Origin of the sequence: Streptomyces sp. NBC_00158, assembly GCF_045160885.1 — a bacterium.
GTDB lineage: Bacteria > Actinomycetota > Actinomycetes > Streptomycetales > Streptomycetaceae > Streptomyces.
Map to the genome: position 1 here is coordinate 3,466,851 of NZ_CP108161.1, position 55,140 is coordinate 3,521,990.

The window sequence follows — 55,140 nt, forward strand, 5'->3', positions numbered from 1 at the left end:
CAAAAGGAAGGCCCCGTCCATCGGACGGGGCCTTCCGCGTTCTACCCCTCCTCCCGCTCCGCCCGGGCGGAGCGCCGCCACCGCACCAGGCCGAAGGCGAGGGCGCCCGCGCCGACGAGACCGAGCAGCGCCCAGTCCAGGACGGCGTCCGCGAGGGAGCCGACCCACCGCTCGACGGCGTACGAGTCGTCCACGTCCAGCAGTCCGGGCAGGGCGCTCGCCCCGTCGTAGGCCAGGAACAGCGCGCCCAGGGTGATGAAGAACAGCCCTGACAGCAGCGAGGTCGTGTGGAGTTCGAAGCGGCCCGCCCGGAAGGCGCGGCCGCGCAGCCACCGCCGGCGGCCGAGGTCGAAGCGCTCCCAGAGCAGGGCCAGCACGAACAGCGGCACGGCCATGCCCAGCGCGTACACCGCCAGCAGCAGGCCGCCGTAGACCGGGCTGCCGCTGACGGCGGCCACCGTCAGGACGCTGCCGAGGATCGGGCCGGCGCAGAACCCGGCCAGCCCGTAGACGGCGCCGAGGGCGTAAACCGACAGGGCGGTGGTCGGGCGGATCCGGCCGGACAGCTCGGAGAGCCGCCTCGGGGCGAAGCCGAGGCCGAGGATCTGGGCGAGGCCGAGCGCGATGATCAGCCAGCCGCCGCCGAGGACGAGGAGGTCGCGGTTGCCGTGCAGGAACCGGCCGGCGTAGGAGCCCGCCGCGCCCATCGGTACGAGGGTGCTCGCGAGGCCCGCGTAGAAGATCCCGGTGCGCGCCAGGAGCCGTGAGCGGGAGTCGATGGAGTACGCGAAGAAGGCGGGCAGCAGCAGGGCGCTGCACGGGCTGAGCAGGGCGAGGAGGCCGCCGAGCAGGGCGGCCAGGTATCCGATGTGGGTCACTGCTTCGCCGCCGCCTTGGCGATGGCGGCGGTGAAGGCGTCGAGGGGCTGGGCGCCGGCGATGGGCTGCCCGTTGACGAGGAAGGAGGGGGTGGACTGGACGCCGATGCGGTAGCCCTCCTCCTGGTCGCGGCGCAGGGCGGCCGCGGCCGGTTCGCCGGCCAGGTCGGCCTTGAAGCGGTCCAGGTCGGGGACGCCCGCCTCGCGGGCCAGCTCCAGGAGGCGGTCCTCGCCGAAGCCCTTGGCCTTGGCGCCCTCTGCGTACGCGGCCGAGTGGAAGGCGGTGAAGCGGTCCTGCTGCCCGGCGGCCCAGGCGGCCTTGGCGGCGGCCTCGGACTCGGCGCCGAAGATCGGGAAGTTGCGCCACTCGATGCGGAGGGTGCCGTCCTCGACGTACCTCTTCACCAGTTCGGGTTCGGTGTCGCGGGCGAACTTGGCGCAGTAGCCGCACTTGAAGTCGGAGTACTCGATGAGGACGACGGGCGCGTCGGCGCGGCCGACGGCGAGCTTGTCGCCGGCCTCGCGGCGGGCCAGCGCCTTGAGCTCGGCGGCGGGGTCGGTGCGGGGGGTGGCGGCCGCGGCGGGGTCGCGGTGCTGCTTCTCCTCGGGGGCGGTGGCCTGCCAGGACACCAGGCCGAGGGTGACGGCGGCGAGGGCGACCCCGGCGGAGATCAGCAGGGGCTTGCGGGACGAGCGGGACATGGGTGTGCTCCAGGACTGCGTGGCTGCGTGTGGTGAGAGGGGGGTGGTGTCCCCCCTACACCCGCATCACGGACAGCTCCACCGGCTTCGGCGCGCGCTGGTCGGGCCCGCGTACGTGGACCCGTGCGCGGGACGCGGCGTACGGGCGCACCTGCTCGGGCGCGTTCCGCCCGGCCGCGAGCTGCGCGTGCTCCGGGACCCCGCCCCGGGGCAGCACCCCGGCCCCGTGCCCATGCCCTCCGGGACCGCAGGAGGGCCCCCGCTCCCCGCCGGGGCCGGAGGCCGCATCCGGGCCACCCGTGGCGGCGGCCGCCCGCGACTCCGGACCGACGGCCACCCCCGGTCCCGGACCCCGGTCCGGGCCCAGGCGTTCCGCCCCGACCGGATCCCGGTCCGCAATACCCGTCGCACGCCCGGCCGGGGCGAGGGCCGTCTCCGTGCCCGGACCCCGGTCCGCGGTCGCCCGTACCGCCCCGGCCTGGGCGGGCGCGGCCGCAGGGGTCGGCCTCCCGCCCGCATACGCGCCGGCGCCCCGCCCGTGGGCGGCTGCCGCCCCCGGGCCCGGGGCCCGGTCCAGGGCCACCTGGCGCGGCCCGGCCGGGGCGGTGGCCGCCCGCAGGTCCGGATCCCGGTCCGGGGGTCCCGGCACCCGCCCGGCCAGGGCAAGGGCGAGGCCCAGGAGCAGCACCAGCCCGGCGGCAGCCCGGAGGCGCCACACGCTCGGACGGTAGGACAAGGGTGGGCGGCCTCTCACTGGCACAACTGGGGGACTCGTCCCGAAATGGTACGGGGAGGGGCACAAATGCGTTCGCCACCCGCCCGGCCCAGGTGAGATCCTCGATCAGGTATGTCTACTTCCTTCGCCGCCCTGCAGACGCTTCTCGGTGAGATCTCCCTCCGTGACGCGCACCGCCTCGGCCGCCGCCTCGAGGGCGCCCGCCGCATCCGCAAGCCCGAGGCCAGGCAGGCCGTGCTCGACGAGATCGCCGCGGAGGCCGAGAAGGCCGCCGCGCGACTGGCCGGCCGCGCCTCGCGCATGCCGGAGGTCACGTATCCCGAGAACCTGCCCGTCAGCCAGAAGAAGGACGAGATCGCCGAGGCGATACGCGACCACCAGGTCGTGATCGTCGCGGGCGAGACCGGCTCCGGCAAGACCACGCAGATCCCCAAGATCTGCATGGAGCTGGGGCGCGGCGTCCGGGGCATGATCGGGCACACCCAGCCCCGGCGGATCGCCGCCCGCACGGTCGCGGAGCGCATCGCGGAGGAGCTGAAGTCCGAGATCGGCCAGACGGTCGGCTGGAAGGTCCGCTTCACCGACCAGGTGGACCAGGACGCCACCTTCGTGAAGCTGATGACGGACGGCATCCTGCTCGCCGAGATCCAGACGGACCGCGAGCTGCGCGCCTACGACACGATCATCATCGACGAGGCGCACGAGCGGTCGCTGAACATCGACTTCCTGCTCGGCTACCTGGCCACGCTGCTGCCGAAGCGCCCCGACCTGAAGGTGGTCATCACCTCGGCGACCATCGACCCGGAGCGGTTCTCCCGGCACTTCGGGGACGCGCCGATCGTCGAGGTCAGCGGGCGGACGTACCCGGTCGAGGTCCGCTACCGGCCGCTCCTGGAGGAGGACTCCGAGGAGAGCGACCGCGACCAGATCACCGCGATCTGCGACGCCGTCGACGAGCTCCAGGGCGAGGGGCCGGGCGACATCCTGGTCTTCCTCTCCGGCGAGCGGGAGATCCGCGACACCGCCGACGCGCTGGTGAAGAAGCAGCTGCGTTTCACGGAGGTGCTCCCCCTCTACGCCCGGCTCTCGCACGCCGAGCAGCACCGGGTCTTCCAGGCGCACACCGGCCGCCGGATCGTCCTCGCGACGAACGTCGCCGAGACCTCCCTGACCGTCCCCGGCATCAAGTACGTGATCGACCCGGGCACGGCCCGCATCTCCCGCTACAGCCACCGCACCAAGGTGCAGCGGCTGCCGATCGAGCGGATCAGCCAGGCCAGCGCCAACCAGCGCAAGGGCCGCTGCGGCCGTACCAGCGACGGCATCTGCATCCGGCTGTACTCCGAGGACGACTTCAACGGCCGGCCGGAGTTCACGGACGCCGAGATCCTGCGGACGAACCTGGCGTCCGTCATCCTCCAGATGACCGCGGCCGGGCTCGGCGAGATCGAGAAGTTCCCGTTCATCGACCCGCCGGACCACCGCAACATCCGCGACGGCGTGCAGCTGCTCCAGGAGCTGGGCGCGCTGGACCCGGCCGAGAAGGACCACCGCAAGCGGCTCACGCCGATGGGCCGCCAGCTCTCCCAGCTGCCGGTGGACCCGCGGCTGGCCCGCATGGTCGTGGAGGCGGACAAGAACAACTGCGTCCGCGAGGTCATGGTCATCGCGGCCGCCCTGTCCATCCAGGACCCGCGCGAGCGGCCTTCGGACAAGCAGACGCAGGCGGACCAGAACCACGCCCGGTTCAAGGACGAGACGAGCGACTTCCTCTCGTACCTGAACATGTGGCGGTACGTCCGCGAGCAGCAGAAGGAGCGCGGCTCGTCCTCGTTCCGCCGGATGTGCAAGCAGGAGTACCTGAACTTCCTGCGGATCCGGGAGTGGCAGGACATCTACGCCCAGCTGCGTTCGGTGGCGCGGACGATGGGGATCCACGTCAACGAGGCGGACGGCGCCGAGACCAACATCCACATCTCGCTGCTGGCCGGTCTGCTGTCGCACATCGGCCTCAAGGACACCGACAAGAACGAGTACCTGGGCGCGCGGTCCGCGAAGTTCGCGGTGTTCCCGGGGTCGGCGCTGTTCAAGAAGCAGCCGAAGTTCCTGATGTCGGCGGAGCTGGTGGAGACCTCGCGGCTGTGGGCGCGGGTGAACGCCAAGGTCGAGCCGGAGTGGGTGGAGCCGCTCGCGCAGCACCTGATCAAGCGCACGTACAGCGAGCCGCACTGGGAGAAGGACCAGGCGGCCGTCATGGCGTACGAGAAGGTCACGCTGTACGGCGTGCCGATCGTCGCCCAGCGGAAGATCAACTACGGCCGGATCGACCCGGAGGTGTCGCGGGAGCTGTTCATCCGCAACGCGCTGGTCGAGGGCGACTGGCGGACCCACCACAAGTTCTACGCGGACAACCGCAAGCTGCTGACCGAGGTCGAGGAGCTGGAGAACCGGGCGCGGCGCCGCGACATCGTCGTGGACGACGAGACCCTGTTCGACTTCTACGACCAGCGGATCCCGGAGCACGTGGTCTCGGGGGCGCACTTCGACTCCTGGTGGAAGCACAAGAAGCGCGAGGAGCCCGAACTCCTCGACTTCGAGCGCGAGATGCTGCTGACGGAGAAGGCGGCCGGGGTCACCAAGGCCGACTATCCGGACTCCTGGCGGCAGGGGCAGCTGAAGTTCCGGGTGACGTACCAGTTCGAGCCGGGCGCGGACGCGGACGGTGTGACCGTGCACGTTCCGCTCCAGGTGCTGAACCAGGTCACGGACGAGGGCTTCGACTGGCAGATCCCGGGTCTGCGGGAGGAGGTCGTCACGGAGCTGATCCGTTCGCTGCCGAAGCCGATCCGCAGGCACTACGTGCCGGCGCCGAACTACGCGACGCGCTTCCTGCAGACGGCTCATCCGATGCAGGAGCCGCTGCCGGTGACGCTGGCGCGCGAGCTGCACCGGATGGTGGGCGTGCCGGTGGCGGCGGAGGACTTCGACCTCGGCCGGATCCCGGACCACCTGAAGATCACTTTCCGGATCGTCGACGAGCGGCGCCGCAACCTCGCCGAGGACAAGGACCTGGAGGCGCTGCGGCTGAAGCTGAAGCCGAAGGCCCGCCAGGCCCTCTCCAAGGCCGCGGCCGCCACCGCCGAGCGGGCGGGCGGGGAGTCCCTGGAGCGGACCGGTCTGACGGACTGGACGATCGGCACGCTGGAGAAGGTCTTCGAGACCCGGCGGGCCGGGCAGCCGGTGAAGGCGTACCCGGCGCTGGTGGACGACGGGGAGAGCGTCTCGGTACGGCTCTTCGACACGGAGGTCGAGCAGCAGCGGGCGATGTGGCTCGGCACGCGGCGGCTGATCCTGCTGAACATCCCGGTGAACCCGGCGAAGTTCGCCTCGGACAAGCTGTCGAACCAGCAGAAGCTGGCGCTGTCGCGCAATCCGCACGGCTCCATCCAGGCGCTGTTCGACGACTGCGCGACGGCGGCCGCCGACAAGCTGATCGCCGACCACGGCGGTCCGGCCTGGGACGAGGCCGGCTTCCGCCGGCTGTACGACCGGGTCCGGGCCGACCTGGTGGACACGACGGTGCGTACGGTCGGGCAGGTGCAGCAGATCCTGGCGGCCTGGCAGGCCTGCGAGCGGCGGCTGAAGACCACCGGCAGCCTGGCCCTGATGGCCAACGTCGCGGACGTCAAGGCGCAGCTGGCGGCCCTGATGCCGGCCGGTTTCGTGACCCTGACCGGGCTGAAGCGGCTGCCGGACCTGATGCGCTACCTGGTGGCGGCCGACCGGCGGCTCCAGCAGATGCCGACGGGTGCCCAGCGCGACACCACGCGCATGGAGAAGGTCCACGAGATGCGGGACGAGTACCTGTGGCTGCTGGAGCAGTTGCCGAAGGGCCGGCCGGTCCCGGAGGCGGTCACGGACATCCGCTGGATGATCGAGGAACTGCGGGTCAGCTACTTCGCGCACGCCCTCGGGACGGCGTATCCGATCTCCGACAAGCGGATCGTTAAGGCGGTGGACGCACTCGCCCCGTGATCGGGTTCGACCGCACCCCCTGACCTGCTGTACAGTCTGATTCGCAGCCGAGAGATCGGCAGCGCATCGAGGACCTGTGGAGCAGTTGGTTAGCTCGCCACCCTGTCAAGGTGGAGGTCGCGGGTTCAAGTCCCGTCAGGTTCGCAGAAACGTCAGGGCCCGCTTCCCGCAAGGGATGCGGGCCCTGACGCGTATCCGGGTGCCGGTCGGGCGCGTGGCACCGGCGGGCCGGGCGGGTCTCCCCCGCCGCACGATCGCCCCGGGCCCACAGTGCCGCTGTGCGGCCTCCTGAGGGGCCCCGGCGCCCCCTCGGCGCTTCCCGGTCCACCGACGCGGCCCGCGGCCCTTACAGGGGCCCTTCAGGGGGCCGGATGGACACACCGCCCAGAGGGGAGAAATCCCCCGTACGCGTGAGGCGCTCTGCACCGGACCTCCCTTTACGGGGGGCATTGCCGGATGTACAAGAGTTATCAGCTGTGACGGGAGTCACCACACGAGTTTTTGAGACTCGCACGTTTATCGGACCCCTACGCATGCTCGATTTAATATGTGCAATGGCACCTACCCCGCCGGCGTCCGGGCACGACGGCTCTCCGGACCCCCAGGTTCCCGCGCGGGGATGCCCAGGACATAAAAAGATCGCGCTGGACCCGGCGGAGTCCAGCGCGATCGAACGGCAGTGAGCCTGTTGGGGCAGGCCCAGCCGATGAAGCCATGTGGGTTTCATCGGATTGGGGGATCCGACACGTACCCGTTAATGCGGTGTTGCTGCGGGACCTCAGGCCTCGCTGCGCTGCTGCGGAATTCCCGCGAGCAGTGCGCGAACCTCGGCCTCGCGGTAACGGCGGTGTCCACCCAGGGTGCGGATGGACGTGAGCTTGCCAGCCTTGGCCCAGCGGGTGACCGTCTTCGGGTCCACGCGGAACATGGTGGCGACCTCAGCCGGGGTCAGCAGCGGCTCGGCATCAGGGGTGCGAGCGGTCATGAGCGGCCTCCTCGGGAGAACCGAACCATCTCGGTTCTTTCCTCTAAATTCTGCACCTTGGCCCGCGTTGCCCGAAATGGACATACGCAGGCCGAGTCGGTTATAGGACGAACGGCTTGTCCTCGGCACTACAACTACACCATCCGTCCAGCCTCGACGGCCAAACCGATGGAATTGCCCTCCGAGGTGTTCATCAGCGGCGGAAGCCGATGGACCGTCCCATAACGGACAGTCACCCCACTGTGACGATCAGTCACAGAGCGATCAGGAGTCGTCAGACCCCCCATAGAGTGCAATACCGAGCATTCCGCCCAAAGTTGGGTGGAAGGAACCCTCCCCGGACTCCTTGTCCTATTTTGGCACGAGGGTAGGGGATGGGCGCAAGGGTGTGGATAGTGCGTTCCGTCACGCTTGGGCCAATGGCCCGTATCGGGACGTAGGTCCTGGAACTAAGACCCTAATGCGGTGATCGAACCCCTGATCTGCGTATTGTGACTGATCGGCCGATGACAACCGATACGGGCGATACGCGAGGGGTCCGAACGGGTACCGAACGGGATTCGTACATGATCCCCACCGGCCCCCGGTTCCGAAAGGCCCAAAGCCCCCCTAGTTCGCGAAGAGCCTCTCCCGGACCGCCCGCCACCGCAGCGAGAGCTCCCCGTACACCTCCGAGGCTCCCTCCCGGTCGCCCGCCCGCAGGGCCGCGAGCCCCTCCGCCAGGTCGCGGGCCGACCGGTCCCCGGCCAGGCCGTCAGCCGGCAGCGCGTGCAGCAGCCCCCCGTAGTCCAGTTCGACCATCGAGCGCGGATGGAACTCCTCCAGCCAGCTCCCGACCTCCACCAGCCCGTCCGCCAGCGGCCCGTAGCCCCGGCCCTCCTCCGCGCGCAGCGTCCGCAGCGCCCGCGCGAGGCGCCGCCGGGCCTGCACCATCGGCGTCCGGTAGCGCAGCCGTTCGCCCGGCAGGTACTCCCGCTCCTCGTCCGCCACCAGCACGAACCAGCGCAGCGGGACCTGCCACACCCCGGTCCGGATCCACGGCCTCGCGTCCGGGTTCCGCTCGCGCCACGCCTCGTACGCCTCGACCGCCCTGCGCCGCTGCGCCGGCGGCAGCGCCGCGTCCAGCACCGGGCGCGGGAACTCGGCGACCAGCTCCTGCAGGGCCAGCCAGCCGCGCAGCCGGGTCCGCCAGGGGCACACCAGCAGCACCCCGTCCCGTTCCGCCGTGAAGGCGTCCCCGCTCTCGTGCGCCGGGACCCCGACCACGGGGACCCGTACCAAATCGGAGAGCGAGCGGCGCAGTTCGTCCTGGGCCGTCGGGGCGGTCCCGCGCCGGGCGTACGCGGCCCAGTGCGTGCGCTCGGGCTCCGCGAACGCCGCCAGGGGCTCGTACACGCGCAGGTAGGAGGCGTACGGGACGGCCGGCGCGGGCCGTGGGGATTCGCTCACGCACCGGTCCTCCCCTTTTTGGCGCTCCGGCTCACCTCCGGGGCCGGGGTAACCCGGGAGTGTTCCGATCCCCGGACAGGGGGTACCCCCGCGCGCCGCAGGTCTTACTCTGCTCCCAGTGCGCCCTCCCCCACCCACAGGGCGGGCGTCTTTCCGCCGCATCTCTTCCATGGGAGTCACCACCGTGACCGAAATGACCGACGGCGTCCTGCACACCCTGTTCCGTTCGGAGCAGGGCGGCCACGAGCAAGTCGTGCTGTGCCAGGACCGAGCCACGGGCCTCAAGGCCGTCATCGCCATCCACTCCACCGCCCTGGGCCCCGCCCTCGGCGGCACGCGCTTCCACGCGTACGCCTCGGACGAGGAAGCCGTCCGCGACGCGCTGAACCTCTCGCGCGGCATGTCCTACAAGAACGCCCTCGCCGGTCTCGACCTCGGCGGCGGCAAGGCCGTGATCATCGGCGACCCGTCCACCCTCAAGAGCGAGGAACTCCTGCTGGCCTACGGCCGGTTCGTGGAGTCGCTCGGCGGCCGTTACGTCACCGCCTGCGACGTCGGCACTTACGTCGCCGACATGGACGTCGTCGCCCGCGAGACCCGCTGGGCCACCGGCCGCTCCCCCGAGAACGGCGGCGCCGGCGACTCCTCGGTGCTCACCGCCTACGGCGTCTTCCAGGGCATGCGCGCCAGCGCCCAGCACCTGTGGGGCGACCCGACGCTGCGCGGCCGCAAGGTCGGCGTCGCGGGCGTCGGCAAGGTCGGCCGCCACCTGGTGGAGCACCTGCTGCAGGACGGCGCCGAGGTCGTGATCACGGACGTCCGCGAGGAGTCGGTCCGCGAGATCCTCGACAAGCACCCCGGCGGCAAGGTCACCGCGGTCGCCGACACCGAGGCCCTGATCCGCGTGGAGGGCCTGGACATCTACGCCCCCTGCGCGCTCGGCGGAGCCCTGAACGACCACTCCGTCCCGGTCCTGACCGCGACGGTCGTCTGCGGTGCGGCGAACAACCAGCTCGCCCACCCCGGCGTGGAGAAGGACCTCGCGGACCGCGGGATCCTCTACGCCCCCGACTACGTGGTCAACGCGGGCGGTGTCATCCAGGTCGCCGACGAGCTGCACGGCTTCGACTTCGACCGGTGCAAGGCGAAGGCCTCGAAGATCTTCGACACCACGCTGGCCATATTCGCACGTGCGAAGACTGACGGGATCCCGCCGGCCGCGGCGGCCGACCGGATCGCCGAGCAGCGGATGTCCGAAGCCCTCGCGGAGCGCGCCGCGGCACGCAAGGCGTAGTCCTCCGGGACCCGCCGGAGCGCGGCGAGACGGAACTCACTGCGCTTCGGCGGGTCGGCGGCCAGGAAAGCGTTAAAATCGCAGCTGACCAGCGAGTACGGGGTGCCCCGCTGGTTCTGTGGAGAGGCGCGTCATGCGGGCGGCGTACCGTATGGCCGCGGAAGCAGGTACCGTTAAACCCCTACGGACGGTCTCTCCACGGAGAGCCCGATCCGAACCATGAACGCGTGTCAGACTCTGGGGCCGTCGAGCCCCGTCACCGAGGGGGTCGAGCCATGGGGCGCGGCCGGGCCAAGGCCAAGCAGACAAAGGTCGCCCGCCAGCTGAAGTACAACAGCGGCGGGACTGACCTCTCGCGTCTGGCCAATGAGCTGGGCGCATCGCCGACAGAGCCGCTGCCTATCAGCGCGCCGGTCGAAGTCGATGACGATCTGGACGACGACGACCCGTACGCGAAGTACGCGGATCTGTACGACGATGACGACGAGGACGAGGACGAGCAGTCCGGCCCCTCGGCTCACCGTCGCGGGGCTTGACGCACCGATCCTCTGTTCACGGCGTGCGTACCGCAGGCTGACTGAACTCGTTCCACATGTGCCGAAACCCGGTCCAGGGCATTGCCCCGGACCGGGTTTCAGTGCTGCTCAGACCGCGTAGCTCCCGGTCAGGGTCGCGCCCTCGGCGTGGTCGCCCCGGTCGAGGATCTCCCCGGCGACCCAGGCCTCGACGCCCCGGTCGGCGAGGGTGGTCAGGGCCACGTCCACCGACTCCTGCGGGACCACGGCCATCATGCCGACGCCCATGTTGAGGGTCTTCTCCAGCTCCAGCTGCTCGACGCTGCCGGCCTTGCCGACCAGGTCGAAGATCGCGCCGGGCGCCCAGGTGGAGCGGTCGACGGTGGCGTGCAGGTGGTCCGGGATGACCCGGGCGAGGTTCGCCGCGAGGCCGCCGCCCGTGATGTGCGAGTACGCGTGGACCTCGGCCGTCCGGGTGAGGGCCAGGCAGTCCAGCGAGTAGATCTTGGTCGGCTCCAGCAGCTCCTCGCCGAGGGTGCGGCCGAGCTCCTCGACGTGCTGGTCCAGGGACATCCCGGCCCGGTCGAAGAGGACGTGCCGGACGAGCGAGTACCCGTTCGAGTGAAGGCCGGACGAAGCCATCGCGATGACGGCGTCCCCCGTACGGATGCGATCGGCGCCGAGGAGGCGGTCGTACTCGACCACACCGGTGCCGGCGCCCGCGACGTCGAAGTCGTCCGGTCCGAGCAGGCCCGGGTGCTCGGCGGTCTCGCCGCCGACGAGGGCGCAGCCGGCGAGGACGCAGCCCTCGGCGATGCCCTTGACGATGGCGGCGACGCGCTCGGGGTGGACCTTGCCGACGCAGATGTAGTCCGTCATGAAGAGCGGCTCGGCGCCGCAGACGACGATGTCGTCCATGACCATGGCGACCAGGTCGTGGCCGATGGTGTCGTAGACGCCCAGCTGGCGGGCGATGTCCACCTTGGTGCCGACGCCGTCGGTGGCCGAGGCCAGCAGGGGGCGCTCGTAGCGCTTGAGGGCGGAGGCGTCGAAGAGGCCGGCGAAGCCGCCGAGGCCGCCGAGGACCTCGGGGCGCTGCGTCTTCTTCACCCACTCCTTCATCAGCTCGACGGCGCGGTCGCCCGCTTCGATGTCGACGCCGGCGGCTGCGTAGCTGGCCCCGGTGGTCTTCTCTGTCATGACAGGCGAGAGCTTTCGTGTCGTTGCTGCGTGTGGTGCCGGGCCCCGGGAGAAGCCTCAAAGACAGGGCGCGGCGCAGGTGGAGCCGGGCCGGCCCGGGAAGGGCCGGCCCACGGGCCTACGGGCGGCGGAGCGCGTCGGCGGCGTCGGTGCCGCCCGCGAGCTCGTTCTCCAGGAGCTGCTTGCCCAGGAGCTGCGGGTCGGGCAGCTCCATGGGGTACTCGCCGTCGAAGCAGGCACGGCAGAGGTTGGGCTTCTGGATGGTGGTCGCCTCGATCATCGAGTCGAGCGAGATGTACGAGAGCGAGTCCGCGCCGAGCGACGTGGCGATCTCGTCGACCGTCATGCCGTTGGCGATCAGCTCGGCCCGGGTGGCGAAGTCGATGCCGAAGAAGCACGGCCACTTCACCGGCGGGGAGGAGATCCGGATGTGGACCTCGGCCGCACCGGCCTCGCGGAGCATCTTCACGAGGGCGCGCTGGGTGTTGCCGCGGACGATCGAGTCGTCGACGACGACGAGGCGCTTGCCCCGGATGACTTCCTTGAGCGGGTTGAGCTTGAGGCGGATGCCGAGCTGGCGGATCGTCTGCGAGGGCTGGATGAAGGTCCGGCCGACGTAGGCGTTCTTGACCAGGCCGGATCCGTACGGGATCCCGCTGGCCTCGGCGTATCCGACCGCGGCGGGCGTGCCGGATTCCGGCGTCGCTATCACCAGGTCGGCCTCGACCGGGGCCTCCTTGGCAAGGCGACGGCCCATCTCGACGCGCGAGAGGTAGACGTTCCGGCCGGCGATGTCGGTGTCCGGGCGCGCCAGGTAGACGTACTCGAACACGCAGCCCTTGGGCTTCGCTTCTGCGAAGCGCGAGGTGCGCAGGCCGTTCTCGTCGATCGCGATGAGCTCGCCCGGCTCGACCTCGCGGACGAAGCTGGCTCCGCAGATGTCGAGGGCGGCGGTCTCGCTCGCGACCACCCAGCCGCGCTCCAGGCGGCCGAGGACCAGCGGGCGGATGCCCTGCGGGTCACGGGCGGTGTAGAGGGTTCCCTCGTCCATGAAGACCAGGGAGAAGGCGCCCTTGACCTGGGGGAGGACCTTGGCGGCCGACTCCTCGATGGTCAGGGGCTTGCCGTCGTCGTCGGTCTGGCCGGCGAGGAGGGCGGTGACCAGGTCGGTGTCATTGGTGGCGGCCACCTGGGTGGCACGGCCGTCCTGACGGGGGAGGTCGGCGACCATCTCGGCGAGCTCGGCGGTGTTCACCAGGTTGCCGTTGTGACCCAGGGCGATGGAGCCGTGGGCGGTCGCCCTGAAGGTGGGCTGAGCGTTCTCCCAGACGGAGGCTCCGGTGGTCGAGTAGCGGGCGTGACCGACCGCGATATGACCTTGGAGGGATCCGAGGGAGGTTTCGTCGAAGACCTGGGAAACGAGGCCCATGTCCTTGAAGACGAGGATCTGGGAACCGTTGCTCACAGCGATTCCCGCGGACTCTTGTCCGCGGTGCTGCAGTGCATACAGTCCGAAGTAGGTGAGCTTGGCGACCTCTTCACCCGGAGCCCAGACACCGAAGACGCCGCAAGCGTCCTGGGGGCCCTTCTCGCCGGGGAGCAGGTCGTGGTTGAGTCGTCCATCACCACGAGGCACGCCACCGAGTGTAGGCGAGATCGACCACTGGTCCGAATTGGGGACGGCCGGGAAATCTCACAGCACAGAGGGTGACGGGGCGGCCCCGTCTCGTATTCCGATCACTTTGTTGACAGATACGAGGCAATTCGTACAGGCTCTCGCCCCATGCAGCCTCTCGGTGACCGTGCCGTCACCCTCGTCGAGCGCCGCCACGTAGACCTGGTCCGTGTCGCGAGCGCCATCTGTCGCTGTTCTGCGTAGCCACAACTCTTTCTCCTTTTTCCTGATTTCGCTCGCCCAGCCCCGCCCTGCCGTGCCGCGCGCCGTTGCGCGCCCGCCCGGGGAAGGGGTCGCCGGGCCGCGCCTTGGAGTTCTCGTGTCTTCGTACAACAGCAAGCTGTCCCGCCGTGCCTTCGGGGGCGCCGTCGGAGCGACCGCGGCCACCGCCGCCGTGGGGCTGGGCGCCGCTCCGGCGCAGGCCGCCGACGGCCGTGCGGCAGGCCCGGAGGAGCGCGAGTTCCGCGCCGCCCGGGGCCGGCAGTCGCGCCGTCCGAACATCCTGTTCATCCTCGGGGACGACCTCGGCTGGGCCGACCTCTCCTCGTACGGCTCCCCGCACATCAAGACCCCGAACCTGGACCGGCTCGCCCGCCAGGGGGTCCGCTTCACCGACGCCTACTCGGGCTCCGCGACCTGCTCCCCGACCCGTTTCAGCCTGTACACCGGGCGCTACCCGGCCCGTACCAGGGGCGGTCTGGCGGAGCCGATCGCCGACAAGTCGGCGGGCCTGGACCCGACTCACCCGACGCTGGCCTCGCTGCTGAAGGAGGCCGGGTACGCCACCGCCCTGATCGGCAAGTGGCACGCCGGCTACCTGCCCGACTACAGCCCGACGAAGTCCGGCTGGGACACCTTCTCCGGGAACTTCGGCGGGGCGCTGGAGTACTACTCCAAGCTGGGCCTGGGCGGCGAGTACGACCTCTACGAGGGCGACGCCGCGTACAAGGACCTGCGCTACTACACGCGGATCATCACGGAGCGGGCGAGCGAGTACGTCTCGCGCGACCACGGCGGCAAGCCCTGGCTGCTGAACCTGAACTTCACCACCCCGCACTGGCCGTGGATCGCCGACGGGGACACCGCCGAGAGCGCCGAGATCGTCCGCCGGATCAAGGCGGGCGACGCGCGGGCCCTGTGGCACCAGGACGGCGGCTCGGTCGAGAAGTACAAGCAGATGGTCGAGGACCTCGACCGGTCGGTCGGCGAGGTCCTGAAGGCGTTGAAGCGCTCGGGCCAGGAGGACAACACCCTGGTCGTCTTCTCCAGCGACAACGGTGGCGAGCGGTTCTCGTACAACTGGCCGCTGTCCGGCAACAAGGCCTCGCTCCAGGAGGGCGGGATCCGGGTGCCGAACATCGTCCGCTGGCCCGACCGGCTGGACGGCGGCCAGGTCAGCCGGGTGCCCGTGTTCAGCCCCGACTGGACCGCGACCCTGCTGGAGGTGGCCGGCACCCGACCGCACCGGGCGTACCCGCTGGACGGGGTGAGTCTGGCCGGATACCTGCTGCGCGGCGAGAAGCCGGCCGAACGGGACCTGTTCTGGCGGGTGCGCGGAGAGCGGGCGCTGCGCCGGGGCGACTGGAAGTACTACCGCGGCAAGTCGGGGCGCGACCAGCTGTTCAACCTGGCCGCCGACCTGCGGGAGCAGGCCGACAAGGCGGCCGTCGAGCCGGCCAGGCTGGCGGAGCTGCGCGGGGCGTGGGAGAAGGTGGACGCCGGTCTGCTGCCGTACCCGGCCTAGGCCGTCTCTTTCGGATCTTGCCGGTCAAGCCCGCGCCTCCCCCAGCTACCGCTGGGAGGGGCCCCCAGGCGCCGTGCATCGGCGCCTTGGCGGGGCGCCGCCGTACTGGACGTACTTGGTGCCCCGCCAAGGCGGCGAGGTGCGGTGCCGGGCGGCGCGGGCCGGGCAAGATCCGGAAGAGACGGCCTAGTCGCCGGGCCGGGCTCACTCCGCGGCGGAGGCCGCCTCCGCTGTGGCGGTGCTGCCGTCGGGGGCGGTCAGCGTGAGGGCGGTGCCCTGGATCTTCCAGGTCAGCGGGCCGGAGCCGAAGAGGGCGGTCAGCGCCCGCTCGACCTCTCCCGCCGGGCCCTCGCAGGCCATCCGGGTGCTGGTCAGCGGGCCGAAGGCCACGGTGGCGCCGTCGACCGTGACCGGGGCGCTGAAGCGGTTGCAGCCGAGGCTGCCGCTCGCCTGCCCCTCGTGGGTGAGGGTGAAGCGGGCCTCCCGGTCGCCGGGGGCGGTGGTCCCGGCGACGGTGCGCACGGTCCAGGCGGTCGCGGTGAGCGGGGCGTCCGGGACGGGCGGCGTGGCGGTGGCGGTCTGCTCGGTCAGGGTGGCGTCGCCGCGGTCCTGCCCGGCCGCGCTGCACGCGGTCAGGGCCAGTACGAGGGCCAGGGCGCCGGTCGTGAGGAGCCTGAGGGTACGCATGCCCCTGGGACGGGCCCGGCGCCCGGCCGGTTCCGTCCCGCTCAGCTCATCAGGGGCAGGAGCCCGGACAGGTCGGCCCGCTCGCCGCTGGCGCTGACGCGGGCGGCGTCCAGTTCCGCGGCCCAGCCGGTACGGCCCGTCGCGAGCCGGAGCCAGGTCAGCGGGTCGGTCTCCACCACGTTCGGCGGGGTGCCGCGGGTGTGGCGGGGGCCCTCGACGCACTGGACCACCGCGAAGGGCGGCACCCGTACCTCGACGGAACCGCCGGGGGCCTTGAGCGCGAGGGCGTCGGCGAGCAGGCGCGTACAGGCGGCCAGGGCCTGCCGCTCGACCGGGATGCCGAGTCCGGTGGCGCGGTTCAGGTCGTCGGTGTGGACGACCAGCTCGACGGTGCGGGTGACCAGGAAGTCGGCCAGGGTCATGTCCCCGATCCACAGGTCCAGGACCCGGCTGCCGGGGTTGGCCTCCAGCGCCGCGGCGAGGCGGGCGCCGGCCCGCTCGTACAGCTCGGGGAGCGGGGCGCCGGTCAGGGTCTCCCGGGCGGCCTCGGAGATCTTCCCGGCGAGGGAGGCGGTGGCGAAGGGCCACTCGGCGGCGGTCAGCTCGGGGACGGCGGCGGGCGGCCGTGCGAGGCCGCCGGCCAGCGAGTCGGCGATCCACGCGACGTGCGCGGCCAGCTCGGCCACGCTCCACTCCCCGAGCCCGCTGGGCCGGGCGAGCTGCTCGGGGGTCAACTCCGCGACGGCCCGGGCCACGTGCCCGAACTGCGCGGTGACCGCGGCGCGGATCTTCGCCTGGTCGTAGGTACGCGGCTTCCTCTTGGCGGGCGGCATGCCCCGACCCTACTGCGGTGCGGGCAGTACGAGTCCGGTGCAGCCGTGCCGCTCGGCCGTCGCGGTGGTGTAGGCCGTGAAGAGCTCGTCCAGCAGCGGGCCGAGCACCCGGTCGTACCGGTAGGCCGTGGTCATGCCGAAGACGGCGGGGCGGCCGCCGCAGTCGGCCGACGCGTACAGGACCCGGTCCTCGCGGCCGGCCTGGCCCGCCGCGATGTCGTGGGGCCCGCGGGTGAAGGGCTTGACCTTCGTGCCGTCCGCGTCGTCCCCGAAGTAGGCGTGGGTCTGCAGCCACCAGGGGTTCGTGAGGAGGTCCGAGGGGCCGCCGGCCCGGACGCCCTCGGCGAGGAGCCCGGCCCGGATCCCGCGCCGCGTGTCCGTGTCGAGCACGAGGACGCAGGACTCCTGCGCGGCCCGCTCCGCCGGCGGGGTGCCGAGGGCCCGGTCGGGCAGCCGCTCGCGGTCCCGGCGGCCGTGCAGGTGGGCCGCGTACCAGGCGCAGCCGCCGGTCGCGCGGTCCGCGGGGCCGAGGTCCCGCCCGGGGGCGGGCAGGTCTGCGGGGAGTTCGGGCGGGGTGGTCTCGCAGCCCTTGCGCTGCGCCGCCCGCACCGCCGCCGTGCGGGCGATGGCGGCCAGTGCCCTGCGGTCGCCGGCGGTCGGTTCCCCGTACCGGGCGGTCGCGGTGGCCCTGAAGGAGGTCACCCCGGCGATGTCCTCGCGGCACGCGGCCTCGACCGTGACGGAGCGCGCGGTGTGGCTGCCGGCCCGCCCGTCCCCGAGGGGAGCGGGGAGCGGCGCGGCGATCCGGCCGGTGACGTCCCCGGTGCGGCGCCCCGGGGTCCACGGGGCGACGGGCTCGTCGTCCGGGTCGAGGACGTGCAGGCCGGGCTGGGGCAGGGAGTGGACCTTGAGGGTGAGGTAGTGGGGCCGGTCCCGCTCTCCGGCGCGGCCGCTGCGCAGTTCGCAGAGGTCGGGCAGGTCGGACGGGTCCAGCCGGTGTCCGTACGCGTCCTCGTCTGCGGAGACCCGGTCCCGGCCGCCGTCCAGCCGCAGCACCGCGTCCGGGTCGGCCAGGTCCGCGCACGCCTGCCTGATCGCCGTACGGCTCTCCGCGCGGTGCTGCCCCGACCGGTGGGCGTCGTACAGGGCCCAGCCGCCGAGGAGTACGCCCGCCACGCCGGCGGTGCAGAACAGCGCGTTGACGGCGTTGCGCCGGCGGCCCCGGTCCGGCAGCGGTCCGCCGCCGGACGGCTCCAGTGGTGCGAACATCCGGGCCTCCTGCGGCGACGACGCGATGCGGGCGACGCTACCAACGGGCGGCCGGGGCGGCCGCGGCAACGACGGGCCCCCGCCCGGAAGGTCCGGACGGGGGCTCGGTCGGAGCGCGGGATCAGGCCAGCAGGCCCGGGATCGTCGCCTCGTGCGCCTCGCGGAGCTCGGCCAGGGGGAGGGTGAACTCGCCCTGGACCTCGATCGCGTCGCCGTCGACCACACCGATGCGGGCGGCCGGCAGGCCCCGCGCACCGCACATGTCGGTGAAGCGGAGCTCCTCGCTGCGCGGAACGGCCACGATGGCGCGGCCCGCGGACTCGGAGAACAGGAAGGTGAACGCGTCCAGGCCCTCCGGGACCACCACGCGCGCACCGTTGCCGCCCTTGAGGCAGGACTCGGTGAGCGCCTGGATGACGCCGCCGTCCGACAGGTCGTGCGCGGCGTCGACCATGCCGTCGCGCGAGGCGGAGATCAGGATCTCGCCGAGCAGCTTCTCGCGGCCCAGGTCCACCTTGGGCGGCAGGCCTCCGAGGTGGTCGTGGACGACCTGGGACCAGGCCGAACCGCCGAACTCCTCGGCCGTGTCGCCCAGCAGGTACAGCAGCTGGCCGGCCTCCGCGAACGCCATCGGCGTACGGCGGTTGACGTCGTCGATCACGCCGAGCACGGCCACGACCGGGGTCGGGTGGATCGCGACGTCGCCCGTCTGGTTGTAGAGGGAGACGTTGCCGCCGGTGACCGGGGTGCCCAGCTCCAGGCAGCCGTCCGCGAGACCGCGGGTGGCCTCGGCGAACTGCCACATGACGTCCGGGTCCTCGGGGGAACCGAAGTTCAGGCAGTTGGAGATCGCCAGGGGCTTCGCGCCGGTCGCGGCGACGTTGCGGTACGACTCCGCCAGCGCCAGCTGCGCGCCCGCGTACGGGTCGAGCTTGGCGTAGCGGCCGTTGCCGTCGGTGGACATGGCGACGCCGAGGTTGGACTCCTCGTCGATGCGGACCATGCCCGCGTCCTCGGGCTGCGACAGCACGGTGTTGCCCTGAACGAAGCGGTCGTACTGGTCGGTGACCCAGGACTTGGAGGCCTGGTTCGGGGAGGAGACCAGGGCCAGGACCTGCGCGCGCAGCTCCTCGGAGGTCGCCGGGCGGGGCAGCGCCCCTGCGTCGTCGGCCTGGAGGGCGTCCTGCCAGGAGGGACGGGCGTACGGGCGGTTGTAGACCGGGCCCTCGTGGGCGACGGTGCCCGGGGGCACGTCCACGATCTGCTCGCCGTGCCAGAAGATCTCCAGGCGCTCGCCGTCGGTCACCTCACCGATGACGGTGGCGATGACGTCCCACTTCTCGCAGATCTCCATGAAGCGGTCGACGTACTGCGGCTCGACGATCGCGCACATGCGCTCCTGCGACTCGCTCATGAGGATCTCCTCGGGCGAGAGCGTCGCGTCGCGCAGCGGCACGGTGTCGAGCTCGACCCGCATGCCGCCGGAACCGGCGGAGGCCAGCTCGCTCGTGGCGCAGGAGAGCCCGGCGCCGCCGAGGTCCTGGATGCCGGCGACCAGCTTCTCCTTGAAGATCTCCAGGGTGCACTCGATGAGGAGCTTCTCCTGGAAGGGGTCGCCGACCTGGACGGCGGGGCGCTTGGTGGGCTTGGTGTCGTCGAAGGTCTCGGACGCGAGGACCGAGACGCCGCCGATGCCGTCGCCGCCGGTGCGGGCGCCGTAGAGGATGACCTTGTTGCCGGGGCCGGAGGCCTTGGCGAGGTGGATGTCCTCGTGCTTCATCACGCCGATGCAGCCGGCGTTGACCAGCGGGTTGCCCTGGTAGCACTCGTCGAAGACGACCTCGCCGCCGATGTTCGCCAGGCCCAGGCAGTTGCCGTAGCCGCCGATGCCCGCGACGACGCCCGGCAGGACGCGCTTGGTGTCGGGGTGGTCGGCGGCGCCGAAGCGCAGCGGGTCCACGACGGCGACCGGGCGGGCGCCCATGGCGAGGATGTCGCGGACGATGCCGCCGATGCCGGTGGCCGCGCCCTGGTAGGGCTCGATGTACGACGGGTGGTTGTGCGACTCGACCTTGAAGGTGACCGCGTAGCCCTGGCCGACGTCGACGACGCCGGCGTTCTCGCCGATGCCGACGAGCATGGCGTCGTTCTCCGGGACCTTCTCGCCGAACTGCTTCAGGTGGACCTTGCTGCTCTTGTAGGAGCAGTGCTCGGACCACATGACGGAGTACATGGCGAGCTCGGCGCCGGTGGGACGGCGGCCGAGGATCTCGCGGATCCGGGCGTACTCGTCCTCCTTGAGGCCGAGTTCCTTCCAGGGCTGGGAGGCGTCCGGGGTCTCGGTGGCGTTCTTTACGGTGTCGAGGCTCATGCGCTGACCAGCTTCTTCAGGACCGACGTGAAGAACGGGAGGCCGTCGGTGCGGCCGGTCCCGATCAGCGGCTCGACCGCGTGCTCGGGGTGCGGCATGAGGCCGACGACGTTGCCCGCGGCGTTGGTGATGCCGGCGATGTCGCGCAGCGAGCCGTTGGGGTTCACGTCGAGGTACCGGAAGGCCACTCGGCCTTCGGCCTCCAGTTCGTCGAGCGTGCGCTCGTCGGCGACGTACCGGCCGTCCATGTTCTTGAGCGGCACGGAGATCTCCTGGCCGGCGGTGTAGTCGCCGGTCCACGCGGTGTCCGCGTTCTCCACCCGCAGCTTCTGGTCGCGGCAGATGAAGTGGAGGTGGTTGTTGCGGAGCATCGCCCCCGGCAGCAGGTGGGCCTCGGTGAGGACCTGGAAGCCGTTGCAGATGCCGAGGACGGGCATGCCGGCCTTGGCCTGCTCGATGATGGTCTCCATCACCGGTGAGAACCGGGAGATGGCTCCGGCGCGCAGGTAGTCCCCGTAGGAGAAGCCGCCCGCGAGGACGACCGCGTCGACCTGGTGCAGGTCCTTGTCGCGGTGCCAGAGCGAGACCGGCTCGGCCCCCGCGAGGCGGACGGCGCGCAGCGAGTCACGGTCGTCGAGCGTTCCGGGGAACGTGACGACTCCGATGCGTGTGGTCACCGTCAGGCCTCGACCTTCACGGTGAAGTCTTCGATGACGGTGTTGGCGAGGAACGTTTCGGCCATCTTGTGGATGCGGTCGAGGGCGGCCTGGTCGACCGGTCCCTCCACCTCCAGTTCGAAACGCTTCCCCTGGCGGACGTCGGCGATCCCATCGAAGCCCAGGCGCGGCAGTGCACGCTGCACCGCCTGGCCCTGGGGGTCGAGGATCTCCGGCTTGAGCATGACGTCGACTACGACGCGTGCCACTGGCACTCCCGATGAGGTGGTTGGTGCGAAGGCGGTTCCATCAGCGTACCCGCCCGAAATTTCTACGCGGGTAGATATCGGTGGGGTCCGAACCTCCCGCCGTTTCGGCTTCACCAACGCTTCGCAAAATCCACCGGAAAACCACGCCCCCGGGATTGCGATCGGACACGCGGGGAGAATTAACTGGGCTTCGCAATTCAATGGGAATCGCGGTACAAAGGAATCAGCCGGGACCGAAACATTTGCCGCTTCGCGGCGGGCACGGTTTGCCGCATTCCTCCGAAACCTCCACACAGGCGACATCACCGCACGTCAGGCGGGCGGCGACGGCGCACGAAGGGACCGATATCCGTGGCGCAGCGCGTAGTAGTCACGATCTCCGACGACATCGATGGCGGAGAAGCGGCGGAAACGGTCACGTTCGCCCTGGACGGTAAGTCGTACGAGATCGACCTCAATGCGGCCAACGCAAAGAAACTGCGGAAGAGCCTGGCCCCCTTCGTGGCCGCCGGCCGCCGCCAGTCCCGCTCGGGGAAGGCCTTCAAGACCACGTCGATCGCACCGGACCCGGCGGTCGTGCGGGCCTGGGCGCGCTCCCACGGGCACGACGTACCGCCGCGGGGCCGCATCCCCAAGACCGTCTACAGCGCGTACGAAGCCGCCCACTGACCGCCCGCCGACCGCCCGGTGGCCGTCCGGTGGCCATCGGGCGGCCGGCCGTCCCGCGGTCCGGCGACCCGGATTTGCCATGCACCCCCTCCGATCGGCTAGTGTGTGGATCACGCCGAGGGGCCAGGCCGAAAGGCAAGAACCCCGAAGTCGTGCGGGTGTAGTTCAGTAGCAGAACACCCCCCTTCCAGGGGGGAGGCGCAGTGTGCAATCCCTGTCACCCGCTCTGCACGCTTTACCGGCCACGGTTGTGGATCAGGTAGAGTAGTGCTCGCATCGCAACGGCCCAGGTCGTAGCAGCATGCGGACGTAGCTCAGTTGGTAGAGCACCACCTTGCCAAGGTGGATGTCGCGCGTTCGAGTCGCGTCGTCCGCTCAGTGAACGAAGGCCCCGATCGGAATCCGATCGGGGCCTTCTTCATTTCCACCTCTTCCCCCTTCCCCCCTTCGTGTTCGTGGCGCGGCTCACACCCGATGACAAATGTCATCGCGGGCCATGACAGCGCGCACTGCTCCGCCCGCCGGTCCGCCGCGAGGCTTGAGCCATGACCACCGACACAGTGATCCAGGCAGAGGAACTGCGCCGCGGCTACGCCGGGGGCTTCGAAGCCGTGCGGGGCGTCACCTTCTCCGTGACCCGCGGCGAGGTCTTCGCCCTGCTCGGCACCAACGGCGCCGGCAAGACCTCCACGGTCGAGCTGCTCGAAGGGCTCGCCGCCCCGACCGGCGGCCGGGTCCGCGTCTTCGGCCTCGACCCCCACACCCGGCGGACCGAGGTCCGCCCGCGGACCGGGGTCATGCTCCAGGAGGGCGGCTTCCCCTCGGACCTGTCGGTGACCGAGACCGTCCGGATGTGGAGCGGGCTCACCACCGGCGCCCGCCCGGCGGCCGAGGTACTGGAACTGGTCGGACTGGCCGCACGGGCCTCCGTACGCGTCAAGCAGCTGTCCGGCGGCGAGCGTCGGCGGCTCGACCTCGCGCTCGCCCTGCTGGGCCGGCCGGAGGTGCTCTTCCTCGACGAGCCCACCACCGGGATGGACCCCGAAGGCCGCCAGGACACCTGGGCCCTCGTACGGGAACTGCGGGCGCAGGGCACCACGGTGCTGCTGACCACGCACTACCTGGAGGAGGCCGAGCAGCTCGCCGACCGCCTCGCGATCCTGCACGAGGGAGAACTGGTCCTCTCCGGCACACCCGCCGAGGTGACCGCCACCCAGCCGTCCCGGATCCGCTTCACCCTGCCCGCCGGGGTCCCGGCCGCCCGGCTGCCGCTGGAGCTGCGCGCGGCGGCCGACGGACAGCAGGCCGAGATCCGCACCGAACGGCTCCAGCACGACCTGGGCGCCCTCCTGAACTGGGCCGACACGGCCGGGGTGGCACTGGCCGGGCTCGACGCCCGCCACGCCTCCCTGGAAGAGGCCTTCCTGGAGATCGCCCGGAACCGGCGCCACTCCGGCACCGGCGCTCTTGCCCACGACGACACGATGGCGGGGACCCGATGAACACCATGACCCTGAACCCCGGCCGGCTCGCCGCACTCGGCCGCTCCGAGGTGACCCTGCTGCTGCGCAACCGGGCCGCGCTGAGCGTGGCCGTGCTGCTGCCCGTCCTGATGGTGTTCGTCCTGCGCTCCTCCGTCGGCGGGGACACCGCGGCCGCCGTCGCCGAGGCCACCCTCACCGGCGGCATCGGGATGGTGCTGCTGCTCGTCGTCTACATGAACCTGGTCTCCGCGTACGTGGCCCGCCGCGAGGAACTCGTACTGAAGCGGCTGCGCACCGGCGAGGCCGGCGACCTGGAGATCCTCGCCGGGACCGCGCTGCCCGCCGCCGCCATCGCCCTCGCGCAGATCACCGCGCTCACCGTGGCCGGCGCCTCGGTGCTCGGCGCCCCGATGCCCGACAACGCGGCGCTGGTGGCCGCCGGCGTGCTCGCCGCGATACCGCTGCTCGCCGGAATGGCCGCGCTCACCAGCACGTTCACCCGCAACGTGGAGACCGCGGGACTGACCACGCTGCCGCTGTTCCTGGCGACGATGATCGGCTCCGGAGTGTTCGCCCCGACCGACAAGATGCCCGACGTGGTGGCCTCGGTGTGCGAACTCCTCCCGCTCAGCGGGGTGATGACACTCGTACGGGCCGGCTGGAGCGGCGGGGTGTCCGGTTACGACCTCCTGGGTGCCGCGCTCACCACGCTGGCCTGGATGATCGTCACGGTGTTTGCTGTCCAGCGGTGGTTCCGCTGGGAGCCGCGCCGCTGACCAGAGCGAAGAGCCGGGGGGACGGGACGTGTCGAAGCTGACCGGGTGGTGGAAGAAGCGCAGCAGCGCGGGCAAGGTCGAGCTGTACACGCGCTGGTCCTTCCACATGTTCGTGCTCATCGAGATCGTGTCCTTCGGGCTGGTCGCCGTCATGTCCACCGAGGACAACGACACTCCGCGACCCCTGGCCCTCGCCGCCCTCGGCGTCGTCGTCGCCCACTCCGTCCTCGTCGGCTTCCTCTCCGCCAGGGCCCTCGACGCCATCTGCGGCCGCCGCGAACGCCCGGTCCGGCTCGCGGTGGTGACCACCGCCGCCACCGCCGCGGCCGTGCTCCTCTTCCTCTTCCTGCGCCGCTTCGGCAGCCTCGACGAATCCGTGGCCCCCGGCCTGGTGGTGGGGGTGACCTGCTTCGGCTGCGGATCCCTCGTCCTCGCCGTGGAGAAGGTCCAGCACATGAAGTACCTCCCTTTGGTCGCGGCGGTCGGGACCGCGGCGACCGTCGCCGCCCTGGGCCTTCCGCTGAACGAGGTCATCGGGTACTTCGTCGGCGTCCTGGTCGCCGGCGTCTTCCTCGCCTTCACCTGCGGGTTCTCCGGCTGGCTGCTGCGCACCGTCTACGAACTCGACCACGCCCGGGAAGTCCAGGCGCAGTTGGCGGTCGCCGAGGAGCGGCTGCGGTTCGGCCGGGACCTGCACGACGTGATGGGCCGCAACCTGGCGGTGATCGCCCTCAAGAGCGAGCTGGCGGTACAACTGGCCCGGCGCGAACGCCCCGAGGCCGTGGACCAGATGATCGAGGTGCAGCGGATCGCGCGCGAATCGCAGCGGGAGGTGCGCGACGTCGTGCGCGGCTACCGGGAGGCGGACCTCTCCGTGGAGCTGGAGGGCGCGCGCGGGGTGCTGAGCGCCGCCGGGATGGACTGCCGGGTCGAGTACGCGACGAACGCGCGCCAGTTGCCGGCCGAGGTGCAGTCGGCCCTGGGCTGGGTGGTCCGCGAGGCCACGACGAACGTGCTGCGGCACGGCGACGCGCGCAGCTGCCTGATCCGGCTCACCGCCCCGGCGGACTCGGACACGGTGACGCTGCTGGTGGAGAACGACGGGGTCCCCGAGACACCCGCCGGAATGCCCGGATCCGGGCTCGCGGGGCTGCGGGAGCGTCTCGCGGCCGTGGACGGGACCCTGCTGGCGGGGCCGGCCGAGGGCGGCCGGTACCGGCTGCGGGCCGAGGTTCCCCTGGACACACGACGAGTGGAGGTGCGGGCGTGAGCCCCGTACGCGTACTTCTGGCCGACGACGAGCACCTGATCCGGGGCGCGCTGGCCGCGCTGCTGGCCCTTGAGGACGACCTCGTCGTCGTGGCCGAGGCCGCCTCCGGGCCGGAGGCCCTCGCCATGGCGCGGGCGCACCGGCCGGACGTGGCGGTGCTGGACCTGCAGATGCCGGGCGCGGACGGTGTGAGCGTGGCCACATCGCTGCGGGCCGAACTCCCCGACTGCAAGACCATGATCGTGACCAGTCACGGGCGTCCCGGGCACCTGAAGCGGGCGCTCGCGGCGGGGGTGCGGGCCTTCGCGCCGAAGACCGTCTCGGCGCAGAGGCTGGCCGAGCTGATCCGCACCGTGCACGCGGGAGGGCGGTACGTGGACCCGGAGTTGGCGGCCGACGCGATCTCCGCGGGCGACTCCCCGCTGACGGCGCGCGAGGCCGAGGTGCTGGAACTCGCGGCGGACGGGGCGCCGATCGCGGAGATCGCGGAGCGGGCCTCGCTGTCCCAGGGGACCGTGCGCAACTACCTGTCCTCGGCGGCGACGAAGCTCGGCGCGGAGAACCGGCACACGGCAGTGCGTCTCGCACGGCAGCGGGGTTGGGTATAGTAGGTCTCGCGCTACGGCGCACAGGCGGACATAGCTCAGTTGGTAGAGCACCACCTTGCCAAGGTGGATGTCGCGCGTTCGAGTCGCGTTGTCCGCTCAGCGAACGAAGGCCCCGATCCTTGATCGGGGCCTTCGTCGTGTCAGCTCCAGGTCTGACCGGTGAGGCGCTCGTAGGCCTCGACGTACTTGGCGCGGGTCTGCGCCACGACCTCCTGCGGGAGGACCGGCGGCGGGAGCTCGCCCTTCGAGTCCCAGCCGGAGGCCGGGGAAGCCAGCCAGTCACGGACGTACTGCTTGTCGAACGAGGGCTGCGTGCGGCCCGGCTGCCACTGGTCGGCCGGCCAGAAGCGGGACGAGTCCGGGGTGAGGACCTCGTCGGCGGCGACGAGCGTGCCGTCCTTGTCGAAGCCGAACTCGAACTTGGTGTCGGCCAGGATGATGCCGCGCTCGCGCGCGATGTCGCGGGCCCGCCCGTACACGGCGAGGGTGGTCTGGCGCAGCAGCGCCGCCGTCTCGGCGCCGGTGGTGCGGGCGACCTCCTCGTAGGAGACGTTCTCGTCGTGGTCGCCGACCTCGGCCTTGGCGGCCGGGGTGAAGATCGGGGCGGGCAGCTCGGAGCCGTCCACCAGGCCCTCGGGGAGGGCGAGGCCGCAGACCGTGCGGGACTGGACGTACTCCTTGAGGCCGGAGCCGGTGAGGTAGCCGCGGGCCACGCACTCGACGGGGACCATGTCGAGGCTCTTGCAGACCAGCGTGCGGCCCTCCCAGTCGGCGGGGGCGCCGGCGGGCAGGTCGGTGCCGAGGACGTGGTTGGGAACCAGGTCGGCGAGCTGCTCGAACCACCAGAGGGAGAGCTGCGTCAGGATGCGGCCCTTCTCCGGGATCTCGGTGGGCAGCACCCAGTCGGCGGCGGAGATGCGGTCGCTGGCGACCATCACGAGGTTGCCGTCCTCGTCGCGGTAGAGGTCGCGGACCTTGCCGGTGTGGAGGTGGGCGAGGCCGGGCACCTGCACCGGCTCGGGCTTTTCGACGAATCCGGGCACGGGGTCTCCCTGTGGTTCTGTACGAGCGCGGGACCATTCTCCCGCACGGGCCCCCGTGCCCCGGCCAGGGGGTGGCTCAGTCCCGCTTGCAGATCCGGTCGAGGAGGTTGGCCGTCGCCCGCTGGACCCGCTCGTCCACGTGCCCGGGGCGGTCGAGCGCGGGGGACCAGGCGAAGGTGCCCGACGCGAAGACCAGGGCGCCGCTCGGGGCCCGGTACAGGGAGGTCTCCTGGTGGCGCTTGGCCCCCTCGCTGTCGAGGTAGGGGGAGTGCGCGAGGAGGATGCGGTCCTGGTGCTCGGGGAGCTGGGTGCGCGGGAAGTACCGGTCGGCCTCGCCGGCCACCAGCCCGTCGAGCTCGTCGTTCTCGGCGGCGCCGGTGGAGTCCCAGAGCCAGTGCGTGGCGTTGCGGACGATCAGAGGCGCGGGCTCGGGGACCCGCCCCGCGTACTGGATGCCGAGCAGCTGCTGCTCGGGGCGGTCGATCTCGCGCCACAGGCTGGGACGGCCGGGGCCGCGGCGTTTTCGGCAGGTCAGGAGCCGGTCCTCGACCCCGGAGGGCGAGGGGGACAGCTCGACCTGCCAGTACATGGTGTTGGCGGAGAGGAAGACGAGGGAGGTGCCGTGGTCGCGGGCGCGCTCCACGGTGCGGCGCATGGGGACCGACCAGTACTCGTCGTGGCCGGGGAAGACCAGGCCCCGGTAGCGGGTCGGGTCGACGCGGCCGGCGTGCAGGTCGCGGGTGTCGGCGTAGGCCAGGTCGTAGCCGTAGCGCTCGGCCCAGCGGATGAAGTCGTAGGCGTGGCCCACGTGCAGGGGCAGGCCGGCGCCCGCGTAGGGGCGGTCGAAGGAGACCGTGATGGCGGCGTCGCGCTCGCCGAGCAGCCGGCCCTGCTCGTCCCAGGCGTGGTAGAGGCTGGCGCCCGTGCGGCCGTCCTCGGGGTAGAGGTTGTAGGCCTGCCAGGTGATGTCCGGGAGCAGCAGCAGGAGGTCGGCGGGGTGGTCGTCGCGGACCGTGAAGGGGATGTGGGAACGGTAGCCGTCGGCGGTGGTGAGGACGGCCACGTAGGCGCCGATGCTCCAGTACGAGGGGACCTGGAGCCGCCAGGAGAGCCACCAGTGGTGGCAGGAGACGGTGCGGTCGGCGGTGAGCGGGGGCGGCTGGACGATGCCCGACAGCCGGGGGCTGGTGGTGATCTTGGAGGCGCCGTCGCCGCCGTAGTGGCCGATCCGGTAGACGTCGACCGAGAACTGCTGGGGCGGGTCGACGGTGATGTGGAAGTCGATGGCCTCGCCGGGGGCGACGGCTCCGGTGGAGGCGAAGCCCTTGATCTGGCGGTGGACGTCGTCGGCGGTGCGGGGGCCGCCGCCCCGGGGGGCCTGGGCGGGGACGCCGGGGTTGCGGCGCCGGTCCCGGCCCTGGTCCTGGTCCTGGTCCTGGCCGGGCGCGGTGACGGCCGGGTCCACGTACCAGGGCACGACCTGGCCGGTGTCGTCGAAGTACAGCTCGCTGCCCCGGAACCAGGGCAGCGGGCCCTGGCCGAAGGGATCGGTCACCGCGTGCGCGAGCGCACCCGACTCCCAACGCCGGATCTGGTCCGCACCCATACCGCTCCCCTCCCTCGCTCCCCCGAACGCGTCTGCTCCACTCAGGTGCGCGGCGGTATTTCGGACACCCATCCGCGACCGGTCCCAAGCACATCACATAACGCACTCACTCCGTCACCGTTCGTCGTGAATTGACCTGACCGGAACGCGGGGAGGGGGTTCGGGGGAGGCGGTTCAGGGGAGGCGGTTCAGAGGAGGCGTACGGGCTTCTCGGGGCGTACGCCGACCTCGGCGAGCCAGTCGCGCAGCGGTGCCGGGTCCCCGTCCTCGACGAGGGAGAGGACCCGGGGGGCGAGGTCGGCGCGGCGCTCGCCGCCGACCAGCAGGACGGGGCCGTCCAGCCAGTCCAGGCCCGGGCCCGCGCCGGCCCAGTCCACGGCGGCGCAGCAGACCAGGGCGGTGACGTGTTCGGCGAGCAGGTCCCGGCCGCTGCGCGGGGGCTGGAGCGGGAACAGCGGGAGCGTGTCCGCGCCCCCGCGCGGCTGGGGCCGGCCGGCTCCGGCCGCGCGCTCCTCCCGGGCCAGGTCGCCGCTGAGCCGCCCGGCGAGGGCGTCTCCTGCCGCGCCCTCCCCGGCGGGGTCGGCGAGGTAGCCGAGGACCCGCTCCAGCGTGGGCCCGGCGGGGGGAACCGGTTCGCCCAGGGCGGTCCGGTCGGCGGGCCGGGCGGCGGCCGGGGCGGTGGGACCGCCGGGACCGCCCGGGACGCCGGCCCCGGACGCGGAGGCCTCCCCCTGGGCGGGGGCGCCCGTGGTCACGGGGACCGGCTCCGCCGGGGCCCCGGCGGCGTCCGGGCGGGAGGCGGCTGCGGCGGGCGGTGCCGGGTCCGCCGGGACGGACAGGGCGTCCAGGGCCGCGTGCAGGCGAGCCGCCTCGGTACGCCACTTCCGGTCCACGACCTCCTGCGGGTACGCCGCCCAGTCGACGGGGGACCAGTCCGGCCCCGCCTCGGCCGGGCCGCCGTGGAAGAGGCGGGCCGCCAGCAGGGAGGCGGCCTCGTCCACCACGCCGGGCTGCTCCAGCAGGTCGCAGGCGGGGCGCTCGCCGAGCCGCGAGGTGAAGCCCTCGGCCAGCCGGTCCCGCCGGGACAGCTCGGTCAGGGCGGAGACCACTCCGGCGTCCAGGTGCGCCGGCCAGCGGCCCATCCGCCAGGCGGGCAGCGCGACCCGGGTCAGCAGCCGGTCCCAGCCCGCGTAGGCGAGGCCCACCTGCTCCTGGGCGACGATGCGCAGCGCGTAGTCCACACCCTGTGCACGGTTGGAGGCGGCGGCGGCGACCCCGCGCTCCATCTCGGCGGCGTCCGTCCGGCACAGCCGCAGCAGCAGCCGGGCCGGGCGGCCGATCCAGCCCAGGCCGGGCCTGCCGCCGATGTCCGCCGCCGCGTCGAGGCCGCGTACGAAGCCGCGGGCGTCGGCTATGTCCGGGTGCGCGGAGGGGCCCGTACCGGCGACGACGGGCGCGAGGACGGCCCGTAGCTCCGCGACCCGCATCCACCACAGGAACGGGGAGCCGATCACCAGCACGGGGGCCGCACCGGGCTCGGTCTCCGGGCCGCCCCCCGTGCCGGCGCCGGTCCGGCGGTGGGCGGCGTGGGTGCGGTCCTCCAGCCAGCTGTCGCAGTCCGGGGTCAGGGCTATCGCGGAGGGCGCGGGGACGTCCATCCGGTCGGCCAGGTCCCGCACGAGCCGGTAGAGGTCGGGGGCGGCGGCTTCGGGCAGCGGCACCGTCGGGGTCACGGCGGGACCCGCGCGAAGCACCACCGCGCCGAATATCCCGCCCGCCAGCAGCACCAGCGCGGCCACCGCGCAGACGCCCAGGGTCACCGCCGGCCAGGGGTCACCGGCCAGCCGCCCCGTCATCCGGGCAGCGACGAGCACCACCGCGAGGGCGGCGGGCAGCAGCACGGCGGCCGTGGCCCTGCTGCGGACCCGCAGCACGGCGAGGGCCCGCGAACGCGCGGACGGCGCGCCCACTTCTGCGATCGAACCGGTTCCGGACACGGCCGGACCTCACCCCCTCTGCCCTGCGGCGGCTTTGCTCACTCCCCCACTGTGACACCCGCCACTGACATCGCAATGCCGGTGGGCCATGTGCCGGAATGCTTGCGCCGCACCCTAGTTGGGGCGGGGGCGGACGTCAGGCGGTCTGGGTGACGATCACCCGATGGAATGGCTTTGGGTAAAGGTGGCTGCGTTCGAAGGCGGCCGGATGCAGTCGCACGCGTACGCACGCGCGGGCCCGGTGCGCGTCTTCGCGCTCCGGGCCCGCGTCATGACTGCCGTGCTGGTCAGCGGCCTTCGGCCGCCTTGGCGGCGATGTCCGTGCGGTGCTGGGACCCGTCGAGCTTGATCCGCCCGACTGCCTTATACGCCTTCTCACGGGCCTGCGCCAGGTCGGAACCGGTCGCCGTCACCGAGAGGACGCGACCGCCCGCGCTGACGACGGCGTCGCCCTCGCGCCGGGTCCCGGCGTGCAGCACGTACGCGTCGGGCGCGTCCTGCGCCGCCACCTCGCCGAGGCCCTCGATCGGGTCGCCGGTGCGCGGGGTGTCGGGGTAGTTGTGGGAGGCGATGACCACGGTGACGGCCGCGTCGTCGCTCCAGTTCAGCGCCGGGAGGGCGTCCAGGGTGCCGTTCGCGGCGTTCAGCAGCACGCCCGCGAGGGGGGTGCGCAGCCGGGCGAGGACCACCTGGGTCTCGGGGTCGCCGAAGCGGGCGTTGAACTCGATGACGCGGGTGCCGCGGCTGGTGATGGCCAGGCCCGCGTAGAGCAGCCCGGAGAAGGGCGTGCCGCGGTGGCGCAGCTCGTCCACGGTCGGCTGGAGGACCAGCTCCATGACCTCGTCGACCAGCTTCGGGTCCGCCCACGGGAGCGGCGAGTACGCGCCCATGCCGCCCGTGTTGGGACCCCGGTCCCCGTCGAGCGCGCGCTTGAAGTCCTGCGCGGGCTGGAGCGGCAGCACGGTGACGCCGTCGGTGATGGCGAAGAGGGAGACCTCGGGGCCGTCGAGGTACTCCTCGATGACGACCCGGTCGCAGGCCAGCGCGTGGTCCCGGGCGGCGGCCCGGTCCTCGGTGACGACGACGCCCTTGCCGGCGGCGAGGCCGTCGTCCTTGACCACGTACGGGGCGCCGAAGGCGTCGAGGGCCGCGTCGACCTCCTCGGCGGTGGTGCAGACGTAGCTGCGCGCGGTCGGTACCCCTGCCGCGGCCATCACGTCCTTGGCGAAGGCCTTGGAGCCCTCCAGCTGCGCGGCCTCGGCGGACGGCCCGAAGACCGGGATGCCGGCCGCGCGGACGGCGTCCGCGACGCCGGCGACCAGGGGCGCCTCCGGGCCGACGACGACCAGGCCGGCGCCGAGTTCGGTCGCGAGGGCGGCGACCGCCGCGCCGTCGAGGGCGTCGACCGGGCGCAGCTCCGCCACCTCGGCGATGCCGGCGTTGCCGGGGGCGCAGTACAGCGCGGAGACGTCGGGGTCGAGGGACAGAGAGCGGCACAGGGCGTGTTCGCGGGCGCCGCCGCCGATGACGAGGACCTTCACGCCGCCCAGGGTAGCCCGGACGGCGCGGCCGGTTTCGTGCGGCCACCCAATCAGCGGGGGCTACTCGTTCGTGTATTCCTCCACAACGGTCGCTCCGAGCTCGCGCACGATCAGGTCGTGTCCGGTCAGGGCGCTGTCGACGAGGTCCGGGTCGTCCTCCTCCGGTACGTCGTCCTCGGGGGCGACCGGCGGCGGGGCCTGCTGCACGGGCGGCTGCTGCGCGGGGGCCGCCTGCGGGGGCGCCGGCTGGTACGCGGACGGCTGCGGGGCCTGCTGGACCGGCGCGGCGGGCGCGGCCTGCGGGGCAGCCGGGGGCGGGCTGTAGGCGGGCGCGGCCGGCGCGGAGTAGGAGGAGTACGAGGAGGGCGCGGCCGGGGCCGGTCCGCCGCCCCCGACGACGGCGTCGATCTTCCAGTTGACCTGGAACTGCTCGGCCAGGACCGCCTTGAGGACGTCCTCGCTGCCGCTGCTCGCGAAGTTGTCGCGGGCGCCGGCGTTGGGGAAGCCGAGCTGCAGGGTGGTCCCGTCGAAGCCGGTGACCTGGGCGTTCTGGCTGAGCAGGATCCAGGTGAAGCGGCGGCGGTTCTTGACGGCCTCCAGTACGCCGGGCCACATCGCCTGGACCTGACCGGCCCCGGCCGCCATCTCGGCGGAGGGAGCGGCGACCGCCGGCGCGGGCGCGGAGGCCGTGGGGGCGGGGGTGGGCGCGGGGGCGGCCGGGGCCGGTGCACCGCTGCCGGGCACGGCGGCGCTGGGCCACGCCCCGGCGACGGGGGCGGCCGGAGCGGCAGGGGCGGCGGATCCGGGCCAGGCGCCGGGTGCGGGCGCCCCGCTGCCGGGCTGGGCGGCCCCGGGCCACGCGCCGGGCGCCTGCGCGGGCGCGGCGGCCGGAGCGGCGGCCTGGACGGGCGCGGGGGCCTGGACCGGCGGCTGCACGGGGGCCGGAGCCTGTACGGGTGCCGGAGCCTGGACGGGCGCGGCGGCCGGAGCCGGGACCGCGGCCGGGGCCTGCGCGGGCGGAGCCTGCGCCGCCACGGCGGCGTCCGGCACGGGACCGCGTACGGCGGCACGCGCGGCGGCGACCCCGCCGCCGGGCCCGGCCGGAGCCATGCCGTGCGCCTCGGGACCGGGCACGTAGCCCATGGCGGGCGGTGCGGACGGCGCGGGGGCGAAGGCGGCACCGGCGGGCGGACCGCTGCGCTCCAGCCGGTCGAGCCGCGCCTGCACGGACCGCTCGTCGTCGAAGGCGGCCGGCAGCAGCACCCGGGCGCAGATCAGCTCCAGCTGGAGCCTGGGCGAGGTGGCGCCGCGCATCTCGGTGAGCCCGGCGTTGACCAGGTCGGCGGCGCGGCTGAGCTCGGCGGCGCCGAACACCGAGGCCTGGGCCTGCATCCGCTCCACGACGTCGGCGGGGGCGTCGATCAGCCCCTTCTCCCCGGCGTCGGGCACGGCGGCCAGGATCACCAGGTCGCGCAGCCGCTCCAGCAGGTCGGCGACGAACCGGCGCGGGTCGTTCCCGCCCTCGACCACCCGGTCGACGACCTCGAAGGCGGCGGCCCCGTCGCCGGCGGCGAAGGCGTCGACGACGGAGTCGAGCAGCGAGCCCTCGGTGTACCCGAGCAGGGAGGTCGCCATGGCGTACGTCACACCCGCCTCGCCCGCACCGGCGAGGAGCTGGTCCATGACGGACATGGAGTCGCGCACGGACCCGGCGCCGGCGCGCACGACGAGCGGCAGCACTCCGTCCTCGACCTTGGCGCCCTCGCGCCCGCAGACCTCGCCGAGGTAGTCGCGCAGCGTCCCGGGCGGCACGAGCCGGAAGGGGTAGTGGTGCGTCCTGGAGCGGATCGTCCCGATGACCTTCTCGGGCTCGGTGGTCGCGAAGATGAACTTGAGGTGCTCCGGCGGCTCCTCGACCACCTTCAGCAGGGCGTTGAAGCCCGCCGAGGTGACCATGTGCGCCTCGTCGATGATGTAGATCTTGTACCGGCTCGACGCGGGCCCGAAGAAGGCCTTCTCCCGCAGGTCACGCGCGTCGTCGACACCACCGTGCGAGGCGGCGTCGATCTCGATGACGTCGATGGAGCCCGGCCCGTTCCTGGCGAGGTCGCGGCAGGACTGGCACTCCCCGCAGGGGTCCGGGGTGGGACCCTGCTCACAGTTGAGGCACCGCGCCAGGATGCGCGCGCTGGTCGTCTTGCCACAGCCGCGCGGGCCACTGAACAGGTACGCGTGATTGACCCGGTTGTTCCGCAGGGCCTGCATCAGCGGTGCAGTGACATGCTCCTGCCCGATGACCTCGGCGAACGACTCGGGGCGATAGCGGCGGTACAGCGCAAGGGACGACACGTCTACGAGGTTATCCGGGCCCACCGACAACAACGGCCCGCCGACGCCCCCGGACCCGCCCCGGAACGCAAAGCGCCCCTCACGCACCCGCCAGAGCCCACTTACCCTTGCTGCCTTCCGGCCCTGGGGGAGTTGGGTGAGATAGCGCCACGTGAGGGGCTGGGCCCCACCCTAGCGGATACGGGCCCCCGGAATCGAGCCGGACCCCTCCCCGGATCCTCACGGGCCCCCCGGACCGGATCGTGTTCGCGAGCACCCCTCAACGTCTTGTATTGTTTGCGGCGGAGGATTCGCCTAGAGGCCTAGGGCGCACGCTTGGAAAGCGTGTTGGGGGCAACCCCTCACGAGTTCGAATCTCGTATCCTCCGCCTCTGCCCGTCAGGGCAAACGAAGGTCCCGACCGCTCAGCGGCCGGGACCTTCGTCGTTCCGCGGTCCCAGTTCCGGGATGGCCGTCGGTGGCGGTGTCACCATCCGGTCTGCGGCTCGCCCAGAACCTCACTGCCGATGCACCCGGCGAGTTTCCGGGCCCGGGGCAGGTCGCCGAACTTGCCCGTGTGCACGAAGACGGTGTGGTGCTCGGTCCACCGGTCCCACCCGGCGTCATCTCCGTGGAACACCACTTGGACCCCGTCGTACTTCGGCGACCCGTAACGGCCGGCCTCCGGTTCGTCCGGCCACGAGCCGTGCCAGTCGATCGCGGCCAGGCCCCGGCCGAGAGCCGCCACGAAGCGTTCCTCCACGCTCCCTCGCGGAACGTCCACCATGACGTCCAGCGGCAGGTGCGGCTCCAGCGCGGCATCGTCCGCAGTCGTGACGTCGAGGTCGAACCAGAGGTCCTCGCCCGCCGGACCGGTACGCATCTCCGAGTAATCGAAGTTCGCCCCGGGCAGGACCTCGGCGATCTTCCGCACGTCCGCGACCGTGCGCAGCTCCGCGAAGAGCCCGATCTCGTCATCGCGCTCCGCCAGCAGGGCGCACAAACGCTTGGCCTGCGCGTACGCCTCGATCGCGTCCGTGGTCCGGAGAACGGGATATGCCCTGGAGTTGCCCATGGACCGAACCGTCGCACGCCCTCGCACACCTCCGCCATCGCGTTTCACGACGAACGGCATCACCACGGGAAGCCCTCGGCGCATCCGTACGCGACGAAGGCGGCGGCCACCAGGACGCCGGTCGCGGCCAGGCCCCGGCGGCGCCAGTCCGGGAAGGTGCAGAGGGCCACCAGGCCCGGGCCGGCGGCGAGGGCGCATAAGGCGAGGAGCGAGGGCTCCGGGTACTGGTGGGGCGAGAGCGGGGCCAGCAGCGTCAGGGCGTACATCTGCAGGGCGAGGCAGGCCGGGACGGTGGCCGTCCTCGGGCGGACGTCCAGCAGGCGCAGGGCGATCACGAAGAAGACCGCCGTGACGGCGAACCACGAGACGAAGCAGAAGAACTGGTACACCGGCAGGCAGATCGCGGGGCCGGATTCGCAGCGGCCGTCCTCGGTGGCGCCCCACCACCACAGCCCCATCGCCAGGTAGCCGGTGAACAGACCGGCGAGGGTGCTGCCCGCCACTGAGTAGATCTTGTCCATGCGCCAGACGCTCGCAGGGCGGGGCAGGCGCGTCCTGAGTACGCGTACTCAGAAACGGCCACTTTCGTAGACAGTGTCTACTCCTTGCGACGCAGGGACTCCTGGGACGCGACGTACTTCAGCATCAGGCGGGCGAAGTCCAGGCGTTCGCGCTCGCTCCAGCCGGCGGTGACGTACTCGAACGCCGAGCGCTGGTGCCGGCGGAAGCGGGCCATCAGCTCCTCGCCCTCGGGGCTGAGGTGGAGGACCGTGCGGCGGCCGTCCCGCTGGGAGGCGGCGCGGACCAGGTAGCCGGCCGAGATGCAGTCGGAGACCATGCGGCTGGCCACCGACGGGTCGGTGCCCAGGTGCGCGCCCACGGCGCCGACGGTGACCTCGCGGGCGCCCTCCTGCCCGATCTCCAGGATGACGTTGAGGACCAGGGTCCGACCGAGGTCCTTCTGGGAGATCGGGTCCTCGACCTCCAGGAGCGAGGAGCGCCGCAGCTTCCCGAACGCCGGCCCGACGGCGTTCAGCAGCTCTTCGTCGCTCATGCCCGCCGCGTTCGCCGTGCTCGCCGTGTCCGCCGTGCTCGCCGCGTCCGGCCGCTGGTTCGTCATGGCCCCGATCGTATATCCGTGACCGTCGGCAAACATGTGTTGACGTGAAAACGTGTGCATGCAAGCATGCATATGTAGGCAGTCAATCAATGAGCGGCTGCCGCCCGCTACGAACGGAGCCCCCATGACCACCCTCGTCACCGGCGCCCGCGGCAAGGTCGGCCGCGCCCTCGTCGCCCGCCTGCACTCCGCCGGCCACGCCGTCCGCGCCGCCAGCGCCAACCCCGCCGGGCTCACCGTCCCGGCCGGCGTCGAGGCGCACGAGCTCGTCCTCGACCGCCCCGGGACCAACGCCGCCGCACTGGACGGCGTACGACAGGTCTTCCTCTATCCCGAGCCCGCCGGCATCCACGAGCTGATCGCCGCCGCCGAGGCCGCCGGTGTCGAGCACGTCGTCCTGCTGTCCTCGTCCTCCGTCCTCGCCCCCGGCGCCGAGGACGACGCGCTCGCCGGCCACAGCCTCAAGGTCGAGCGGGCCCTCACCGCTTCCACCCTGACCTGCACCTTCCTGCGCCCGGACGCCTTCGCCAGCAACTCCTTCGGCTGGGCGTACCCCATCGGCCGGTCCCTGCCGGTCCAGCTCGCCTTCCCCGACGCGCACATCGCGCCCATCCACCCCGAGGACATCGCCGACATCGCCTTCGAGGCCCTCACCGGCGACTCCCTCACCGGCCGCCGGCTCACCCTGACCGGCTCCGAGTCACTCACCTTCCGCCGCCAGCTCGCGATCCTGGCCGACGCCATCGGCCGCGAGATCCCCGTCGAACGCATCACCCGCGCCGAGGCCGAGCGGCAGATGGGCGCCCACATGCCCGCGCCGATGGTCTCCTCGCTGCTCGACCTGTGGGAGGCCGCGGACCACGGTCCCGCCGCCATCGCCGACACCACCCTGACCCTCCTCGGCCGCCCCGCCCGCAGCTACGCGCAGTGGGCCCGCGAGAACGCCGCCGCCTTCACCGCCCGCTGATCCCACCCCCCGAAGGAGCACCGCCGTGAAGCCCATCGGCCACTGGCTGGCCCGCACCGACCAGGCCCTCACCACCGCCATGGACGCCCTGCTGGACGAGTTCGGCCTCACCCGCCTCGGCTGGCAGGTCCTGAACGTCGTACGCGAGGACCCCGCCGCCGGTGACGCCGGCGTGCGGACCGCCCTCGCCGCCCACGCCCCGGCCGCCGAGCTGGACTCCGCCATCGCGGCCGTCCTCGACGGCGGCTGGGCGGCCCGGCCGGAGCCGGACCGCCTCGCCCTGACCGACGACGGCCGCGCCCGCCTCGCGCCGGCCGGCGAGCGCGTCGGCGCCTTCCGCGAGCTGTCGACGGCCGGCATCTCCCCGCAGGAGTACCGGACCGCCGTCAGCGTCCTGGAGCGGATGACCCGCAACCTCACAGCAGGTCGGTGAAGAGCCGGTAGCCGGTCGGGTCGCCCGGCATCTGCCAGTGCAGGCCCTGGAGGAGGAAGCAGGCCACCAGGTTGGTCACCGCGAAGAAGCCGAGGACGGCCAGGGTGAAGCCGGCCGCGCGGCGCAGGGCGGGCGACGTCCGGGCGGCGCCCAGGGGCTGGAACTCGCGGGCCAGGACGAGGTTCACGGCCGCCGCGAGGACCGCGAGCAGGAAGGTGATCGCCGCCCAGGTGTAGAGGTGCAGTCCGAACAGGGCGCCCGCGTAGCCGGGGTCCGGGGGCACGATGTGCATCAGCACCTGCGAGGCGGACACGGTGCTGCCGATCAGCGCCGAGACGATGGCCACGCCCCAGCCGGAGGCGAACTCGGCGGTGCTCACCGCGCCCTTGCGCGAGCGGGCGATGATCATGGCCGGTCCGAGCGCGCTGAGCAGCATGAACATCCGCTGGAGCAGGCACATCGGGCAGGGGTACTCCCACAGCCCGAACTGGAAGACGTACGCGCCGCCGATGGTGGCGCACATGCCCAGCACGTAGGCGTGGGCGAACCAGAGGCCCAGGCGGTGGGAGGGGCGGACGGGGGGAAGGGTGACGGTGGTGGTCGCGGTGGCGGTCATGTCGGGCTCCTCCTCAGAAGCTCAGGCCGAAGGCGCGGTCGAGGTGGGGGAGGAACGCGAGCGTGGTGAGCGCCAGCGTCCCCGCCCACAGCAACAGCCGTGACCTGCGCGGCCAGTCGCCCAGCACCGCCCAGAGGCAGAGGGAGATCAGGAGGAAGAGGAGGGTGTACATGGTGTCCTTGCTTCATCGGAAGGCTCTTGCCACCACCCTCGTCCGGTCCCCCGGCCCCCGGTAGGCCCCGCTGGCGGATGGGGGCATAGGCCGGCCCTATGCCCCGGCCCCCATCCAGCCCCCATCCAGCCCCGTCCCCGCCCGGGGCGGCAGGCCCTAAGCTGCGCCCGTGCCGTCCTACTCGATCGGCCGGGCCGCCGGCCTGCTGTGCGTGAGTCCCGAGACCGTGCGCCGCTGGGCCGATGCCGGCCGGCTGCCCTCGCGGCGCGCCCCCGACGGCACCCGGTCCGTCGACGGGGCGGCGCTCGCCGCCTTCGCCGCGCAGCGGGCCGCCGGGCTGCACCCCGTGCCCGGCCGGGCGGCCGCCACCTCCGTGCGCAACGCCTTCGCGGGCATCGTCACCGCCGTACGGGTCGACGAGGTCGCGGCCCAGGTGGAGATCCAGTCGGGCCCGCACCGCATCGTCTCGGTGGTCACGCGCGAGTCGGTGGAGGAGCTCGGGATCGCGGTCGGCGTCAGCGTCACCGCCCGCGTGAAGTCGACGGAGGTCGTCGTCGACCTCCCGGGGTGAGCGCGCGGGATCAGCACCCGGGATCAGCACGCGGGGGCAGCGCGCGGGGTCAACCGCAGAGCAGCGCCGCGTACAGGTCCAGCTTGTGGTCCAGGCGCGAGAGGTCACGGCCCGTCAGGACCTGAACCCGCTCCATCCGGTAGTGCACGGTGTTCACGTGCAGGTGGAGCGCCTCCGCCGTGCGGGCCCACGAGCAGTTGTTGGCCAGGAAGACCTCCAGGGTCTCCCGCAGCATCCCGTCGCCCAGCGCCCCCAGCGTCGCCGTCCCGAACACCGAGCGGACCTCCCCCGGCACCCCCGACAGCAGCTCCGCGAGGGTGTCCAGCTGCTCGACCGCGCGCACCCGGCCCTCCCCCTCGGCGGCCGCCGTCAGGGCGAAGCGGGCCTGGCCGAGGGAGGCCCGCAGCCCCTCCGGCCCCGCCACCGGCGCGCCCGCGCCGAGGCACAGGTCCGCTCCCGGGACCGCGCAGGCCTGGAGCAGCGGCCACAGTGCGCGCAGCTCGGCCGCGACGTCGACGCGCCCGCACGGGTCCTCGTACAGCACGGCGGCCGTGTCGCCCGCCGCCCACGGAACCCCCTCCAGGTGCGCCAGCGCCTCGGCCAGGGCCGCCCCCGAGGTTGCCGCGAGCACCCGGTACGGGCCCGCGGCAGGCAGTCCGGCCGCGGCGAGGGCCTCCTCCAGCGCCGCCGGGTCGGGCTCCGCCGGGCCGGACAGCAGCCCGGTCAGGGCCTGCCCGGCGGTCCGGGCGGCGGCGGTGTCGCGGCGTTCGCGGCCCTCGCGGTACTGGGCGAGGACCTCGGCGATCTCGTGCAGCACCCGGGGCGGAGCGGCGTCGGCGTCCGGGACGTGCAGCTGCCAGGCGTCGTACGGGGAACTGTCGGCCTCCACGCGCAGGGTGAGCCCGCCGCGCGCGGGGGCGGCCGCCCGCTGGGCGGGTACCGCGGGGGCGGAGGGCGTACGCGCCACCGTGCGGCCGCTCGCGGTCAGCAGGTAGCAGGCCACCCTGCCGAGGTGCGCGCAGGCGCGGTCCAGCAGTTCGGCGGGGCCTGCGCCGCCCTCCAGCAGCCGGCTCAGCTCGCCGCGCACGTTCTCGGGGAGGGCGAAGGGCCTGGTCGGGCGGCGGCTGAGGTCGCCCCACTGGCGCAGGTACACGGCCTCGGTGACGGCCCGGAAGCTGGTGCGCCCCGGAACGGCCACGATCGGCATCCGGTGGGCCCGGCAGGCGGCGACCAGTTCCTCGGGGACCCGCCCGTGGGTCTCCTCGCCGGCGAGGAGGGCGGTGGCCCCGGCGTCGGCGAGGGCGGAGACGAAGCGGTCGGCCTTGGCCGGCTCGCCCTCCGCCCACCACACCAGTCCGCTCAGGACGAGCTCGCCGGGGCCGAGGAAGCGGCCCGGGTCCTCCAGGTCGGTGGCGGTGACACCGCTGATCTCCTGGCCGAGAAGCGCTTCCTCACCCCAGAGCAGGGTGAGGCCGAGATTCTCCGACTGGAGCAGATCGAGGACGTGCATGCGGGGGCTCCTTGCGGTGGGGGGTGTCCCACATTCGCGAGGTGAATACGAGGAATGCCATCGTAAATGCAAGGCTGCTGGCCGCCTATAGCTCTTGGTTGATTCACCAGGAGCGGCCCGTCACGGCCGGATCCTTTCCGTGGCCGGGACCAGTCGTTTCGCCCCCTGCGCCGTTGCTTCACTGGGGCGAACCCCCGATGGCAGGAAGGCTGGTGGCGCGAATTGGACCTCAACACGGTGCTCGACGTGCGCGACGCGCGCCGCCGCGAACCCTGGCGTCCCGGTGACGCCTTCCTCGGCGGCGGCACCTACCTCTTCTCCGAGCCGCAGCCCCACGTCCGGCGCCTGATCGACCTCTCGCGGATGGGCTGGCCGCCACTGTCCCGGCAGCCGGACGGCTCCCTCGACATCGCCGCGACCTGCACGATCACCGAACTGTCGCGGTTCGGCCGGACCCTGTCCGCCACCGCCGCCCCGCTGATCGAGCAGTGCTGCCGCGCCTTCCTGGCCAGCTTCAAGATCTGGAACATGGCCACGGTCGGCGGGAACCTCTGCAACGGCCTGCCCGCCGGCCCGATGATCTCCCTGACCGCCGCCCTCGACGCCACCGTCCTCCTCCAGGGCCAGGACGGCGCCACCCGCCGGATGCCCGTCACCGAGTTCATCCGCGGCGCCGGCGTCAAGGACCTGCGCGACGGCGAGATGCTGCGCTCCGTACGGATCCCCGCCCGAGCCCTGGAGACGCGTACGGCCTTCCGGCAGGCCTCGCTCTACGGACTGGGCCGCTCCGGCTCCCTGGTCATCGGCGCCCTAGACCCGCGGGACGGCTCCCTCGCCGTCACCGTCTCCGCCGCCACCACCCGCCCCTTGCGCTTCTGGTTCGCGCTGCCGCCCACCGCGGAGGGGCTGCGGGCGGCCGTCGACGACGCCGTCCGTCCCGGGGAGTGGTTCGACGACATCCACGGGCTCCCCGAGTGGCGACGGCACATGGCACTGCGGCAGGCGGAGGAGATCCGCCGCGAACTCACCCCGGAGGAGGGCCCCCGATGAGCTACGGGATCGAGATCAACGAGCAGCGTTTCGAGGACGAGCCGCGGGCGGGCCAGTGCCTGCGCACCTACCTGCGCGAACGCGGCTGGTTCGGCGTGAAGAAGGGCTGCGACCAGGGCGACTGCGGGGCCTGCACGGTCCACGTCGACGGGCAGCCGGTGCACAGCTGCCTCTACCCGGCCGTCCGCGCCGAGGGCCGCTCCGTCACCACCGTCGAGGGCCTGGCCAAGCCCGGCGGCGAACTCCACCCGGCGCAGCAGCGGTTCCTGGACGCCCAGGGCTTCCAGTGCGGGTTCTGCACGGCCGGGTTCCTGATGACCACCTCCGCCCTCCAGGCCGAGCGGGGCACCGCCCACGACGACGGCAAGCTCGACGACCTCCCGCGCGCCTTCAAGGGCAACATCTGCCGCTGTACCGGCTACCGCGCCATCGAGGACGCCGTCCGCGGGGTCAAGCACGTCGAGGAGCCCGGGGCGGGCCAGGCCGTGGGCCGCAGCCCGGGCGCCCCGGCCGGACCCCAGGTCGTGACCGGCACCGCCCGCTACACCTTCGACGTGGACGTCCCCGGGCTGCTCCACATGAAGCTGCTGCGCTCCCCGCACCCGCACGCCCGCATCGTCGGCATCGACACCCGCGACGCCCTCCAGGTCCCGGGCGTGCACGCGGTCCTCACCCACCACGACGCCCCGGACCAGCTGTACTCCTCGGCCCGGCACGAGCACCCCACCGAGGACCCGATGGACACCCGCGTCCTGGACGACGTGGTCCGCTTCGTCGGCCAGCGCGTGGCGGCCGTGGTCGCCGACAGCGAGCAGGCGGCCGAGGAGGGCTGCCGCCGCGTGGTCGTCACGTACGAGGAGCTCCCGTACGTGGTCGACCCGGAGGAGGCGATGCTGCCGGGCGCGCCGGTCCTGCACCCCAAGGGCCCCGAGTCGGGGATCTTCCGCGCCGGGAACAACGTGTGCGGCGAGGTCCACGGCACGATCGGCGACATGGAGAAGGGATATACGGAGGCGGACGTCGTCCACGAGGAGACCTTCCGGACGCAGCGGGTGCAGCACGCCAGCCTGGAGACCCACGGCAGCGTCGCCTGGTTCGAACCCAAGGAGGACGGCGAGGGCGAGCGGATCACCGTCCGCTCCTCCACCCAGGCCCCCTTCCTCACCCGGCGGGCGCTGTGCGCGCTGTACGGGCTCGGCGAGGACGAGGTCCGCGTCGTCGCGGGCCGCGTGGGCGGCGGGTTCGGCGGCAAGCAGGAGATGCTGACCGAGGACATCGTGGTCCTCGCCGCCCTGAAGCTGCGGCGCCCGGTGAAGCTCGAGTTCACCCGGGCCGAGCAGTTCTACGGTGCCACCACCCGCCACCCCTTCAAGATCACCATCAAGATCGGGGCGAAGGCCGACGGCACGCTCACCGCGCTGCGCATCCGCATCGTCTCCAACACCGGCGCCTACGGGAACCACGGCCCGGCGGTCATGTTCCACAGCGCGGGCGAGTCCTTCGCCGTGTACAAGGCGCCGAACAAGGAGGTGGAGGCGTACTCGGTCTACACGAACACGGTGCCCGCGGGCGCCTTCCGCGGCTACGGGCTGGGCCAGGTCCTCTTCGCCCTCGAATCGGTGATGGACGAGCTGGCGATCCGGCTCGGCATGGACCCGCTGGTGCTGCGCGAGAAGAACGTCATCGGCGCCGGCGACCACATGGTGACCCCGATCGGCCACGAGGAGGACCTCTTCATCGCCTCCTACGGCATGAAGCAGTGCATGGACGTCGTGCGCCGGGCCGAGGCCGAGGACCGCAGCCACGAGGAGGTCCCCGAGGGCTGGCTGACGGGCACGGGCTCGGCCGTCGCCATGATCGCGACGGGGCCGCCCGGCGGCCACTTCGCCGACGCGCGGGTCAGCCTGCTGCGAGACGGCACGTACGACATCGCGGTGGGCACGGCGGAGTTCGGCAACGGCACCACCACCGTCCACAAGCAGATCACCGCCGGAGCGCTGAACACCACGGTCGACCGGATCGCCGTCCGCCAGTCCGACACGGACGTGGTCCGCCACGACACCGGCGCGTTCGGCTCGGCCGGCACGGTGGTGGCGGGCAAGGCCGTCATGCTGGCCGCCGACTCGCTCGCGGAGCGGCTGAGGACCTTCGCCGCCCGCCACACGGGCGTGGCCCGGCACCTGTGCAGGCTGGAGGCCGAGGCCTTCGACTGCGCGGGCCGCGTCCTCACCCTCAAGGAGCTGTACGAGGCCGCGTACGACAAGGGCGTGCTGGAGGAGATCGCGGCGGACGGCCACTGGGGCGGCTCCCCGCGCTCGGTCGCCTTCAACGCCCAGTGGTTCCGCCTCGCCGTGGACCCGGACACGGGCGAGATGCGGATCCTGCGCAGCGTGCACGCGGCGGACGCCGGCAAGGTGATGAACCCGATGCAGTGCCGGGGCCAGGTGGAGGGCGGCGTGGCCCAGGCGCTGGGCGCCACGCTCTTCGAGACGGTACGGGTGGACGAGCGCGGGGAGGTCACCACGGCCGCCTTCCGCCGCTACCGGCTCCCGCAGTACGCGGACGTGCCGCGCACGGAGGTGCACTTCATGGAGACCTCGGACGCGATCGGCCCGCTCGGCGCGAAGTCCATGAGCGAGAGCCCCTTCAACCCGGTGGCCCCGGCGTTCACGAACGCCCTGCGGGACGCGACGGGGATCCGCTTCACCGAGCTGCCGGTGACACGTGATGTGGTTTGGCGGGCAATCAACCGGAAACTGCAAGGCGGAACCGGCAATTGATCGCACAGATACGGCTCGGGTGACCCTCTCAACCTCGCAGATGAGGTTCCGCTGTCGCTCCGGCGGGGCATGACTGCTCCATGCCCTCACTCCTGCTGCACGGCGACCTCGACCGCCCGGCCTTCCTCACCGTCTCCGACCTGCGGGAATGGCCACAGCACCGGGCCGAGGTCACCTTCGACTGCGCGACGAACGGCCCGCAGCACCACGTCTTCGAGGGCGCGCTGCTGCGGGACGTCGTCTCCGGCGCCGGCCCGGTCTTCGACGCCCGGCGCCGCAAGGACCGCAGCCGCTACCTCCTCGCGGTCAGCGGCGGCGACGGGCACCACACGGTGCTGTCCTGGGCGGAACTGGACGCCGACTTCTGCGGCAGCCCTGTCCTGCTGGCCACCCGCCTGGACGGCGCGGAACTCGACGGTCCGGGCAGCCAGCTGGTGGTCCCCTCGGACCGCTGCGGAGCCCGCTACGTCAGCGCGGTCACCCACGTCTGGTTCGGCACCCTGTCCGTCCCGGCGCTGACCGCGGTCTGAGCGCGCACCGCGCACACCGCGCGCCCCTCCCGCACCACCACACGCCGTGTCACGGAACGTGACCCCCGCCTACCGTCGGTCATGACACCTGGTAGGGCGAGAGGAACGAGGCGGACGGATGCGGATGCGGACGAAGACGAGGTCGCGGGTGCGGGTGCGCAGGACGGCGGGGCTGCTCGGGGCGTGCGCGGCGGCCGCGGCGCTGGCGCTGGCGACCCCCGGCACGGCACAGGCGGCCCAGGGCGTCCTGTTCATCGACGGCGCGCCGAACCCCGCCCCCAACGGCTGCTTCCCGCTCGGCGACTTCGCCCCGTCGGAGGTCGTCAACCTCACGGACGGGGTCGCCTGGGTGTGGAGCGGCCCCGCCTGCGACGGCCGGGTGGTCCACCCGATCCTCCCGGGCCGGCTGGCGATCGGTCACGGCCGCAGCCTCTTCATCGAATAGCCGGCCGCGCGGCACCCTGGCGCTCCCGCGTCAGGGTGCGGATCTCCTCCGTGGCCTCGCGGAAGGCGGGGGCCGCCCGCGCGAAGTAGTCGAAGAGCAGGGCCTGCTGCTCCGGCGTGTACGCGGCCAGCACCTCCGCGATCCTGCGGCGTGCCGGGCCGACCGCCGCCTCGACCTCCGCGAGCGCGCCCGGCACCGCCTCCACCACGACCTTGCGCCGGTCGGCCGGATCGGCGGCGCGGCGCACGTAGCCCGCGCGCTCCAGCCGGTCGATCAGCCGTGTCGTCGCGCCCGTGGTCAGTCCCGTGCCGGCGGCGAGCTCCCCCGAGGTGAGCCCGCCGGCCAGGGTGATCCGGCTGAGCGCGTACCACTCGGACGCCTGGAGGCCCGCGGCCTCCGCGCCCGCCACGCCGTGCAGCCCCACGGCGTCGACGTAGTCCCGGAAGACCAGCCGGCGTTCGTCCTGTTCGGCCATGCGCACACCTCTCCCCTTGCCAATTATCTGCACGCATGCAGATAATGCGTGCATGCAGTTGCTGCACCAGTGTAGTCAATCTGCGGCAGCCGCGCCGTGCCCCGCCCCGAACGAACCCTTCGATCCGAGAGGCACCACCACCATGAACGCCAAGCTCCTGAAGCGCGCCGCCCTCGCCACCGCAGCCGTCCTCGCCCTGGGCACCGGCGCCGCGTACCTCTACCTCGACGCCACCTCCGAGGTCCGCCGCACCGGCGCCACGGCCTGCGCCGACGTCATACCGGCCGACGCCGACCGCGCCGACGGCGAGGCCGTCTGCGCCACCATCGACGCCCTCACCGCCGCCTGGGGGGCCGGGGACGCGGACGCGTACGGCCGCCAGTTCACCGAGAACGGCACCTACACGACCTACGTCGGCAGCCACTACGAGGGCCGCGCCGACATCACCGAGGGCCACCGGGCGCTGTTCCAGGAGTTCGTCAAGGGGACCGAGCTGGCGGCCAGTTACCTGGACATGCGCTTCCCCACCAAGGACGTCGCCGTCCTCACGGGCCGGGGCGACGACTACAGCGGCGACAAGCCGGGCGCCCGCGAGCTGTCGAAGGTCCAGACGTACACGCTGGTCCGCGACACCGACGGGGTCTGGCGGATCGCCGCCTTCCACAACACCAAGCGGCAGAACGTGATGGAACGGCTCTCGTTCCTCTACGCGCCCGCCACGGCCCCCAAGGCGGAGCGGTGACCACCGCACCGACCAGCGATACCGCCCTCACCCAACTCGCTTGTGAGGGACAGTCCCTGATCTCACATCAGGGAAGCCTCAGGGTGGACCCCGGGGCTTCCCGGTGACCCACGGGGCGGGCGGGACGGCACCTTGGAGGCATGCAGACCAACACCCTCCTCCGCCGCACGGCCGCCGGCCTCGGCCTCGCCGCCGCCCTCACCGTCGCCGTCGCCGGGACCGCGAGCGCCGCCCCCGCGCCCACGCCCGCACCCGCGCCGTCGTTCGACTTCACCGACTGCCCGGCCATCCCCGCCGGGGTCGACGCGGCACAGTGGAAGTGCGAGGTCCTGACCGCCACCGGGTCCCTGAAGCTCGGCGACCGCACCCTGCCCGAGTTCGCCCCGATGACCATCACCCACGCCGAGGGCCCGATGCCCGACGGGAGCAAGGGCCAGGTCTGGGGCGCACTGCGCAGCGGCCCGACCGCCGTCCCCGGCGGGCTGTTCGGCAACCCCGCCGGGGACCGCAGCCCCGTACTCGGCCTCTCCGTCCAGCCGGAGTACGGCGGGCGCTCGGACTTCTACAGCGTCGGCGACGACATGGGCCTCTTCACGCTCCGCTACCGCGTGCTGAGCCCGCTCCTCCCGCAGGGCTGCACCATCGGCGCGGGCGACGCCCCCCTGGAGATCCGGCTGAAGCGCGTGGGCAAGTCCGAGCGGATCTCCAAGAACCCGCCCGTGATCAAGTTCGCCGCCGCCGACGACTCCTTCGCGGTGCCGGCCGCCGAGGGCTGCGGACCGCTCGGGAAGGTCCTCAACGACAAGCTCGGCCTCCCCGCCGGGACCGGCAACTCGATCACCCTGTCCGCGCTCTACACCTACAAGACGTACGACCAACTGCCCCCGCGCTGACGGGGTGAACTGGGTACGCGTACTCACGACACCGCGCCCGTCCGGACCGACCCTGGAGGCACACCACGCCCCCGGGAGAACCGATGAACAAGCGCACGCTGATACGCCTGACCTTCGCCAACCCCGCCTCGGCGGTCTACCTCACCCTCGTCGGCGGCGCCATCGCCGTCGCGACGGGCGTCTCCCTCTTCGGCCAGGACCCGGGGTTCATCTGGATCTGGCCCACCCTCTTCACCGCACCCTCGTCCTTCGCCACGATGACCGTCGGGATGCTGGCCTGGGGGGCGTCGAAGCCTCCCCTCTGGTTCTCCGCCGGCCTGCTGGTCGCCTGCGCCCTCGCGCAGTCCGCGGTCCTCGGCGCCGTCTGGGAGGCGGTCCGCCGCGGCCGACGCTCCCCCGCCGGTCCGCAGCACGGCTGACCGGCGGAACCCGGATCCCTCCGGCGGGGGAAGCGGGCCCTCGAATGATCGATTCTGCGGTGAACCCGCTCCGGCAACCGGGTGATCAGGAGTGTCCTCGGCTGGTGGGCGCCATCGGGCGGGCGCTATCCCTGCACGCATGATCAAGAACATCGCCGCCGCCGCGGCGCTCGCTCTCAGCACCGCCCTGTTCACCAGCACCCCCGCCCAGGCCGCGCCGAGCTCCTTCCCGCTCCCGCCCTTCGGCTATCCCGTGGTGTACACCGTCACCTCGACCCCGGCCGTCCTGGACGCCCCGCTGGTCCTCCACCCCGCGTACCACCCGGCGTACCACCCCGCCTTCCGGACCGCGCTCACCGTCCACCCGCTGTACTGACGCCCGCACGCCCCCGTTCCTCCGCCGTGTCGACCGGCGGGGGAACGGCTCCACACACGCGGGCGGCTAGCCGAAGCTCGGCATCTCCCCGACCGTCGTCGACAGGTCGATCACCGCGAACGCCGCGCCCTGCGGGTCGGTGACCGCCGCGAAGCGCCCGAAGGGGCTGTCCATCGGCCCGAAGTGCAGCTGCCCGCCGTGCTTGCGGGTCTTCGCGACCGCCTCGTCGCAGTCCGGCACCGCGAAGTAGACCTGCACGTAAGAGGGAACCTCCGGCGGGAACTCCTCGCCCATCCGCATCCGGCCCAGCACCGGGTTCTGCGGACCGCCGACGCTGAAGACCTTGAAGTCCATCCCGGCCGCCTCCGGGTCGTCGCCCGGGTCCATCTGCTGGGACTCGTACGGGAACACCTGCGACAGGAAGCCGTCCGCCTTCTCCGGCTCGCGCGTGAACACCTCCGCCCAGGCGTACGCACCGGACTCGCCGAGCTTCTCGAAGCCCTTGTGCTCGCCGGGCTGCCAGACGCCGAAGACCGCGCCGCTCGGCTCCTTGGCGATCGCCATCGTCCCGAACGCGCCGACCTGCATCGGCTCCATCATCAGCGCGCCGCCCGCCGCCTTGATCTTCCCGGCGGTGGCGGCGGCATCGGCCGAGGCGAAGTAGAGACACCACTGCGAAGGGGCGTCACCGCCCGGCATCGGCGGCACCACGGCGGCGACCGCCTTGCCGTCGGAGTAGGCCTGCGTGTAGTTGCCGTACTCGCTGCTGGCCTCGCCGAAGGTCCAGCCCAGCACGTCGCCGTAGAACTCCTTGGCGCCCTCCACGTCGGAGAACATCGCGTCCACCCAGCACGGGGCGCCTTCCGGGAACTCAGCCATGGTCGATCGACTCCTGTGTCGTATGCCGTCCGTACGCGTGCTTGTCCGTCGCTCCCACGCTAGGCGGGGGGTCTGACAATCGCGCGCCGACCGGGCGCCGGGGCCCCCGCTGGGGGAGGCTGGGGGCATGGACGACATCACCATCCGGCTCGCGCAGCAGCCCGAGGCCGACGCCCTGCTCGCGCGCAGCCCGCTGGCCGCGCTCACCGGCATGCTGCTCGACCAGCAGGTACCGATGGAGTGGGCGTTCTCGGGGCCCTGGACCATCGCCCAGCGGCTCGGCGCCGACGACCTCGACGCACACGCCATCGCCGCCCACGACCCGGAGGCCTTCGCGGCGCTGCTGTCGCAGAAGCCCGCCGTGCACCGCTACCCGGGATCGATGGCGAAGCGGATCCAGCAGCTCTGCGCGTACCTGGTGGAGCACTACGACGGCGACGCCGCCGCCGTGTGGGCCGACGCCGCGAGCGGAGCCGAGCTGCTGGCCCGGCTGAAGGCGCTGCCGGGGTTCGGGGAGCAGAAGGCGCAGATCTTCCTGGCCCTGCTGGGCAAGCGGTTCGGCGTCCGGCCCGAGGGCTGGCGCGAGGCCGCCGGCGGCTACGGCCTGCCGAACGTCCACCGCTCGGCGGCCGACATCACGGGCCCGGAGTCCCTGGCGAAGGTCCGCGAGTACAAGCAGGCGCAGAAGGCCGCCGCCAAGCGCTCCGCGTCCGCATAGCCGCGGCTCCGCGGCCCGCGCGGCGGCCTGGCTCCGAGCAGCCCGAGGGGCTTGCCACGGAGGCGAGTTGACACATCGCGGGCCGCCCGCTGGCGAAACGGGCCGAGGCCGGTCATAGGGTCGGCCGCATGACCGAGAACCTCACCCGCGCCGACGTGGCCGAAGTCATCTCCGACGGCCCCGGCAGCTTCATCACGCTGCTCACCGACACCCCCGAGCTCACCTGCAACACCGCGTGCTTCGAAGTGGGCGCGGCCGGTGCCCCGGTGCACTTCCACACCAAGGCCACCGAGTTCTTCCACGTCACCGACGGCCGGCTCGACGTCCTGGTCGGCGACGAGGTCCACACCCTCACCAAGGGCGACTTCATCAGCATCGCCCCCGGCGTGAAGCACGCCTTCGCCCCGGCCGCCGGCCACACCGCCGAGGTGTTCGTCGGCTTCACCCCCGGCATGGCCCGCTTCGACTACTACCGCCTCCTCGGACGGGTGCGCGCGGGCGAGGCCACCGTGCAGGACATCATCGACAGCCAGCCCACGTACGACAACCACTACGCCGAGAGCGACGCCTGGGCCGCCCGGCCGCGCAGCACCGAGGCGTAGACCTCGTCGGCGTCGAGCCGTCGCAGCTCCTCCGCGACCAGTTCGGCGGTGCTGCGGATCTTGAGCGCGACCTTGCGGTCGGGCCAGCCGGGCAGCACCAGGGTGGCCAACGAGCCCGTGGGGCGGTCCACGACCACCTCGCCGGCGGAGGTCTCCAGCCGGACCCGGGTGATGACCGGCCCGTCCGTCGCCACCCGGGCCACCGGCACGCCGAGGCGGTCCCCCAGCCAGCGCGCCAGCAGCTCGGCGCTCGCGTTGTCGGGCTCGCTCTCCACCACCGCGGCGGTCACGGGCAGCGGCTTCTGGTCGAACGCGCAGGCCAGCAGGGAGCGCCACGGCGTGAGCCGGGTCCAGGCGAGGTCGGTGTCGCCGGGGGCGTACGAGGCGGCGCGCGCCCCCAGCACGCCGACCGGATCGGGCGCCTCCTGCGCGTCCGTTATCCGGCGCTGCGCCAGCGCGCCCAGGTCGTCGCGGGCGGGATCGGCGGGAGCGTCGGCCGGCCACCAGGCCACCACCGGCGCGTCCGGCACCAGCAGCGGGAGCACCACCGAGCCGGCCTGGGTGGTGAGGTCACCGTGCAGGCGCAGGATCACGATCTCGCCGGACCCGGCGTCCGATCCCACGCGCAGTTCGGCGTCGAGCCGGGTCCGGCGCCGCCGTTCCGGGCCCCGGTGGGTCCGCTTGATCACCGCGATGATCCGGCAGGGGTGCTCCCGCGCGGCCTCGGAGGCCGCGCGTACGGCGTCGTAGGCGTTCTCCTCGTCGGTGACGATGACGAGGGTCAGCACCAGCCCCATGGTCGGGCTGCCAACGGCCCGGCGGGCGTCGAGGAGCGCCCGGCCGATCTTGCTGGACGTGGTGTCGGTGAGTTCGGTCCGCATGCCCCGAGTCTGTCAGCGCCCGCCGGGCACCCGACAGCCGGTTCGCTCGATTCCGTCTGGAGGGGGACCCGGGCGGGCCGGGCTCAGCGCCGGCGGCGCGCGGTCCCGAAGATCGACCGCGAGATCTCCCGCCCCAGCTGCGTCCCGATCGACCGCGCCAGGGAGCGGAACAGCCCGCTCCCCACGACCTGTTCGGCCAGAGAGGGTTCCGGTTTCGGGGCGGAACGCGCGGCCTTCGCCGCCTCCTTGGCCTGCTTCTCGGCCTCCGCGGCCGCGGCCGCCGCCTCCGCCTCGGCCTCCGCGGCGACCTGTTCGGCGGTGATCTTCTCGTACGCGGACTCGCGGTCGACCGGCTCGGCGTAGCGCGGGTACAGCAGCGAGGACCTGACGGCCCGGTCCAGCGCCTCGGCGTCGACCGGCCCCATCAGCGACTGGGGTGCGCGCAGCCGGGTGGCGGCGACCGGGGTCGGGGCGCCGTTCTCGCTGAGCACCGTGACGACGGCCTCGCCGGTGCCGAGCGCGGTGAGCGTCTCCTCCAGGTCGTACGCGGAGTTGGGGAAGGTCTTCACCGTGGCCCTGAGGGCCTTCGCGTCGTCGGGGGTGAAGGCGCGCAGGGCGTGCTGGACCCGGTTGCCGAGCTGGGCCAGCACGTCCGCCGGTACGTCCTTGGGGGTCTGGGTGACGAAGAAGACGCCGATCCCCTTGGAGCGGATCAGGCGGACGGTCTGGGTGATGGATTCCAGGAACGCCTTCGAGGCCCCGTTGAAGAGCAGGTGCGCCTCGTCGAAGAAGAACACCAGCTTGGGCCGGTCCAGATCGCCGACTTCGGGAAGTCCTCCGTAGAGGTCGGCGAGCAGCCACATCAGGAATGTGGAGAAAAGCTGCGGTTTGTCCTGGACTGCCGGGAGTTCCAGTACGGAGACCACTCCGCGCCCGTCGGCGGCCGCCCGGAGCAATTCGCTCGTGTCGAATTCGGGCTCGCCGAAGAATTCCGTGGCGCCCTGCTGCTCGAATGCGGTCAGGGCGCGCAGGATCACCCCGGCGGTCACCGTGGAGAGCCCGCCGATTCCCTTGAGCTCGGGTTTCCCCTTGTCGGACACGAGGAAGGCGACGACCGCCCGCAGGTCCTTGAGGTCGATCAGCTCCAGGCCCTTGGAGTCGGCGTAGTGGAAGATCAGGCCGAGGGACTGCTCCTGCGTCTGGTTCAGCTGGAGCACCTTGGACATCAGCACCGGCCCGAAGGCCGTGACGGTCGCGCGGACCGGGATCCCGGGGCCGATCCCGCCGAGGGAGTAGAACTCGGCGGGGCATCCGGTCGCCTCCCACTCCTGCGCGACCTCGCCGGCCCTGGCGGCGGTCTTCTCGTTCGCCACGCCGGGGGCCGAGATGCCGGAGACGTCGCCCTTGATGTCGGCGAGGAAGACGGGCACGCCGTTCGCCGAGAGCTGCTCGGCGATCAGCTGGAGGGTCTTGGTCTTGCCGGTGCCGGTGGCTCCGGCCACCAGCCCGTGGCGGTTGAGCATGGCGAGGGGGATCCGGATCTGCCGCTCGGGCAGGCACTTCCCGTCCCAGAGCAGGGCTCCGAGGTCGAGCGCGGCACCGGTGAAGGCGTACCCCGCGGCGATCGCGTCGGCCGCGGGGTCGGGCGCCCCGGTCGGTTCGGGCGAGCCGGCCGGAACGGCCGGGTCGGTGCTCTGGCTCATGCATCCCTCCCGGAATAGCCCTGTCTGCCACTTTTGCACCGACGGCGCGAGGCTGCGCCCGGAGGCACCGGCCCGGTAGGCTTTCCGTGTGATCTTCAAGCGCATCGGAAACGGGCGGCCGTACCCCGACCACGGCCGGGAGAGCGTCCGGCAGTGGGCGGACGTCGCGCCGCGCCCGGTACGGCTCGACCAGCTCGTGACGACCAAGGGGCAGCTGGACCTCGAGACCCTGCTCGCGGAGGACTCCACCTTCTACGGGGACCTCTTCGCCCACGTCGTGAAGTGGCGGGGCGACCTCTACCTGGAGGACGGGCTGCACCGCGCCGTGCGCGCGGCCCTCCAGCAGCGCCAGGTCCTGCACGCGCGCGTCCTCGAGATGGACTGATTGCGCCTTTCGGGTCTGCCTTACCCGATCAACAGATCATTTAGTAGGCATCGTTCCGGTACGGCACTACGCTGCGCCCATGAGCATGCTCACTCCCCCCGGCATGGGCGGAAAGTACCGCGTAACGGGAGCTGCCTACCCCCGTATGAGCCGTCCCCGGCGGCGTCGGAAGATCGTCCTCACCCTGCTCGGATCCGTCCTGGCCCTTGCCCTGCTCGGCTACGGGGCGCTGCAGCTCATCGACGTGTTCGGCGGCGGTGACGGCAAGCACGACACGGCGGCGGCCCGAGGGAACTGCCCGACGGCATCCGCCAAGCCCGCGAACGCCGTGAAGCCCGCCACCGCGCCGGACGCGGGCCCCGCGGCCGCCTCCAAGGCCCCCGCGGCCGCCCTCCCTCAGCCCGGCCAGATCACCGTCAACGTCTACAACGCGACCCCGCGCGCGGGTCTGGCCAAGGCCGTCGGCGACGAGCTGAAGAAGCGCGGGTTCGCCATCGGCCACGTCGGCAACGCCCCCGCCGACTTCGACAAGAAGGTCCCCGGCGCCGGGATACTGCTCGGCTCCCCGCGGACCGACAAGGCCGCCTACTCCGTCCTCGGCACCCAGCTCGCCGGGGTCACCACCCAGACCGACGCCCGCGAGGGCGCGGACATCGACCTGATCCTCGGCGACTCCTTCAAGGAGCTCAGCACGAAGGAGGACGCGGACAAGGCGCTGGCCGTCCTGGCCAACCCGCCCGCGCCCACGCCCTCCGCGAAGTGCTGATACCCCGAAGTGCCGACTACTCGGCCGAGCCGTACATGCGGTCGCCCGCGTCGCCCAGGCCCGGCACGATGTAGCCGTGCTCGTTGAGCCGCTCGTCCACGGCGGCCGTCACCACCGTCACCGGCGTGCCCGCGAGCTCGCGCTCCATGATCTCAACGCCCTCGGGCGCGGCCAGCAGCACCACGGCGGTCACGTCGTCGGCGCCGCGCTTGATGAGCTCCTGGATCGCGGCGACCAGCGTGCCGCCGGTGGCCAGCATCGGGTCCACCACGTACACCTGGCGCCCGGAGAGGTCCTCGGGCATGCGCGTCGCGTACGTGGAGGCCTCCAGTGTCTCCTCGTTGCGGACCATGCCCAGGAAGCCCACCTCGGCGGTCGGCAGCAGGCGCACCATGCCGTCCAGCATGCCGAGG

54 protein-coding genes, 5 tRNA genes and 1 other RNA gene (1 of these 60 cut by a window edge) are annotated in these 55,140 nt (G+C 72.5%); 30 read left to right on the plus strand and 30 right to left on the minus strand.

The annotated features are described in order from the left end of the window. Positions 1–41: 41 nt before the first annotated feature. From OG553_RS15875 to OG553_RS15885, 3 genes are read right to left on the minus strand one after another with little or no spacing between them, the layout of a single operon-like run. Entirely contained in the window at positions 42–878 is an 837-nt protein-coding gene (locus OG553_RS15875) for a cytochrome c biogenesis CcdA family protein (RefSeq protein ID WP_405979604.1), read from the minus strand. Continuing rightward, positions 875–1,579 (minus strand): DsbA family protein, encoded by a 705-nt coding sequence (locus OG553_RS15880; protein ID WP_405979605.1) that lies wholly within the window; start codon positions 1,577–1,579, stop codon positions 875–877. The genes OG553_RS15875 and OG553_RS15880 overlap by 4 nt, the downstream gene beginning before the upstream one ends. A gap of 55 nt (positions 1,580–1,634) precedes the next feature. Further along, positions 1,635–2,297 (minus strand): hypothetical protein, encoded by a 663-nt coding sequence (locus OG553_RS15885; RefSeq protein WP_405979606.1) that lies wholly within the window; start codon positions 2,295–2,297, stop codon positions 1,635–1,637. A gap of 129 nt (positions 2,298–2,426) precedes the next feature. On the opposite strand from OG553_RS15885, the gene hrpA reads away from it, so the two are divergent. Both hrpA and OG553_RS15895 read left to right on the plus strand, forming a co-directional pair. Continuing rightward, the gene (gene hrpA, locus OG553_RS15890; protein ID WP_405979607.1) at positions 2,427–6,350 is read left to right on the plus strand and encodes an ATP-dependent RNA helicase HrpA; all 3,924 of its coding nucleotides are present in this window, start codon (positions 2,427–2,429) and stop codon (positions 6,348–6,350) included. Positions 6,351–6,420: 70 nt separating this feature from the next. Next, a tRNA-Asp gene (locus OG553_RS15895) sits at positions 6,421–6,494 on the plus strand. Between the two features lie 634 nt (positions 6,495–7,128). Here the strand turns inward: OG553_RS15895 and bldC are convergent. Both bldC and OG553_RS15905 read right to left on the minus strand, forming a co-directional pair. Continuing rightward, entirely contained in the window at positions 7,129–7,335 is a 207-nt protein-coding gene (gene bldC, locus OG553_RS15900; RefSeq protein WP_003949541.1) for a developmental transcriptional regulator BldC, read from the minus strand. Positions 7,336–7,944: 609 nt separating this feature from the next. Further along, positions 7,945–8,784 carry a hypothetical protein gene (locus OG553_RS15905; protein WP_405979608.1) on the minus strand — a complete coding sequence of 280 codons (840 nt, stop codon included), beginning with the start codon at positions 8,782–8,784 and terminating at the stop codon, positions 7,945–7,947. 184 nt (positions 8,785–8,968) lie between these two features. Here OG553_RS15905 and OG553_RS15910 point away from each other — a divergent pair, with 184 nt between their 5' ends. Both OG553_RS15910 and OG553_RS15915 read left to right on the plus strand, forming a co-directional pair. Continuing rightward, positions 8,969–10,078, plus strand: coding sequence for a Leu/Phe/Val dehydrogenase (locus tag OG553_RS15910; protein ID WP_405979609.1), 1,110 nt, complete (start codon positions 8,969–8,971; stop codon positions 10,076–10,078). A 275-nt stretch (positions 10,079–10,353) separates the two neighbouring features. Beyond that, positions 10,354–10,614, plus strand: a complete 261-nt coding sequence (locus OG553_RS15915) for a DUF3073 domain-containing protein (protein ID WP_405979610.1) — start codon at positions 10,354–10,356, stop codon at positions 10,612–10,614. 108 nt (positions 10,615–10,722) lie between these two features. Here OG553_RS15915 and purM read toward each other — a convergent pair whose 3' ends face one another. Further along, on the minus strand, positions 10,723–11,793 hold the full coding sequence (gene purM, locus OG553_RS15920) for a phosphoribosylformylglycinamidine cyclo-ligase (protein WP_405979611.1): 1,071 nt from the start codon (positions 11,791–11,793) through the stop codon (positions 10,723–10,725). A gap of 118 nt (positions 11,794–11,911) precedes the next feature. After that, positions 11,912–13,429 (minus strand): amidophosphoribosyltransferase, encoded by a 1,518-nt coding sequence (gene purF / locus OG553_RS15925; RefSeq protein ID WP_389612959.1) that lies wholly within the window; start codon positions 13,427–13,429, stop codon positions 11,912–11,914. Positions 13,430–13,576: 147 nt separating this feature from the next. Here purF and OG553_RS15930 point away from each other — a divergent pair, with 147 nt between their 5' ends. Then, positions 13,577–13,672 carry a putative leader peptide gene (locus OG553_RS15930; RefSeq protein ID WP_352211348.1) on the plus strand — a complete coding sequence of 32 codons (96 nt, stop codon included), beginning with the start codon at positions 13,577–13,579 and terminating at the stop codon, positions 13,670–13,672. 115 nt (positions 13,673–13,787) lie between these two features. Beyond that, the gene (locus OG553_RS15935) at positions 13,788–15,212 is read left to right on the plus strand and encodes a sulfatase-like hydrolase/transferase (RefSeq protein ID WP_405979612.1); all 1,425 of its coding nucleotides are present in this window, start codon (positions 13,788–13,790) and stop codon (positions 15,210–15,212) included. Positions 15,213–15,416: 204 nt separating this feature from the next. Here OG553_RS15935 and OG553_RS15940 read toward each other — a convergent pair whose 3' ends face one another. The 6 genes from OG553_RS15940 to purS all read right to left on the minus strand — a co-directional run bounded on the left by OG553_RS15940 (position 15,417) and on the right by purS (position 21,297). Next, positions 15,417–15,899, minus strand: coding sequence for an META domain-containing protein (locus OG553_RS15940; RefSeq protein ID WP_405979613.1), 483 nt, complete (start codon positions 15,897–15,899; stop codon positions 15,417–15,419). A 41-nt stretch (positions 15,900–15,940) separates the two neighbouring features. Beyond that, complete coding sequence (locus tag OG553_RS15945) at positions 15,941–16,732, minus strand: sterol carrier family protein (RefSeq protein ID WP_405979614.1); 792 nt, start codon at positions 16,730–16,732, stop codon at positions 15,941–15,943. A gap of 9 nt (positions 16,733–16,741) precedes the next feature. Further along, complete coding sequence (locus OG553_RS15950) at positions 16,742–18,001, minus strand: hypothetical protein (protein WP_405979615.1); 1,260 nt, start codon at positions 17,999–18,001, stop codon at positions 16,742–16,744. A 121-nt stretch (positions 18,002–18,122) separates the two neighbouring features. After that, positions 18,123–20,372 (minus strand): phosphoribosylformylglycinamidine synthase subunit PurL, encoded by a 2,250-nt coding sequence (gene purL, locus OG553_RS15955; RefSeq protein ID WP_405979616.1) that lies wholly within the window; start codon positions 20,370–20,372, stop codon positions 18,123–18,125. Then, positions 20,369–21,049, minus strand: a complete 681-nt coding sequence (gene purQ / locus OG553_RS15960) for a phosphoribosylformylglycinamidine synthase subunit PurQ (RefSeq protein WP_125594811.1) — start codon at positions 21,047–21,049, stop codon at positions 20,369–20,371. Before purQ ends, purL begins: the two co-directional genes overlap by 4 nt. 2 nt (positions 21,050–21,051) lie before the next feature. Further along, positions 21,052–21,297, minus strand: coding sequence for a phosphoribosylformylglycinamidine synthase subunit PurS (gene purS, locus OG553_RS15965; protein WP_042801325.1), 246 nt, complete (start codon positions 21,295–21,297; stop codon positions 21,052–21,054). Positions 21,298–21,648: 351 nt separating this feature from the next. On the opposite strand from purS, the gene OG553_RS15970 reads away from it, so the two are divergent. From OG553_RS15970 to OG553_RS16005, 8 genes are all read left to right on the plus strand, one after another. Then, positions 21,649–21,966: an Lsr2 family protein gene (locus OG553_RS15970; protein WP_405979617.1), complete on the plus strand. Its 318-nt coding sequence runs from the start codon at positions 21,649–21,651 to the stop codon at positions 21,964–21,966. Between the two features lie 154 nt (positions 21,967–22,120). Next, a tRNA-Gly gene (locus tag OG553_RS15975) sits at positions 22,121–22,192 on the plus strand. Positions 22,193–22,269: 77 nt separating this feature from the next. Continuing rightward, positions 22,270–22,342, plus strand: a tRNA-Gly gene (locus tag OG553_RS15980). Between the two features lie 169 nt (positions 22,343–22,511). Next, positions 22,512–23,468, plus strand: a complete 957-nt coding sequence (locus OG553_RS15985; protein ID WP_405979618.1) for an ABC transporter ATP-binding protein — start codon at positions 22,512–22,514, stop codon at positions 23,466–23,468. Next, positions 23,465–24,226 (plus strand): ABC transporter permease, encoded by a 762-nt coding sequence (locus tag OG553_RS15990; RefSeq protein WP_405979619.1) that lies wholly within the window; start codon positions 23,465–23,467, stop codon positions 24,224–24,226. The genes OG553_RS15985 and OG553_RS15990 overlap by 4 nt, the downstream gene beginning before the upstream one ends. 28 nt (positions 24,227–24,254) lie before the next feature. Beyond that, a complete protein-coding gene (locus OG553_RS15995; protein WP_405979620.1) occupies positions 24,255–25,496 on the plus strand; it encodes a sensor histidine kinase in 1,242 nt (413 codons plus the stop codon). Continuing rightward, the gene (locus tag OG553_RS16000) at positions 25,493–26,104 is read left to right on the plus strand and encodes a response regulator (protein WP_401245442.1); all 612 of its coding nucleotides are present in this window, start codon (positions 25,493–25,495) and stop codon (positions 26,102–26,104) included. Before OG553_RS15995 ends, OG553_RS16000 begins: the two co-directional genes overlap by 4 nt. A gap of 24 nt (positions 26,105–26,128) precedes the next feature. Next, positions 26,129–26,201 (plus strand) — tRNA-Gly (locus tag OG553_RS16005). Between the two features lie 43 nt (positions 26,202–26,244). On the opposite strand, the gene OG553_RS16010 is transcribed toward OG553_RS16005, so the two are convergent. The 6 genes from OG553_RS16010 to ffs form a co-directional block, all read right to left on the minus strand. Further along, positions 26,245–27,147 (minus strand): phosphoribosylaminoimidazolesuccinocarboxamide synthase, encoded by a 903-nt coding sequence (locus tag OG553_RS16010; protein ID WP_405979621.1) that lies wholly within the window; start codon positions 27,145–27,147, stop codon positions 26,245–26,247. 76 nt (positions 27,148–27,223) lie between these two features. Further along, complete coding sequence (locus tag OG553_RS16015; protein ID WP_405979622.1) at positions 27,224–28,753, minus strand: N,N-dimethylformamidase beta subunit family domain-containing protein; 1,530 nt, start codon at positions 28,751–28,753, stop codon at positions 27,224–27,226. A gap of 188 nt (positions 28,754–28,941) precedes the next feature. After that, the gene (locus tag OG553_RS16020) at positions 28,942–30,750 is read right to left on the minus strand and encodes a hypothetical protein (RefSeq protein WP_405979623.1); all 1,809 of its coding nucleotides are present in this window, start codon (positions 30,748–30,750) and stop codon (positions 28,942–28,944) included. A gap of 287 nt (positions 30,751–31,037) precedes the next feature. After that, positions 31,038–32,291: a phosphoribosylamine--glycine ligase gene (gene purD / locus OG553_RS16025; RefSeq protein ID WP_405979624.1), complete on the minus strand. Its 1,254-nt coding sequence runs from the start codon at positions 32,289–32,291 to the stop codon at positions 31,038–31,040. Between the two features lie 60 nt (positions 32,292–32,351). After that, the gene (locus OG553_RS16030) at positions 32,352–34,640 is read right to left on the minus strand and encodes a DNA polymerase III subunit gamma and tau (RefSeq protein WP_405979625.1); all 2,289 of its coding nucleotides are present in this window, start codon (positions 34,638–34,640) and stop codon (positions 32,352–32,354) included. 65 nt (positions 34,641–34,705) lie between these two features. Then, positions 34,706–34,804: signal recognition particle sRNA small type (ffs, locus tag OG553_RS16035), an RNA gene on the minus strand. A 119-nt stretch (positions 34,805–34,923) separates the two neighbouring features. On the opposite strand from ffs, the gene OG553_RS16040 reads away from it, so the two are divergent. Beyond that, positions 34,924–35,008 (plus strand) — tRNA-Ser (locus OG553_RS16040). A gap of 98 nt (positions 35,009–35,106) precedes the next feature. Here the strand turns inward: OG553_RS16040 and OG553_RS16045 are convergent. The 3 genes from OG553_RS16045 to OG553_RS16055 all read right to left on the minus strand — a co-directional run bounded on the left by OG553_RS16045 (position 35,107) and on the right by OG553_RS16055 (position 36,814). Next, the gene (locus OG553_RS16045) at positions 35,107–35,694 is read right to left on the minus strand and encodes a hypothetical protein (protein WP_405979626.1); all 588 of its coding nucleotides are present in this window, start codon (positions 35,692–35,694) and stop codon (positions 35,107–35,109) included. Positions 35,695–35,753: 59 nt separating this feature from the next. Continuing rightward, positions 35,754–36,215, minus strand: coding sequence for a hypothetical protein (locus OG553_RS16050; protein WP_405979627.1), 462 nt, complete (start codon positions 36,213–36,215; stop codon positions 35,754–35,756). 77 nt (positions 36,216–36,292) lie between these two features. Then, positions 36,293–36,814, minus strand: coding sequence for a MarR family winged helix-turn-helix transcriptional regulator (locus OG553_RS16055; RefSeq protein WP_405979628.1), 522 nt, complete (start codon positions 36,812–36,814; stop codon positions 36,293–36,295). A 124-nt stretch (positions 36,815–36,938) separates the two neighbouring features. Between OG553_RS16055 and OG553_RS16060 the strand changes: the two genes are divergently transcribed. After that, a complete protein-coding gene (locus OG553_RS16060; protein ID WP_405979629.1) occupies positions 36,939–37,781 on the plus strand; it encodes an NAD(P)H-binding protein in 843 nt (280 codons plus the stop codon). 25 nt (positions 37,782–37,806) lie between these two features. Beyond that, positions 37,807–38,214 (plus strand): MarR family transcriptional regulator, encoded by a 408-nt coding sequence (locus OG553_RS16065; protein ID WP_405979630.1) that lies wholly within the window; start codon positions 37,807–37,809, stop codon positions 38,212–38,214. On the opposite strand, the gene OG553_RS16070 is transcribed toward OG553_RS16065, so the two are convergent. Together OG553_RS16070 and OG553_RS16075 are read right to left on the minus strand one after the other, a co-directional pair. Next, complete coding sequence (locus OG553_RS16070; RefSeq protein WP_405979631.1) at positions 38,198–38,830, minus strand: disulfide bond formation protein B; 633 nt, start codon at positions 38,828–38,830, stop codon at positions 38,198–38,200. The genes OG553_RS16065 and OG553_RS16070 overlap by 17 nt on opposite strands. 13 nt (positions 38,831–38,843) lie before the next feature. Beyond that, a complete protein-coding gene (locus tag OG553_RS16075; RefSeq protein ID WP_405979632.1) occupies positions 38,844–39,002 on the minus strand; it encodes a hypothetical protein in 159 nt (52 codons plus the stop codon). Positions 39,003–39,171: 169 nt separating this feature from the next. Between OG553_RS16075 and OG553_RS16080 the strand changes: the two genes are divergently transcribed. Then, entirely contained in the window at positions 39,172–39,573 is a 402-nt protein-coding gene (locus OG553_RS16080) for a TOBE domain-containing protein (protein WP_405979633.1), read from the plus strand. A gap of 49 nt (positions 39,574–39,622) precedes the next feature. Here the strand turns inward: OG553_RS16080 and OG553_RS16085 are convergent, their stop codons facing one another. Then, on the minus strand, positions 39,623–41,083 hold the full coding sequence (locus OG553_RS16085) for a PucR family transcriptional regulator (RefSeq protein ID WP_405979634.1): 1,461 nt from the start codon (positions 41,081–41,083) through the stop codon (positions 39,623–39,625). Positions 41,084–41,305: 222 nt separating this feature from the next. Here OG553_RS16085 and OG553_RS16090 point away from each other — a divergent pair, with 222 nt between their 5' ends. The 4 genes from OG553_RS16090 (at position 41,306) to OG553_RS16105 (ending at position 45,888) form a co-directional block, all read left to right on the plus strand. After that, positions 41,306–42,133 (plus strand): FAD binding domain-containing protein, encoded by an 828-nt coding sequence (locus OG553_RS16090; RefSeq protein WP_405979635.1) that lies wholly within the window; start codon positions 41,306–41,308, stop codon positions 42,131–42,133. Further along, the gene (locus tag OG553_RS16095; RefSeq protein WP_405979636.1) at positions 42,130–44,913 is read left to right on the plus strand and encodes a molybdopterin-dependent oxidoreductase; all 2,784 of its coding nucleotides are present in this window, start codon (positions 42,130–42,132) and stop codon (positions 44,911–44,913) included. Before OG553_RS16090 ends, OG553_RS16095 begins: the two co-directional genes overlap by 4 nt. 80 nt (positions 44,914–44,993) lie before the next feature. After that, the gene (locus OG553_RS16100; protein WP_405979637.1) at positions 44,994–45,443 is read left to right on the plus strand and encodes a molybdopterin-dependent oxidoreductase; all 450 of its coding nucleotides are present in this window, start codon (positions 44,994–44,996) and stop codon (positions 45,441–45,443) included. A gap of 124 nt (positions 45,444–45,567) precedes the next feature. Beyond that, positions 45,568–45,888 carry a hypothetical protein gene (locus OG553_RS16105; RefSeq protein WP_405979638.1) on the plus strand — a complete coding sequence of 107 codons (321 nt, stop codon included), beginning with the start codon at positions 45,568–45,570 and terminating at the stop codon, positions 45,886–45,888. Here the strand turns inward: OG553_RS16105 and OG553_RS16110 are convergent. Next, the gene (locus tag OG553_RS16110) at positions 45,878–46,363 is read right to left on the minus strand and encodes a MarR family winged helix-turn-helix transcriptional regulator (protein ID WP_405979639.1); all 486 of its coding nucleotides are present in this window, start codon (positions 46,361–46,363) and stop codon (positions 45,878–45,880) included. The genes OG553_RS16105 and OG553_RS16110 overlap by 11 nt on opposite strands. A 142-nt stretch (positions 46,364–46,505) precedes the next feature. Between OG553_RS16110 and OG553_RS16115 the strand changes: the two genes are divergently transcribed. From OG553_RS16115 to OG553_RS16130, 4 genes are all read left to right on the plus strand, one after another. Next, the gene (locus OG553_RS16115; protein WP_405979640.1) at positions 46,506–47,105 is read left to right on the plus strand and encodes an SgcJ/EcaC family oxidoreductase; all 600 of its coding nucleotides are present in this window, start codon (positions 46,506–46,508) and stop codon (positions 47,103–47,105) included. 140 nt (positions 47,106–47,245) lie between these two features. Beyond that, on the plus strand, positions 47,246–47,998 hold the full coding sequence (locus tag OG553_RS16120) for a hypothetical protein (protein WP_405979641.1): 753 nt from the start codon (positions 47,246–47,248) through the stop codon (positions 47,996–47,998). 83 nt (positions 47,999–48,081) lie between these two features. Beyond that, positions 48,082–48,417 (plus strand): SCO4225 family membrane protein, encoded by a 336-nt coding sequence (locus tag OG553_RS16125; RefSeq protein ID WP_405979642.1) that lies wholly within the window; start codon positions 48,082–48,084, stop codon positions 48,415–48,417. A gap of 139 nt (positions 48,418–48,556) precedes the next feature. Beyond that, positions 48,557–48,793, plus strand: a complete 237-nt coding sequence (locus OG553_RS16130) for a hypothetical protein (RefSeq protein ID WP_405979643.1) — start codon at positions 48,557–48,559, stop codon at positions 48,791–48,793. 66 nt (positions 48,794–48,859) lie between these two features. On the opposite strand, the gene OG553_RS16135 is transcribed toward OG553_RS16130, so the two are convergent. Then, positions 48,860–49,672 carry a VOC family protein gene (locus tag OG553_RS16135; protein WP_405979644.1) on the minus strand — a complete coding sequence of 271 codons (813 nt, stop codon included), beginning with the start codon at positions 49,670–49,672 and terminating at the stop codon, positions 48,860–48,862. A 127-nt stretch (positions 49,673–49,799) separates the two neighbouring features. Here OG553_RS16135 and OG553_RS16140 point away from each other — a divergent pair, with 127 nt between their 5' ends. Together OG553_RS16140 and OG553_RS16145 are read left to right on the plus strand one after the other, a co-directional pair. After that, entirely contained in the window at positions 49,800–50,390 is a 591-nt protein-coding gene (locus OG553_RS16140; RefSeq protein WP_405979645.1) for an HhH-GPD-type base excision DNA repair protein, read from the plus strand. Between the two features lie 128 nt (positions 50,391–50,518). Next, a complete protein-coding gene (locus OG553_RS16145) occupies positions 50,519–50,992 on the plus strand; it encodes a cupin domain-containing protein (RefSeq protein ID WP_405979646.1) in 474 nt (157 codons plus the stop codon). Here the strand turns inward: OG553_RS16145 and opcA are convergent. Then, the gene (gene opcA, locus OG553_RS16150) at positions 50,941–51,873 is read right to left on the minus strand and encodes a glucose-6-phosphate dehydrogenase assembly protein OpcA (RefSeq protein ID WP_405979647.1); all 933 of its coding nucleotides are present in this window, start codon (positions 51,871–51,873) and stop codon (positions 50,941–50,943) included. The genes OG553_RS16145 and opcA overlap by 52 nt on opposite strands. 83 nt (positions 51,874–51,956) lie before the next feature. Next, positions 51,957–53,576, minus strand: coding sequence for a helicase HerA-like domain-containing protein (locus OG553_RS16155; RefSeq protein WP_405979648.1), 1,620 nt, complete (start codon positions 53,574–53,576; stop codon positions 51,957–51,959). 88 nt (positions 53,577–53,664) lie between these two features. Here OG553_RS16155 and OG553_RS16160 point away from each other — a divergent pair, with 88 nt between their 5' ends. After that, positions 53,665–53,961, plus strand: coding sequence for a type II toxin-antitoxin system VapB family antitoxin (locus tag OG553_RS16160; protein ID WP_405979649.1), 297 nt, complete (start codon positions 53,665–53,667; stop codon positions 53,959–53,961). A gap of 79 nt (positions 53,962–54,040) precedes the next feature. Then, positions 54,041–54,727 carry a LytR C-terminal domain-containing protein gene (locus tag OG553_RS16165; protein WP_405979650.1) on the plus strand — a complete coding sequence of 229 codons (687 nt, stop codon included), beginning with the start codon at positions 54,041–54,043 and terminating at the stop codon, positions 54,725–54,727. A gap of 16 nt (positions 54,728–54,743) precedes the next feature. Here OG553_RS16165 and upp read toward each other — a convergent pair whose 3' ends face one another. Beyond that, positions 54,744–55,140 carry the 3' portion of a uracil phosphoribosyltransferase gene (gene upp, locus OG553_RS16170; RefSeq protein WP_405979651.1) on the minus strand. It continues 239 nt past the right edge of the window, so 397 of the gene's 636 nt are visible here — the last part of the coding sequence; its start codon lies off the right edge, out of view; its stop codon occupies positions 54,744–54,746.

What these genes read in the sequence shown, in the direction of transcription:
- OG553_RS15880 (WP_405979605.1), bottom strand. Translation starts at nt 1,579, where the DNA reads ATGTCCCGCTCGTCCCGCAAGCCCCTGCTGATCTCCGCCGGGGTCGCC.
- hrpA (WP_405979607.1), top strand. Translation starts at nt 2,427, where the DNA reads ATGTCTACTTCCTTCGCCGCCCTGCAGACGCTTCTCGGTGAGATCTCC.
- bldC (WP_003949541.1), bottom strand. Translation starts at nt 7,335, where the DNA reads ATGACCGCTCGCACCCCTGATGCCGAGCCGCTGCTGACCCCGGCTGAG.
- OG553_RS15915 (WP_405979610.1), top strand. Translation starts at nt 10,354, where the DNA reads ATGGGGCGCGGCCGGGCCAAGGCCAAGCAGACAAAGGTCGCCCGCCAG.
- purM (WP_405979611.1), bottom strand. Translation starts at nt 11,793, where the DNA reads ATGACAGAGAAGACCACCGGGGCCAGCTACGCAGCCGCCGGCGTCGAC.
- OG553_RS15930 (WP_352211348.1), top strand. Translation starts at nt 13,577, where the DNA reads ATGCAGCCTCTCGGTGACCGTGCCGTCACCCTCGTCGAGCGCCGCCAC.
- OG553_RS15940 (WP_405979613.1), bottom strand. Translation starts at nt 15,899, where the DNA reads ATGCGTACCCTCAGGCTCCTCACGACCGGCGCCCTGGCCCTCGTACTG.
- OG553_RS15945 (WP_405979614.1), bottom strand. Translation starts at nt 16,732, where the DNA reads ATGCCGCCCGCCAAGAGGAAGCCGCGTACCTACGACCAGGCGAAGATC.
- OG553_RS15950 (WP_405979615.1), bottom strand. Translation starts at nt 18,001, where the DNA reads ATGTTCGCACCACTGGAGCCGTCCGGCGGCGGACCGCTGCCGGACCGG.
- purL (WP_405979616.1), bottom strand. Translation starts at nt 20,372, where the DNA reads ATGAGCCTCGACACCGTAAAGAACGCCACCGAGACCCCGGACGCCTCC.
- OG553_RS15985 (WP_405979618.1), top strand. Translation starts at nt 22,512, where the DNA reads ATGACCACCGACACAGTGATCCAGGCAGAGGAACTGCGCCGCGGCTAC.
- OG553_RS15990 (WP_405979619.1), top strand. Translation starts at nt 23,465, where the DNA reads ATGAACACCATGACCCTGAACCCCGGCCGGCTCGCCGCACTCGGCCGC.
- OG553_RS16015 (WP_405979622.1), bottom strand. Translation starts at nt 28,753, where the DNA reads ATGGGTGCGGACCAGATCCGGCGTTGGGAGTCGGGTGCGCTCGCGCAC.
- OG553_RS16045 (WP_405979626.1), bottom strand. Translation starts at nt 35,694, where the DNA reads ATGGGCAACTCCAGGGCATATCCCGTTCTCCGGACCACGGACGCGATC.
- OG553_RS16050 (WP_405979627.1), bottom strand. Translation starts at nt 36,215, where the DNA reads ATGGACAAGATCTACTCAGTGGCGGGCAGCACCCTCGCCGGTCTGTTC.
- OG553_RS16055 (WP_405979628.1), bottom strand. Translation starts at nt 36,814, where the DNA reads ATGACGAACCAGCGGCCGGACGCGGCGAGCACGGCGGACACGGCGAGC.
- OG553_RS16060 (WP_405979629.1), top strand. Translation starts at nt 36,939, where the DNA reads ATGACCACCCTCGTCACCGGCGCCCGCGGCAAGGTCGGCCGCGCCCTC.
- OG553_RS16070 (WP_405979631.1), bottom strand. Translation starts at nt 38,830, where the DNA reads ATGACCGCCACCGCGACCACCACCGTCACCCTTCCCCCCGTCCGCCCC.
- OG553_RS16075 (WP_405979632.1), bottom strand. Translation starts at nt 39,002, where the DNA reads ATGTACACCCTCCTCTTCCTCCTGATCTCCCTCTGCCTCTGGGCGGTG.
- OG553_RS16085 (WP_405979634.1), bottom strand. Translation starts at nt 41,083, where the DNA reads ATGCACGTCCTCGATCTGCTCCAGTCGGAGAATCTCGGCCTCACCCTG.
- OG553_RS16095 (WP_405979636.1), top strand. Translation starts at nt 42,130, where the DNA reads ATGAGCTACGGGATCGAGATCAACGAGCAGCGTTTCGAGGACGAGCCG.
- OG553_RS16100 (WP_405979637.1), top strand. Translation starts at nt 44,994, where the DNA reads ATGCCCTCACTCCTGCTGCACGGCGACCTCGACCGCCCGGCCTTCCTC.
- OG553_RS16105 (WP_405979638.1), top strand. Translation starts at nt 45,568, where the DNA reads ATGCGGACGAAGACGAGGTCGCGGGTGCGGGTGCGCAGGACGGCGGGG.
- OG553_RS16110 (WP_405979639.1), bottom strand. Translation starts at nt 46,363, where the DNA reads ATGGCCGAACAGGACGAACGCCGGCTGGTCTTCCGGGACTACGTCGAC.
- OG553_RS16115 (WP_405979640.1), top strand. Translation starts at nt 46,506, where the DNA reads ATGAACGCCAAGCTCCTGAAGCGCGCCGCCCTCGCCACCGCAGCCGTC.
- OG553_RS16120 (WP_405979641.1), top strand. Translation starts at nt 47,246, where the DNA reads ATGCAGACCAACACCCTCCTCCGCCGCACGGCCGCCGGCCTCGGCCTC.
- OG553_RS16125 (WP_405979642.1), top strand. Translation starts at nt 48,082, where the DNA reads ATGAACAAGCGCACGCTGATACGCCTGACCTTCGCCAACCCCGCCTCG.
- OG553_RS16130 (WP_405979643.1), top strand. Translation starts at nt 48,557, where the DNA reads ATGATCAAGAACATCGCCGCCGCCGCGGCGCTCGCTCTCAGCACCGCC.
- OG553_RS16135 (WP_405979644.1), bottom strand. Translation starts at nt 49,672, where the DNA reads ATGGCTGAGTTCCCGGAAGGCGCCCCGTGCTGGGTGGACGCGATGTTC.
- OG553_RS16140 (WP_405979645.1), top strand. Translation starts at nt 49,800, where the DNA reads ATGGACGACATCACCATCCGGCTCGCGCAGCAGCCCGAGGCCGACGCC.
- OG553_RS16145 (WP_405979646.1), top strand. Translation starts at nt 50,519, where the DNA reads ATGACCGAGAACCTCACCCGCGCCGACGTGGCCGAAGTCATCTCCGAC.
- opcA (WP_405979647.1), bottom strand. Translation starts at nt 51,873, where the DNA reads ATGCGGACCGAACTCACCGACACCACGTCCAGCAAGATCGGCCGGGCG.
- OG553_RS16155 (WP_405979648.1), bottom strand. Translation starts at nt 53,576, where the DNA reads ATGAGCCAGAGCACCGACCCGGCCGTTCCGGCCGGCTCGCCCGAACCG.
- OG553_RS16165 (WP_405979650.1), top strand. Translation starts at nt 54,041, where the DNA reads ATGAGCATGCTCACTCCCCCCGGCATGGGCGGAAAGTACCGCGTAACG.